46 protein-coding genes, 2 pseudogenes and 1 riboswitch (2 of these 49 only partly in view) are annotated in these 57671 nt (G+C 41.3%); of the genes and pseudogenes, 22 read left to right on the forward strand and 26 right to left on the reverse strand.

All coding sequences use genetic code 11. The features are described 5' to 3' along the window. Positions 1 to 1841, reverse strand: the 5' portion of a protein-coding gene (locus ELZ61_RS08255) for a DNA internalization-related competence protein ComEC/Rec2 (protein ID WP_126372846.1). 592 nt of this gene lie to the left of the window's left edge; only the first 1841 of its 2433 coding nucleotides appear in the window; the start codon lies at positions 1839 to 1841; its stop codon lies beyond the left edge, outside the window. Between the two features lie 167 nt (positions 1842 to 2008). Next, entirely contained in the window at positions 2009 to 2509 is a 501-nt protein-coding gene (locus ELZ61_RS08260; RefSeq protein WP_126372848.1) for an REP-associated tyrosine transposase, read from the reverse strand. Positions 2510 to 2817: 308 nt separating this feature from the next. Then, a riboswitch (TPP riboswitch) is annotated at positions 2818 to 2912 on the forward strand. A 189-nt stretch (positions 2913 to 3101) separates the two neighbouring features. Between ELZ61_RS08260 and ELZ61_RS08265 the strand changes: the two genes are divergently transcribed. From ELZ61_RS08265 to thiE, 4 genes are all read left to right on the forward strand, one after another. Further along, a protein-coding gene (locus ELZ61_RS08265; protein ID WP_126372850.1) for an IS3 family transposase occupies positions 3102 to 4429 on the forward strand; the annotation gives its coding sequence in 2 pieces (ribosomal slippage) (positions 3102 to 3552 and positions 3552 to 4429; 1329 coding nt in all). A gap of 87 nt (positions 4430 to 4516) precedes the next feature. Continuing rightward, a complete protein-coding gene (thiM, locus tag ELZ61_RS08270; RefSeq protein ID WP_126372852.1) occupies positions 4517 to 5317 on the forward strand; it encodes a hydroxyethylthiazole kinase in 801 nt (266 codons plus the stop codon). 9 nt (positions 5318 to 5326) lie between these two features. Further along, a complete protein-coding gene (gene thiD / locus ELZ61_RS08275; protein ID WP_126372854.1) occupies positions 5327 to 6145 on the forward strand; it encodes a bifunctional hydroxymethylpyrimidine kinase/phosphomethylpyrimidine kinase in 819 nt (272 codons plus the stop codon). Next, a complete protein-coding gene (gene thiE, locus ELZ61_RS08280) occupies positions 6138 to 6803 on the forward strand; it encodes a thiamine phosphate synthase (protein ID WP_126372856.1) in 666 nt (221 codons plus the stop codon). The genes thiD and thiE overlap by 8 nt, the downstream gene beginning before the upstream one ends. 81 nt (positions 6804 to 6884) lie before the next feature. Here thiE and ELZ61_RS08285 read toward each other — a convergent pair whose 3' ends face one another. The 4 genes from ELZ61_RS08285 to ELZ61_RS08300 all read right to left on the reverse strand — a co-directional run bounded on the left by ELZ61_RS08285 (position 6885) and on the right by ELZ61_RS08300 (position 13631). Further along, entirely contained in the window at positions 6885 to 7733 is an 849-nt protein-coding gene (locus tag ELZ61_RS08285) for an autotransporter outer membrane beta-barrel domain-containing protein (RefSeq protein WP_126372858.1), read from the reverse strand. A gap of 27 nt (positions 7734 to 7760) precedes the next feature. After that, positions 7761 to 11072: a S6 family peptidase gene (locus ELZ61_RS08290; RefSeq protein ID WP_126372860.1), complete on the reverse strand. Its 3312-nt coding sequence runs from the start codon at positions 11070 to 11072 to the stop codon at positions 7761 to 7763. Positions 11073 to 11152: 80 nt separating this feature from the next. Further along, positions 11153 to 12526, reverse strand: coding sequence for a DNA repair protein RadA (gene radA / locus ELZ61_RS08295; RefSeq protein WP_126372862.1), 1374 nt, complete (start codon positions 12524 to 12526; stop codon positions 11153 to 11155). Continuing rightward, positions 12519 to 13631, reverse strand: a complete 1113-nt coding sequence (locus ELZ61_RS08300) for a CYTH domain-containing protein (protein WP_126372864.1) — start codon at positions 13629 to 13631, stop codon at positions 12519 to 12521. Before ELZ61_RS08300 ends, radA begins: the two co-directional genes overlap by 8 nt. A 158-nt stretch (positions 13632 to 13789) precedes the next feature. On the opposite strand from ELZ61_RS08300, the gene ELZ61_RS08305 reads away from it, so the two are divergent. From ELZ61_RS08305 to ELZ61_RS08325, 5 genes are all read left to right on the forward strand, one after another. After that, on the forward strand, positions 13790 to 14470 hold the full coding sequence (locus tag ELZ61_RS08305) for a TIGR00153 family protein (protein ID WP_115249904.1): 681 nt from the start codon (positions 13790 to 13792) through the stop codon (positions 14468 to 14470). A gap of 39 nt (positions 14471 to 14509) precedes the next feature. Next, on the forward strand, positions 14510 to 15772 hold the full coding sequence (locus tag ELZ61_RS08310; RefSeq protein ID WP_126372866.1) for an inorganic phosphate transporter: 1263 nt from the start codon (positions 14510 to 14512) through the stop codon (positions 15770 to 15772). 112 nt (positions 15773 to 15884) lie between these two features. Then, positions 15885 to 16487 carry a TIGR04211 family SH3 domain-containing protein gene (locus ELZ61_RS08315; protein ID WP_115249906.1) on the forward strand — a complete coding sequence of 201 codons (603 nt, stop codon included), beginning with the start codon at positions 15885 to 15887 and terminating at the stop codon, positions 16485 to 16487. Positions 16488 to 16504: 17 nt separating this feature from the next. Beyond that, entirely contained in the window at positions 16505 to 17752 is a 1248-nt protein-coding gene (locus ELZ61_RS08320; protein WP_126372868.1) for a multifunctional CCA addition/repair protein, read from the forward strand. A 2-nt stretch (positions 17753 to 17754) separates the two neighbouring features. Then, positions 17755 to 18402: a DUF1919 domain-containing protein gene (locus ELZ61_RS08325; protein ID WP_197717454.1), complete on the forward strand. Its 648-nt coding sequence runs from the start codon at positions 17755 to 17757 to the stop codon at positions 18400 to 18402. 61 nt (positions 18403 to 18463) lie between these two features. Here ELZ61_RS08325 and yfbR read toward each other — a convergent pair whose 3' ends face one another. The 4 genes from yfbR to nrdR all read right to left on the reverse strand — a co-directional run bounded on the left by yfbR (position 18464) and on the right by nrdR (position 21735). Beyond that, entirely contained in the window at positions 18464 to 19066 is a 603-nt protein-coding gene (gene yfbR / locus ELZ61_RS08330; RefSeq protein ID WP_126372872.1) for a 5'-deoxynucleotidase, read from the reverse strand. After that, positions 19067 to 20086 (reverse strand): outer membrane-stress sensor serine endopeptidase DegS, encoded by a 1020-nt coding sequence (gene degS, locus ELZ61_RS08335; protein WP_126372874.1) that lies wholly within the window; start codon positions 20084 to 20086, stop codon positions 19067 to 19069. A 67-nt stretch (positions 20087 to 20153) separates the two neighbouring features. Continuing rightward, entirely contained in the window at positions 20154 to 21284 is a 1131-nt protein-coding gene (gene ribD, locus ELZ61_RS08340; protein ID WP_126372876.1) for a bifunctional diaminohydroxyphosphoribosylaminopyrimidine deaminase/5-amino-6-(5-phosphoribosylamino)uracil reductase RibD, read from the reverse strand. Between the two features lies 1 nt (position 21285). Next, positions 21286 to 21735: a transcriptional regulator NrdR gene (nrdR, locus tag ELZ61_RS08345; protein WP_103853080.1), complete on the reverse strand. Its 450-nt coding sequence runs from the start codon at positions 21733 to 21735 to the stop codon at positions 21286 to 21288. Between the two features lie 233 nt (positions 21736 to 21968). Between nrdR and tehB the strand changes: the two genes are divergently transcribed. Then, entirely contained in the window at positions 21969 to 22832 is an 864-nt protein-coding gene (gene tehB, locus ELZ61_RS08350; protein WP_126372878.1) for an SAM-dependent methyltransferase TehB, read from the forward strand. An 88-nt stretch (positions 22833 to 22920) separates the two neighbouring features. On the opposite strand, the pseudogene modC reads toward tehB, so the two are convergent. The 3 genes and pseudogenes from modC to modA form a co-directional block, all read right to left on the reverse strand. Continuing rightward, positions 22921 to 23598, reverse strand: a pseudogene (gene modC, locus ELZ61_RS08355) (molybdenum ABC transporter ATP-binding protein); the annotation flags it as partial. Further along, on the reverse strand, positions 23585 to 24307 hold the full coding sequence (modB, locus tag ELZ61_RS08360) for a molybdate ABC transporter permease subunit (RefSeq protein WP_103855487.1): 723 nt from the start codon (positions 24305 to 24307) through the stop codon (positions 23585 to 23587). The gene modB and the pseudogene modC, both read right to left, overlap by 14 nt. 15 nt (positions 24308 to 24322) lie before the next feature. Continuing rightward, the gene (modA, locus tag ELZ61_RS08365) at positions 24323 to 25087 is read right to left on the reverse strand and encodes a molybdate ABC transporter substrate-binding protein (protein WP_126372882.1); all 765 of its coding nucleotides are present in this window, start codon (positions 25085 to 25087) and stop codon (positions 24323 to 24325) included. Between the two features lie 139 nt (positions 25088 to 25226). Between modA and ELZ61_RS08370 the strand changes: the two genes are divergently transcribed. From ELZ61_RS08370 to ELZ61_RS08385, 4 genes are all read left to right on the forward strand, one after another. After that, a complete protein-coding gene (locus tag ELZ61_RS08370) occupies positions 25227 to 26000 on the forward strand; it encodes a TOBE domain-containing protein (RefSeq protein WP_126372884.1) in 774 nt (257 codons plus the stop codon). Between the two features lie 116 nt (positions 26001 to 26116). Then, complete coding sequence (locus ELZ61_RS08375) at positions 26117 to 27046, forward strand: LysR family transcriptional regulator (RefSeq protein ID WP_115249873.1); 930 nt, start codon at positions 26117 to 26119, stop codon at positions 27044 to 27046. Next, positions 27039 to 27776 (forward strand): azaleucine resistance protein AzlC, encoded by a 738-nt coding sequence (gene azlC / locus ELZ61_RS08380; protein ID WP_126372886.1) that lies wholly within the window; start codon positions 27039 to 27041, stop codon positions 27774 to 27776. The genes ELZ61_RS08375 and azlC overlap by 8 nt, the downstream gene beginning before the upstream one ends. Continuing rightward, the gene (locus ELZ61_RS08385) at positions 27776 to 28105 is read left to right on the forward strand and encodes a branched-chain amino acid transporter permease (RefSeq protein ID WP_126372888.1); all 330 of its coding nucleotides are present in this window, start codon (positions 27776 to 27778) and stop codon (positions 28103 to 28105) included. Before azlC ends, ELZ61_RS08385 begins: the two co-directional genes overlap by 1 nt. A 33-nt stretch (positions 28106 to 28138) precedes the next feature. Here ELZ61_RS08385 and ELZ61_RS08390 read toward each other — a convergent pair whose 3' ends face one another. After that, a complete protein-coding gene (locus tag ELZ61_RS08390) occupies positions 28139 to 30481 on the reverse strand; it encodes a TonB-dependent receptor (protein ID WP_126372890.1) in 2343 nt (780 codons plus the stop codon). A 132-nt stretch (positions 30482 to 30613) separates the two neighbouring features. Here ELZ61_RS08390 and ELZ61_RS08395 point away from each other — a divergent pair, with 132 nt between their 5' ends. Continuing rightward, positions 30614 to 31267, forward strand: coding sequence for an IS1595 family transposase (locus ELZ61_RS08395; RefSeq protein ID WP_126372892.1), 654 nt, complete (start codon positions 30614 to 30616; stop codon positions 31265 to 31267). 160 nt (positions 31268 to 31427) lie between these two features. On the opposite strand, the gene ELZ61_RS10730 is transcribed toward ELZ61_RS08395, so the two are convergent. The 3 genes from ELZ61_RS10730 to ELZ61_RS08405 all read right to left on the reverse strand — a co-directional run bounded on the left by ELZ61_RS10730 (position 31428) and on the right by ELZ61_RS08405 (position 33007). Further along, positions 31428 to 32144 carry a sulfatase-like hydrolase/transferase gene (locus ELZ61_RS10730; protein WP_197717480.1) on the reverse strand — a complete coding sequence of 239 codons (717 nt, stop codon included), beginning with the start codon at positions 32142 to 32144 and terminating at the stop codon, positions 31428 to 31430. 109 nt (positions 32145 to 32253) lie between these two features. Continuing rightward, positions 32254 to 32817 (reverse strand): hypothetical protein, encoded by a 564-nt coding sequence (locus ELZ61_RS10735; protein ID WP_197717455.1) that lies wholly within the window; start codon positions 32815 to 32817, stop codon positions 32254 to 32256. Further along, positions 32801 to 33007, reverse strand: coding sequence for a hypothetical protein (locus tag ELZ61_RS08405; protein WP_126372894.1), 207 nt, complete (start codon positions 33005 to 33007; stop codon positions 32801 to 32803). Before ELZ61_RS08405 ends, ELZ61_RS10735 begins: the two co-directional genes overlap by 17 nt. 248 nt (positions 33008 to 33255) lie before the next feature. Between ELZ61_RS08405 and metE the strand changes: the two genes are divergently transcribed. Next, entirely contained in the window at positions 33256 to 35529 is a 2274-nt protein-coding gene (metE, locus tag ELZ61_RS08410; RefSeq protein ID WP_126372896.1) for a 5-methyltetrahydropteroyltriglutamate--homocysteine S-methyltransferase, read from the forward strand. Between the two features lie 98 nt (positions 35530 to 35627). Here the strand turns inward: metE and ELZ61_RS08415 are convergent, their stop codons facing one another. Further along, a complete protein-coding gene (locus ELZ61_RS08415) occupies positions 35628 to 37046 on the reverse strand; it encodes an SLC13 family permease (RefSeq protein WP_241969679.1) in 1419 nt (472 codons plus the stop codon). Between the two features lie 192 nt (positions 37047 to 37238). On the opposite strand from ELZ61_RS08415, the gene ELZ61_RS08420 reads away from it, so the two are divergent. Next, positions 37239 to 37736 (forward strand): YbhB/YbcL family Raf kinase inhibitor-like protein, encoded by a 498-nt coding sequence (locus ELZ61_RS08420; RefSeq protein ID WP_126372898.1) that lies wholly within the window; start codon positions 37239 to 37241, stop codon positions 37734 to 37736. A gap of 812 nt (positions 37737 to 38548) precedes the next feature. Here the strand turns inward: ELZ61_RS08420 and hrpA are convergent. The 6 genes from hrpA to dnaK all read right to left on the reverse strand — a co-directional run bounded on the left by hrpA (position 38549) and on the right by dnaK (position 47786). Further along, the gene (gene hrpA / locus ELZ61_RS08425; RefSeq protein WP_126372900.1) at positions 38549 to 42457 is read right to left on the reverse strand and encodes an ATP-dependent RNA helicase HrpA; all 3909 of its coding nucleotides are present in this window, start codon (positions 42455 to 42457) and stop codon (positions 38549 to 38551) included. Positions 42458 to 43024: 567 nt separating this feature from the next. Then, positions 43025 to 43378, reverse strand: a complete 354-nt coding sequence (gene rplT, locus ELZ61_RS08430; RefSeq protein ID WP_126372902.1) for a 50S ribosomal protein L20 — start codon at positions 43376 to 43378, stop codon at positions 43025 to 43027. Between the two features lie 65 nt (positions 43379 to 43443). Continuing rightward, positions 43444 to 43641, reverse strand: coding sequence for a 50S ribosomal protein L35 (gene rpmI / locus ELZ61_RS08435; RefSeq protein ID WP_005596065.1), 198 nt, complete (start codon positions 43639 to 43641; stop codon positions 43444 to 43446). A 226-nt stretch (positions 43642 to 43867) separates the two neighbouring features. Continuing rightward, a complete protein-coding gene (infC, locus tag ELZ61_RS08440) occupies positions 43868 to 44332 on the reverse strand; it encodes a translation initiation factor IF-3 (protein ID WP_479683720.1) in 465 nt (154 codons plus the stop codon). 341 nt (positions 44333 to 44673) lie between these two features. Beyond that, positions 44674 to 45819, reverse strand: coding sequence for a molecular chaperone DnaJ (gene dnaJ, locus ELZ61_RS08445; protein WP_126372906.1), 1146 nt, complete (start codon positions 45817 to 45819; stop codon positions 44674 to 44676). Between the two features lie 68 nt (positions 45820 to 45887). Beyond that, positions 45888 to 47786, reverse strand: coding sequence for a molecular chaperone DnaK (gene dnaK / locus ELZ61_RS08450; RefSeq protein WP_035688348.1), 1899 nt, complete (start codon positions 47784 to 47786; stop codon positions 45888 to 45890). A gap of 454 nt (positions 47787 to 48240) precedes the next feature. Between dnaK and ELZ61_RS08455 the strand changes: the two genes are divergently transcribed. The 5 genes and pseudogenes from ELZ61_RS08455 to ELZ61_RS08475 all read left to right on the forward strand — a co-directional run bounded on the left by ELZ61_RS08455 (position 48241) and on the right by ELZ61_RS08475 (position 55799). Then, on the forward strand, positions 48241 to 48423 hold the full coding sequence (locus ELZ61_RS08455) for a hypothetical protein (RefSeq protein ID WP_164550730.1): 183 nt from the start codon (positions 48241 to 48243) through the stop codon (positions 48421 to 48423). Between the two features lie 10 nt (positions 48424 to 48433). Beyond that, a pseudogene (locus ELZ61_RS08460) lies at positions 48434 to 50044 on the forward strand (class I SAM-dependent DNA methyltransferase); the annotation flags it as partial. Between the two features lie 13 nt (positions 50045 to 50057). After that, positions 50058 to 51365, forward strand: coding sequence for a restriction endonuclease subunit S (locus tag ELZ61_RS08465; protein WP_126372911.1), 1308 nt, complete (start codon positions 50058 to 50060; stop codon positions 51363 to 51365). After that, positions 51355 to 52002 carry a hypothetical protein gene (locus tag ELZ61_RS08470; RefSeq protein WP_126372913.1) on the forward strand — a complete coding sequence of 216 codons (648 nt, stop codon included), beginning with the start codon at positions 51355 to 51357 and terminating at the stop codon, positions 52000 to 52002. The genes ELZ61_RS08465 and ELZ61_RS08470 overlap by 11 nt, the downstream gene beginning before the upstream one ends. Before the next feature lie 599 nt (positions 52003 to 52601). After that, on the forward strand, positions 52602 to 55799 hold the full coding sequence (locus tag ELZ61_RS08475) for a type I restriction endonuclease subunit R (protein ID WP_126372915.1): 3198 nt from the start codon (positions 52602 to 52604) through the stop codon (positions 55797 to 55799). Between the two features lie 149 nt (positions 55800 to 55948). Here the strand turns inward: ELZ61_RS08475 and ELZ61_RS08480 are convergent, their stop codons facing one another. Together ELZ61_RS08480 and ELZ61_RS08485 are read right to left on the reverse strand one after the other, a co-directional pair. After that, positions 55949 to 57175: an ATP-binding protein gene (locus ELZ61_RS08480; RefSeq protein ID WP_126372917.1), complete on the reverse strand. Its 1227-nt coding sequence runs from the start codon at positions 57173 to 57175 to the stop codon at positions 55949 to 55951. Positions 57176 to 57536: 361 nt separating this feature from the next. Beyond that, positions 57537 to 57671, reverse strand: the final stretch of a protein-coding gene (locus tag ELZ61_RS08485; RefSeq protein ID WP_126372919.1) for an AAA family ATPase. It continues 1509 nt past the right edge of the window; 135 of the gene's 1644 nt are visible here — the last part of the coding sequence; its start codon lies beyond the right edge, outside the window; the stop codon is at positions 57537 to 57539.

Genomic DNA, 57671 nt, shown 5'->3' on the forward strand with positions numbered 1-57671 from the left:
ATCAGCTTATCTAGCACAATCCCCTGCCGTTGCAAATAAGGCAAAATTTCTAGCGTTGCCATACTTCCGCCACGCCACGCTGCACCCGTATCATATAAAATGCCACGCTGATTTTTCACCAATAATGTTGCCAAGCCCTGCCCGACATCTAGGGTTTCCAATCGCCATTTAGGCGCATTTATCTCTTGCCATGCCAAATTCATCAGCATTATTCCAAGTAACCCAGCAAAAATAGGCTTCATTCTTTGTAAAAATAACGGACTGGGCAATTTTTCTGCATTGAGAGAGATTGTCTTTTTCCCTGCTAAGATCGATTTTTTCGCTATTTTTTGTGGCAATTTTTGCAAATAAAACGCATACCCCAGCCCCAAAATGAGCAACAAAATAACGATCCATTGCGATTGATTTTCTGACAAATCCATCCAATTCCCTTGCCATTGACTGAGTAACGCCGTGATTTTTTCTGCTAAATAATTCGCCCCTTGCCACGAATTAAACGCGCCTTGGCTCAACACCGCAAACAGTACCATTGGCACAAGACATAAACTAAACACAGGCACGGCTAACAGGTTAGCCACCATTCCCGCCAAGGACGTTCCGTGAAAAAAATAAAGCTGAATTGGGGTAAATAAACATAACAAACCGAGTTGGAGATGAAATAAGGAAAAAATCCAGCGTAGGATTTTTTTCACCCACTGATTTTTAATGGGATAAATTTGCCATTGGATTAAATCTAACGGCACAAGTTGATACCACAAAATCAGGCTTGCCACCGCCCCTGCGGAAAGCCAAAAACTCACGGAAAGTAACATCAGTGGATCCCATAAAATGAGCAATGCCACCACACATTGAAAATATTGCCAAGGCGTATAATAACAGCGTAGCACTCGGATCAGACATACCAACCCCAAGGCAAGTAACGCCCTTAATGTAGGAATGGAGAACCCTGCCAGTTGCGCATAAATTGATGCAATGAAAAAACTGCATAATAATGGGGAAATCGCCCCAATTCGGTGCGTGGGCAAGAAAAACTGCAACCCTCTTGCGAGAGCAAAGCCAAACAACATTGCCAAACCAATATGCAAACCCGAAATAGCAATTAAATGTGCGGTGTTGGTTTTCTGATAAATTTGCCAATGCTTAGTATTAAGCCACGCCCGTTCGCCAAAGCCCAGCGCCAACAATAATCCTTGCATTGGTAAGCCTTGAGTCTGCTGAAAACTGGCCTGCAATAATCGCTCTCGCCACGCAAAATCTTGCGAAATTTGCACCGCACTTTTTACTCTGCCATAGGCTGTGATACCTTGTGAAAAATACCATTTTTGCCGATCAAAGCCCCCTTGATTTAAACGGCCTGATAAGGGTTTGAGCAATAATTCCGCTTGCCAAATTTGCCCTGCTTTAATTTGCTCTGCTGCCTTATTTTCCAAATTTTTCTCTGAGTTTTGCCATTGCAAATATATTCGCTGGCTAGGTAAATTTTCTGCCAATTTCCCAGTGGCGATCACAGTTTGATAATCTTGCTGATGTAAGATTTTCTCGATCTTAATTGGAATGCTGATCCTGTTTAAACTGGCACTCTGCTCCGCTTGGCTCAAAATTTTCAGCGCTTGATGATGAAAATACCCTAGACTCAATACAAAAATCACGCCATAAACCAGCCCTTTTGCGATTTTATAATAGGCGAAAAGATAGGCTGTTAAAACAGCTAAGATCCCAATTCCCACAGTGCAAAGCATTAACTCAACACCAAGCAATAAGGCTTTCGGCACATAAAGCAAACTCAAGCCTGCACCAATCACCAGCCATAAAATTACATCTAATTTCAGCGAAAATTTCATTCCTATATAAGATTAAAAATTACCTTTATAAACAAAAATCGTTGTAAATCGTAGGGTGGGCTTCAGCCCACCACTTAGGATTGAATAACCTTGGCATTGCCTACCTTGATAAAAACGGTGGGCTAAAGCCCACCCTACGCTCTATGCCACTCCGATTACACCTTTTATTAACTACCCCAATTCAATGGAAAAAATCCTCTTTCAACATCTCTTCGAAATGAGGAAAACGGCCAATCTTTGGGAGCATTAACATAACCGTGTTTAACAGGATTGAAATAGATATAGTCTAAATGATTGTTCAAATCTAGTTCATCACGGATACGATGCTCCCAAAATTGTCTTTGCCATATTCCGGCTTCTCGCTTTTTTATTCGACTTTGGTTCTCATTGCGATACGCCTTTGGTAATAATTTCGTAAATACCGTTTTAAAAAAAGCAATACGCTTAGAATAATTATCATCATCCTGTGGTAATTGCATTATGAAATGCAGATGATCAGGTAACACACAAATTGCGATGGTTTCAAAGGGATACCTTCTCACTGTTTCTTGATAGGCTTGCCGTAATTTTTCTATATGCTGAGTAAGATAACATTTTGTACGATCTTGCAATGTCAATGTAAAAAAATAACACGCGCCTTTTGTAAAATCTCTCCGATAATTTGGCATTATTTCTGACCCTCTCATAAGAAACGTAGAAACGTAGGGTGGGCTTTAGCCCACCATTTTTATCGGTATTAGCAATAACAAGGTTATTCAATTCCAAATGGTGGGCTAAAGCCCACCCTACGCCTACTTACATAAAATGACAACTTACCATTACAAATAAAAATATGATGAAAAAAGCACCGCACTTTCGCAATCTTGTTAAACAATTTTTGCGATCTTGCTCGCAAAACGGAAAAATACTTTATGCAAAATGCGGAAATTCTGAGTGGTGAGATTGTGTTTCTGTTTATTTCTTTGTAGAGTGAAGCCATTAATAGTCGGGGTGCTGCCTTGTGTAGCTGAGATAATACCCGTTGAACCTGATCCAGTTAGCACTGACGTAGGAAACTTATTATGAAAACGCTTTTTGTAAAAAATCTGTCTATTTTTAACCGCACTTTATTCTTCCCTTTTTTATTTTCAAATTGTCATTCCACAACATCATTCCCTATCACATTGATTTTATAGATGATTTTTTATTATAAAGGCAATGGGATGATCTGCACCCCAAAAGTTGGACTAAACAACCAACTGATTAAGGTGCAGATTTTTTATGACTAAATATACTCAACGTTTCAAACAACAAGTGCTCGACTTTTATCATCAAAATGGAAAAAACCGTTCGCTTACTCGCCAGTATTTTCAGCTTCCCCAAAGAACGTTAGCACGTTGGATTGCGAAATTTAATCATAATGGAATCAATGGATTAGCTGTGTTAGGTAAAAAACGATATTATTCTGTTGAGTTTAAATTAAAGGTTATTCAAGCTATCAAAAAAGGCCAGTGCTCCGCTGAAGCCGCCTGCTTTCGCTTTGATATCCCCAGTTCAGGGATAATTAGTCAATGGTTGCAACGCTTTGAAAAACAAGGTATAGATGGGTTATTACTCAAACCTAAAGGTCGTCCAAGTATGAAACTCAACTCACCTAAAATGCCACCAACGCCCAAAACAGAAGAAGAACGCTTGCGTTACCGAATTTTGGAATTAGAAGCGGAGAATACAATGCTAAAAAAGTTGCAGGAACTCAACCAACAAAAAATGCAGAAAAAGCCGTCATCGTAAATGCCTTACGCTCGCGTTTCCCGTTGGAATTGTTACTCAGGCTAATCGGATTGGCACGCAGTTCGTTCTTTTATCATCTCAAGCCAAAGTCGGATAAAAATGTAGCGATTTCACAGAAAATAGAGGAAATTTATCGCAAAAATGACGAAAATTATGGTTATCGTCGAATTACCTTGGAATTAAGGAAATACTTGATTATCAACCACAAAAGGGTGCAAGCGATAATGCAACGTTTGGGGTTAAAAGGAAAAAGTAAGCAGAAAAAATATCGTTCTTACCAAGGCAAAGTGGGACAAATTGCCGATAATCTGTTGCAACGGGATTTTACGGCAACGATGCCGAATGAGAAGTGGGTAACGGATATCACCGAGTTCAAATGTGCGGAAGGCAAAGTGTATTTATCGCCGATTAAAGACTTGTTTAATAACGAAATTATTGCTTATAATGTGGCGAGAAGTCCGAATTTTGAGCAGATAACCAGAATGTTGACCCAGGCGGTGAACCGATTAGCGGGGGAAAAACCGATACTGCATTCCGACCAAGGATGGCAGTATCAAATGATGGGTTATCAGGAGATATTGAAAAAATACGGTATTAAGCAAAGTATGTCGAGAAAAGGTAATTGCCTTGATAATGGTGCGATGGAAAGCTTTTTCGGGCGATTGAAGACGGAATGTTACTTTGGCAAGCGGTTTGAAACCTTTGAACAGCTTGAAAAAGTGATTCACGAGTACATTCATTACTACAACAATGAGCGTATTCAAGTGAAGCTCAAAGGACTAAGCCCTGTGGAATACAGAACTCAGTCCTTGAATTAAAATTAAATTAGAATATAGTCTAACTTTTTGGGGGCAGATCAGGACTGGGCTTTTTTTACGCTTGATTTTTATTCATAGGAGAAAAAAATGGACTTTAATTTAATCACGAAAATTCGCCAAACCAATCCTTTAATCCACAACATCACCAACATTGTGGTGGCAAACTATGTAGCGAATGGGTTGTTAGCTTTGGGTGCATCACCAATTATGGCGGATGCCGAAGAAGAAATGGCGGATCTTGCTCAATTTAGTGCTGCCTTGGTGATTAACATTGGCACGCTCGATCCTTTCAAGGTGAAAGCAATGTTGGCGGCTGGTAAAGCAGCGAATAAAGCGGGTATTCCAGTGGTGCTTGATCCTGTGGGCGTGGGCGCAACGCAATACCGCAAGGACGTGGTGGCTGAATTACTGAGCAAGGTAAAATTCACCGCTATTCGTGGCAATGCAGGGGAAATCGCCCAGCTAGCAGGAGTGAATTGGGCGGCGAAAGGCGTGGACGCAGGGCAAGGTGAAGGCGATGTGGCACAAATTGCCAAACTGGCCGCCCAACGTCATCAATGTGTTGTGGCAGTGAGCGGTGCGGTAGATTACATCAGCGATGGCGTGCAAGTGGCGGCCATTGATAACGGCACACCAATGTTTCCTAAAATCACGGGCTCAGGTTGTTTGCTTGGCGCAGTGTTAGGGGCATTTTTAGCGGTCGATCCAAACCAACCTTTTAATGCAGTAGTGCAAGCCAGTACGTCCTATGCGGTGGCAGGGCAACTGGCTGCGAAAGACTTAGGAAGCACAAAATATGGGCAGTTTTACACTGCACTTTTAGATCAGCTTGGCGAGCTGAGCGATCAAAAAGTGGCACAATTCGCACAGGTTCACATAGAAGAATAAGGAGCAACAATGACTCATATTGCACAAGCCCTGACCATTGCTGGCTCAGATAGCGGCGGCGGTGCGGGTATTCAAGCAGATCTGAAAACCTTTCAAATGCGTAATGTATTTGGAATGAGCGTAATTACTGCCGTTACTGCACAAAACACCTTAGGCGTAACGGATATTCATTTAATCCCCCTTAGCACCATTGAAGCACAACTCAAAGCGATTGTGGCTGATTTCACACCCAATGCGGTAAAAATTGGTATGCTCGGCACGGCTGAAATTATCCAAACCGTGACCGCTTTTTTGCGCCAGCACCCATTTGCGAATGTGGTTATCGATCCGGTGATGATCGCCAAAGGGGGCGCAAGTCTATTGGAACAATCGGCAATTCAAGCGATGCGTGAGCAACTATTGCCTTTGGCCGATGTGCTAACGCCAAATCTGCCTGAAGCAGAAGCCTTAACAGGATTAAAAGCTGAAGATCGACACAGTATTGCGCAAATTGCTGAACGTTTACAACAAATGGGTGCAAAAACTGTGATTATAAAAGGTGGCCATCAGCAAAACAGCGAAAGTGCGGTATGCCAAGATTTTATTTTCACACCGACAACATCTTTTGTCTTGGAAAGCCCACGTTTTAACACGCCGCATACCCACGGCACAGGCTGCACTTTTTCCGCTTGCTTAACCGCTGAACTTGCCAAAGGTCAATCTTTGGAACAAGCCTGCAAAACCGCCAAAGCCTTTATTACCAGCGCCATCACGCACCCTTTAAATATCGGACACGGACACGGCCCAACCAATCACTGGGCTTATTCACAGGAGCAAAAAAATGGATAAATCAATTTTACGCTGTTATTTAGTAGCAGGTACGCAAGATTGCCGTCATCTGCCACAATATGATGCAAGCCAACCACAACAAACTCTGTTAGAGCGTTTAGAACAGGCATTAAAGGCTGGCATTACTTGTTATCAATTTCGTGAAAAAGGGCAATTTTCTTTGCAAGATCCGCAAAAAATTGAACAACTTGCTCGCCAATGCCAAGATTTATGCCAACAGTATAATGTGCCTTTTATTATGAATAATGATGTTCAACTCGCAAAAAAGTTGCACGCAGACGGCATTCACGTTGGGCAAAAAGATACGCCTGTAGAACAATTAGCCCAACAAATTGAAGGCAAAATGTTAATTGGCTTATCCGTCAATACCTTGCAACAAGCTCAACGCCATAACGCCTTTCTCGGCGTGAATTACTATGGCTGTGGGCCAATTTTTACCACATTTTCTAAAGAAGATCCGTCCCCTGTTGTGGGCATTCACTTTATTTCCACCTTGCGCCAGCAAGGCATCAACAAGCCTTTGGTTGCCATTGGTGGAATAAAAACGGAACAGGTTCCCGCTCTATTACAAGCAGGTGCTGACGGTGTCGCGGTGATATCGAACATTATGCAAGCGGAAGATATTACAGCTACGATACAAAAAATTTTGGCAAAATAACACCGCACTTAATGAAAAGTGAATAGCAAAAAAGGCATTCAACCAAGATTGAATGCCTTTTATTTTGCTTAATTATCAAACTTAAAAACGATAACCCACTTTTAAACCAAATTGGCGGCTGTGAGAAGATTCATCACCATTCTCATAAGAGAAGGTTGTCCCCACTGACCAAGCCCCCATATTCAAATTGAGTCCTGCTTGATACTGCCAGCCACGATTAAACTGTTGCTGTAAACCGTTGTTATTCACAGTAACCGCATTGTTAAATGTTTTACGACTCGCATCGAAATAATAAAGGGCAAGACTCGGTGAAATAGAAAGCGTGTTCCACTGCCAAGTTTTGGACAATTCTGCACCAGCGTGATAATTAACAAAATCTAAAGCTCGAGTATGAACCGCACGACCTTTCAGCTCATAATCAGCAGCCGTGAGGTGATGATAGTGTACCCCAGCTATTGCTTTGAGATCGAGGTATCCTAGCCCCCATTTCTTACCTAATGTTGCACCAAAACTAATGATATTACGTTTAAAATCAGCACGTTGTTCATCTAAAGTGATGCGATTATTAGAACGTCCATAACCGATGTCTGCCGCAACAAACAGACCTGACTCACTTTGCACTTTGGCATAAACCGTAGCTTGCGAATAAGTCATCTTGCCGCTTGCATTCTCATAATCAATGTTGCCGCGCGTTTGCGACACTATCGCACCTAAACTAATGCCTTGCTCATTTACAGCACTTTCTACACCTAATTCAGTGTAGTTACTATGCTGTTTATAAACGCGGTAATTATCTGATTGATAATCAGCCTCTTGATAATCGACATTCGTCCATACTTGAGTTTGCTCGCCACCTTCTTGCAACAAACGTTGGTTTAAATGTTGATCGCTGCGTAATATTGCATTTCCTTGTGCAGAAAGTTCCGACAATGCGGTATTTGATACGCCACTAACTAGTTACGCTTGTTTCAAGCGATCTAGTTCAGCTTTTTTACGCTCTTCTTCCAAGCGTTTTGCTTCCACTTCACGGCGCGCTTGCTCTTCTGCGGCTTTACGCTCTTCTTCTAAGCGTTTTGCTTCCGCTTCACGGCGTGCTTGTTCTTCTGCCGCTTTACGCTCTTCTTCCAAACGTTTTGCTTCCGCTTCTCGGCGGGCTTGTTCTTCCGCCGCTTTACGCTCTTCTTCTAAGCGTTTTGCTTCCGCTTCACGGCGTGCTTGTTCTTCTGCGGCTTTGCGTTCTTCTTCTAAGCGTTTTGCTTCCGCTTCACGGCGCGCTTGCTCTTCTGCGGCTTTACGCTCTTCTTCTAAGCGTTTTGCTTCCGCTTCACGGCGTGCTTGTTCTTCTGCGGCTTTGCGTTCTTCTTCCGCAATTTCTTTTTCAACAATAGGGTTATATAAACGGAATGTGCTCCCTTCTTGAATCAAGTTATAACGGTAAGCACCAATATCCGCATAACTATTTTGCAATGTTACGGTTAAATTTTCAGATGAATTAGCTGTTATTAAGGTTAGGCGATCTTTGCTACGCTGTGGTTCATTGCCAATATCATTCACTACAAGTAAATGATTACCTGATGCTTTTCCGTTTACCACAACTTTATCGCTGTTTAATGTAGAAAAGTTAGTGCGGTAATAAAATTTTCCATTTCCGCTTAAATCGCCATTAACGGTTAAGGTATTAAATGGTTTGTCATTTTGACTCAGAGTAATTTGTGATCCCTCTGCTAAATTCAAATTTCCTAGCGTACTGTTACCTGTTAATGTCCAATGTGATTCTTTGGATAACGAGGTTTGAGTAGTATTCGCGGCTTGAATCGAACCGGTAAAATCTGTTTTCCCTAAATTTAAACGGCTTTGTTGAGATAAACTAATATCCCCTGCGAGTGCCATTCGTGGAATGCTGTTCAAGGTTTCTTCACTGTAAGTTGGCATATCACAGCTAACTTCTCCAGTGTGATCGGAACGCAAGCAAACAGTTTGCCCTGCTTGATAGCCCAGATTTAAAATCGCATTATCATTAGCGTTGATATTAGCATTCAGTGAGGAAACATTGCGCCCTACGGTAAAATTCGCTTTATTAGATACCGAAATAGTTTTCGCTGAGAAATCACGGTTTATCCAATCATCGTCAAAAATGACCTCACGATTATTCAACACATCACGCGCGTGTGGTGTCGGCACACCTTCAAGAACAACCTTACCACCTTTAGCTGAAAAATCACCATTAAGGTTCATTCCACCTGTTAATAATAGCGTTGATTCTTCTACCACTGGTTGATAATTTACATTTAAGCCACCATTTGTTTTGTCGGAAGCTTTTTCCCCGAAATAACCGGCAAACGCGGTTAAGGTCTGTTGTGCATTTTTGCGATCAATGATCGTTTGAATCGCCGCCGCACGATCGCTGCCTAAATATTCCCAACTATCTGAACTAGCTTGGTTTGTAGGGTAATAACTTCCTGCTTTGCCACCTGATTTTAAAGCGAAATAATCCTTTCGCCCGCTTATAGCATATTCATAAATGTCAGAGCCAGCTTTTCCCCAATTTCCCCAAGTTAAATCTTGTTCGGAAACCGTTACACCTGTTAAGGTTAAATTCGATGATTTATCCGTGCGATGATTAACAACTGTTGCACCATCATCAGAATGCTGGATACGTTTAAAGCTGAGATCGTTACCATTTAAATCTAAACGTCCGCCACGAAAACCAAAATACAATTTATTCGGATCAATTTGATCCGCACTTTGTAAAATCAAGGTCGGACGCCCACTTACCACACCAACCTGATTAAATGCCTGTTTTCGACCTTGCTCATCTTCCTGCTGATCTAAAATGACAGTTCCATCACCGATACTAATATCTCCTAGGTTATTTCCCACACCTTGAACCAATAAAGTTCCTGTCCCTAACTTTGAAAGACGATCGCCTTCAGGATTAGCTATTTTCCAAGTTACTGTTTTATCCTTAGCAACCAAAACGCCACCACCTAACCACGTTTGGTTCGTTTCAGGCTTCACAGTAAAATTTGTATTGAAATAGAGTGCTCCAGCTCCCGCATTAATGTTGTCTTTAACTAATAAAACACCCCCATCTACACCATCAAAAATCACACTTTTCCCATAATCTAATGATGGACGTTCTTTATCTGTATCTTGTGATTTTAAAGATTCATTTCTTAAAGGCACAGCCAATGCGGTGCTTTCTCCCGCTTTAATACTACTGGTTTCAGGGTGAAGAGCATCAACACTCCATTCCCAAACTTGATTTTGTTGCGTATTCTGAATAGTCCCCGCCTTGGCTCTTTCTTGTATAGCATTAACATAAGAAGGGCGTGACAATGACCAAATGTTCCCATAACCATAATCAGATTTTAGAACACCTACAATCACCCACTTTTTCTTTTGAGCATCATACCCCAGTAATGCAGAACCACTATCACCACTTCGTCCATAACTTACCATTGGCCCATAAATAGAACCAAATAAGGTTATTGGCTTATCCGTGATCCGTTTTCCTTCTGGCGTGATCGTTCCATTTGCCACAACATTAGTCGCATTAGCTTCACTCATTGTGTGAGTGACACCACCTATAACATACTTATATGCACTACTCAAACTGATCGTTTTGCTATTATCTTCCGCACTTTCTTGAACCTCTTGTTTTCCTGAACCCACTCGTATATAAAGAGGAAAACGCGTTAAATCCGTCAAAATTTTTGTATTTTCTTTTCCATTTGGCGTTAATACATCGGTAAGTTCTGCGGGAGCTACCTCCGTTACCATTTTATGTAAACGAGGGATATGATAATCTTTATCTTGCGGGTTTGAATAAGTGACCCCATCCCATTCATCGGGAAAATTGTTTCGATTAACCAAAAGGTAAGAAAAATGGTGAGAATCTGGGTTTGTATCTTCTCCACCAAATAAAACTTGAGAATATCCGACATTATGCCGAACACTAGTTATAAAGGAAGGATCGATTAAATTGGCAAATGCCCCATTCTTATTTGCTGTTTTGAGATCAGGCATAGGAATATTATCTTTCAACATAATGCCTACATCTTGACCGTTTTTGTCAAAAATATGAATGTTTGTCGCACCGATTGAAAAGAGACCTTTATTTTCACCAAAATCACGAAAATATTGGTAATCAACATCTCCCCTTACTCGAGATGCCTCCGCGTTCAACGCCACAATAGCTAAACTAATGCCTAATTTAATTGGATTAGAAAAAGATTTAAATAAAAGATTAGATTTCTTAAAGTTCATTGAATTTTAATTAGTTATAAGCAATCCTGTATTATAACTAATTAAATCGCAAAACACCCCTCCCCAGAAAGAGGTATATTCTATATGTTATCTAAAATATTTAACGCATCAATCAATTTTTTCACGGTAAAAACCTGCATATTTTTGACCGCACTTTTCGGTTTATTGGCAAACGGGACGATAGCACGGGTGAAGCCGTGTTTGGCTGCTTCAGAAATTCGTTCTTGTCCGCTTGGTACGGGGCGGATTTCCCCCGCTAGCCCCACTTCGCCAAACACCACCAGATCTTTTGGTAATGGACGATTTCGGAAGCTAGAAATCAATGCCAGTAATAAGGCCAAGTCTGCACTGGTTTCACTCACTTTTACGCCACCTACCACATTGACAAACACGTCTTGATCAGACATTTGCAAGCCGCCGTGGCGGTGCAATACGGCTAACAATAAAGCCAGACGATTTTGCTCCAAGCCCACTGCCACCCGTCTTGGATTAGCGAGCATTGAGTGATCCACCAAGGCTTGAATTTCCACCAATAACGGGCGTGTGCCTTCCCATAACACCATTACGGAACTGCCTGCGGTGTCTTCTTCACCGCGGCTTAAGAATATGGCAGAAGGATTTTTCACCTCGCGCAAGCCTTGCTCTGTCATCGCAAACACGCCGAGTTCATTGACTGCGCCAAAACGGTTTTTATGGCTACGCAATGTGCGGAAACGGCTGTCCGCTTCGCCCTCTAATAACAATGAACAATCAATGGCGTGTTCTAGCACTTTTGGGCCTGCCAGAGTGCCGTCTTTGGTAACGTGTCCCACCATCACAATCGCCACTTGACGGGTTTTCGCATAACGGGTTAAAAACGCCGCACATTCACGCACTTGGGAAACGCTCCCAGGGGAAGACTGAATATCCGCAAGGTGCATCACTTGAATGGAATCCACCACGATGATTTGCGGTTTAAGCTGATCGGCCAAATGGCAAATTTGCTCTACGGACGTTTCCGACAACATATTCAGCCGATCTGTTGGCAACCCAAGACGATTGGCGCGCATTGCCACCTGCTGCAAGGATTCTTCGCCTGTAACGTAAAGTGCGGTCATATTTTGTGCTAAACCACACATCACTTGTAATAATAAGGTACTTTTCCCTGCCCCAGGGTGTCCGCCAATCAAAATCGCACTACCTGGTACGATGCCTCCGCCTAAGACACGATCAAGCTCATAAAAGCCACTGTGAAAACGGGGAACTTCTTGCAAGCTGATTTCTGCAAGGGTTTGGATTTTTGCCTGCGTTTCCCCTGCATAACCACTGAAGCGATCAGCACGGCTTGCCTTGGCTGGGGCTAGACGAATTTCTGTGATGGTATTCCACGCTTTACAGGCATTACACTGCCCTTGCCAGCGGGCATATTCCGCACCGCAATCATTGCACACAAAGGCGGTTTTTGCTTTAGCCATTGTTCATCTCCCAATTTTCCAAATTCGCTGCGTCATTCTCTTCAACATAAGTGAGCGAAATGAGATTTAACATTCGTTGTAAATAAAATGCCGATTGCAATAAATCAAATAATTGTGCGATCACTTCGGCGTTATTTTTTGTTTCGCTATGACGTGCAATCAGCTGTTTACATTCTGCCAAGCATTGCTGACTGCTTTCCACCAACGCCCGCCAATCTGTTTTAAGCGCATCGCTTAAACCTTGTTGATTAAAGGCATTTTCCAACAAATTGCCATTTTCCGTATAAAAATGATAAAGATTGAAAAACGCGCCGATTCGCTCCACCGTGCGCAAAAAGTCTTCGGCAAAATAGACTTGCCCTAAGACAAAGGTTTCTTCAATTAGACCTTGTTCTAGCTGGAAAAGTGCGGTTAATTTTTGCGAAAAATTGCCCGCACTTTGCGCGAAATCTAAAAAATCACGCCATTTATCTAACCAATTTTGTGCTTTAGGCTGATAATTTTCTGCCAAGGCATAACCCCGTTGCGCTTTGCTAATGGCACTTAATCGCACGCCATTCTCCAATGGCAAAGATCGCACATAATCGAGCAAATCCGCCACCTTACCTTGCTTTAACTCAAATTCCACTTCGCTAATTTCCGCTTGTTTATCACCAGCCAAAATCTTGCCTTGATCAAGCGCCACTTCAATTTCTACTGGTTCTGGCGAAAATTCAGGGCGGATAAGGAAGGTTTCTCGCGCAAAATCCGTGGCAAAAATCGGCTGTAATGAAAGGGTTTTCCAGCTGGGATCGAGATCATAGTTTTCCACTAATTGCGCCAAATCAGGCGTTTCACTTTGCTGCGGCAAATTATATTCAGGGCGAATATGCAAACCGCCTAGCGCTTCCCCTTTGGTTTTTAAGGTTAAGGTAAATTGTTGATTTTCTTTGCGAACACGCAAGCCCATTTGGTGCTGGGCGAAAAATTTATCGGCGGTGTCGTAATAAGTATTGCCTAAAAATGCCTGCTGATGAAAGTGCGGTGCGTTTTTCAGCAAATTTTGCTTGAATGAATTTAAGCCAAATTGCGGAATTAGTAGTTTTAATTCAATTTCTGTACTCATTTTGTCTATTCCTTCCAATCTTAATCAAGTTTTTTCATATTATCTAATAAATTCCTTGTTTTTTCGATGAAATATAGTGTATTTTTACGCCCGCATAGACTTGAACAAGATGAATATGCGCAAAACTTTATCAACCTAACCCCTAGAAGGAGTTATCTATGGCAGTAAATAATATCTTAGGATTATTTGCTCATTCCCCTTTAAAACCATTGGCTCGTCATTCAGCAAAAGTTACTGATTGTTGTAAATATCTCATCCCATTTTTTGAATACACCTTTCAAGGGGATTGGGAAAATGCAGAGAAATTACGCAAAAAGATTTCTGACACAGAACGCCAAGCAGATACATTAAAGCGTGAAATTCGCTTAAAGCTGCCACGCGGTTTGTTTATGCCAATAGAACGTACGGATTTATTAGAACTAGTTACACAACAAGATAAATTAGCAAATTATGCCAAAGATATTGCTGGCAGAATGGTAGGACGTCAATGTCCTTTCCCGCCAGAAATGCAAGAAGATTTTATGAAATATGTCGTTCGCAGTATTGACGCAGCAGAGCAAGCCCATTTGGTGATTGATGAAATGGACGGTTTACTTGAAACGGGTTTCAAAGGCCGTGAAGTCCAATTTGTGAATCGAATGATCCAAACCCTAGATGATATTGAAGACGATACGGATCAAATGCAAATTAAATTACGCTTAATGTTGCGTTCAATGGAAAATGAATTTAACCCGATTGACGCGATGTTTTTATACAAAATCCTTGAATGGATTGGTGTGCTTGCAGATCAAGCGCAACGTGTGGGTTCACGCATTGAATTAATGTTGGCTCGTTCATAATTGTTAGGCAACAATTGTTAGCAACATAGGAATAATACTATGGAAGTTATTCAACAATATGGCACTTTATTAGTGATCATCACAGCGGCTTTTGGCTTTTTTATGGCATTTGGTGTGGGGGCGAATGACGTTTCTAACGCAATGGGAACGTCCGTGGGTTCAGGCACCATTACCGCCAAACAAGCTATTATCATTGCAATGATTTTTGAATGTGCAGGGGCATATTTAGCGGGTGGTGAAGTAACAGAAACCATTAAAAGTGGGGTGTTAAATCCAATAGAATATGTCGCCACGCCAGAAATTTTAGCGTTAGGTATGATGGCTGCCCTCTTTTCTTCTGGATTATGGTTGCTCATTGCCTCGCGAATGGGCTGGCCAGTGTCCACCACGCACACCATTATTGGCGCAATTATCGGTTTCGGTTTAATTACCGTTGGGCCAAACTCGATTGATTGGTCTGCTATCCGCAACATTGTGGGCAGTTGGTTTATCACCCCTGTGATCGCAGGTGTGGTGGCGTATGGCATTTTCTTCAGTACACAAAAACTCATTTTCGATACGGAAAAACCGTTACGCAACGCACAAAAATATGGCCCATATTATATGGGACTCACCATCTTTATTTTGTCCGTGGTAACAATGATAAAAGGCTTAAAGCACGTTGGTTTACATTTAACTGGGAGCCAAACTTTCTTCATTTCATTAGCCATTAGCGCCCTTTCTGTGGTGGCAAGCCATTTCTATTTCCGCAGCAAAAAATTCCGTCAAACAGTCAAATCAGGAACCTTTGGCGCGGTAGAAAAAGTATTCAGTATTCTAATGCTACTCACTGCCTGTGCAATGGCGTTTGCGCACGGTTCAAACGATGTGGCGAATGCTATTGGGCCTTTATCTGCGGTAGTTTCTATCGTGGATAACGGTGGTCAAATTATGGCGAAAAGCCCACTTGCTTGGTGGATCTTACCATTAGGCGCGGCAGGGATCGCCTTAGGCTTAATCGTTATGGGCTATAAAGTGATGGCAACAATTGGGACAGGGATCACCGATCTCACCCCAAGCCGTGGTTTCTCAGCTCAATTTGCAACGGCAACCACCGTGGTACTGGCTTCTGGTACAGGATTACCGATTTCCACCACACAAACCCTTGTGGGTGCGATCTTAGGTATCGGCTTTGCGCGTGGTATCGCCGCATTAAACTTAACGGTAATTCGCAATATTATCGCTTCTTGGGTGATCACCTTACCTGCAGGCGCATTCTTTGCGATTTTAATTTACTATGTGCTGCACGCCATTTTCATCTAATTTGCGTAAGCCATAGAAAAAGCACACAAAATAAGACAAAGATTTTGTGAATGAAAGAAAGTGCGGTACAATTTACCGCACTTTTTTATTGTCTATTTTTTAAGGTGTTGTAATGCGAAAAATTACTAAGATCTTGTTTTTATTCTTTCTTTCCGTACCCTTTGCTCAAGCAGAAACCCGTTATGTAACAGAAAACCTTTCCACCTTTTTACGCAAAGGGGCGGGCGATCAATTTAAAATTGCAGGAGCAATTCGTTCAGGCGAACCGGTAACCGTGCTAAATCACAAAGATCGCTATACGCTCATTCGTGATAGCAAAAATCGTGAAGCTTGGATCTTAACCTCTGAACTTTCTAGCACGCCAAGCAGTAAAGATGAGAATCCAAGATTAAAAGCTAAAATTGAAGAATTAACCTTAAAACTCAATCAGTTAGATGGTGATTGGCAACAACGCACCAGCGAAATGCAACGCCGCACCAAACAAGCTGAGCAACAAAGCAGCCAATTATTAGAGCAAAATTCTCAGCTCAACCGTGAACTTGAAATTACCAAAAATAAAAACCGTGATTTAGAAGCAATGCTTGACGCTGGCAAACGTGAAATCGCAATCCAATGGTTTATTTATGGCGGTTCGGTGCTAGGTGTTGGTTTGCTACTTGGCTTAATCTTACCTTTCATTATGCCAAAACGTCGCCGCCGTGATGGCTGGGCATAACTACCCCATTCAGCAAAATGGAAATTTATTTAGTTGGCGGTGCCGTGCGCGATGCGCTACTCAATCTCCCTGTTAAAGACAGAGATTGGGTGGTAATTGGCGCAACCCCAGAGCAACTATTGCAACGAGGCTATATTCAAGTGGGGAAAGATTTCCCCGTTTTTCTTGATCCTAAAAATAAAGAAGAATATGCCCTCGCACGCACAGAAAAAAAAGCGGGCGTAGGCTACACCGGTTTTGTGTGCGATTTCAGCCCCGACATTAGCTTGGAACAAGATCTGATCCGCCGCGATCTCACCATTAACGCCATAGCGCAAGACAGCCAAGGCAAGTTGCACGATCCTTATGGCGGCATCAATGATCTGAACAATCGCCTACTCCGCCATATCTCCCCTGCGTTTGCTGAAGATCCTTTGCGCGTGTTAAGAGTGGCGCGTTTTGCTGCGCGCTACCATTATTTAGGCTTTCAAATCGCCCCTGAAACCTTTACCTTAATGAAACAAATCACCAAATCGGGCGAGCTTGAACATCTCACGGCAGAACGCGTTTGGCTAGAAACAGAAAAAGCCTTACAAACGCCAAATCCTGAAATCTATTTTGATATTTTAAGAAAAATCAAGGCATTAGCCGTGCTTTTCCCTGAGCTTAATGCTCTTTACGGTGTGCCAAATCCCGTGCAACATCACCCTGAAGTGGATAGCTTTATCCACACAATGCTGGTGTTGCAACAAGCTGCAAAGCTGACGGAAAATAGCCCTGCACAACAAAAAAGTGCGGTGCGTTTTGCAGCAATTTGCCACGATCTTGGCAAAGCGCTCACGCCAAAAGATCTTCTGCCACGCCATTTTGGCCACGAACAAAAAGGTGTTACGCCAACGCGCAATCTTTGCAATCGACTCAAAGTGCCAAGCTACATTAAAGAACTAGCGTGCCTTGTTTGCGAAACGCACACCAATGTCCACCGCGCCTTTGAACTACGCCCTGCCACTATTGTCAAATTATTCAATCAGCTCGATGTGTGGCGTAAACCTGAACGTTTCAAAGAACTACTACTCGTTTGCACAGCCGATGCCAGAGGCCGCGCAGGCTTTGAACAAGTAGATTACCCACAAGCAGATTTTCTACTCAAACTGTACCAAGCCGCATTACAAGTTGATGTGCAACAAGTGATTGCTGACGGATTTCAAAAAGAAAAAATCCGCGAAGAATTAAACCGCCGCCGCCAAAAAGCCATTGAGCAAGAAAAACAACGGTTAAAGGATTAATAATGTTATTTTCTTTCATCAAAACTAAAATCAGCGCGCTAATGCGCAAGCTTTTCATTAATCCCAAACTTCGTAATAGCTTGAAAAATAAAGGAATGAGCGTATTAGCCAGTAATTGCAATGGGGCATTTATGCTGCACGATTTAGGGCAGCCATTCAATTCACCTTTTGTGAATTTATACCTTGAGCCACAAGATTTCATTCGTTATTTGCAACGCATTGAACACTATCAGCAGCAACCGCTAAAATTTGTAGAGAATAGCGATAAGCCCTACCCTGTGGCTTATTTAGATGATATAAAAATCCATTTTGTGCATTATGCCAATGCGCAACAAGCCCAAGAAAAATGGCAACAGCGTTCACAACGTATTGATCTCGATAATCTTTTTATCATTATGACCGATCGCGATGGCTGCACAGAACAAGATCTCAACGATTTTGATGCCTTGCCTTACAAAAACAAAGTGGTATTCACCCACACCCCTTATCCCGAAATTCGTTCTGCTTTTTATATTAAAGGCTTTGAACAACAAGATTGTGTCGGCGATCTTTTTGCTTATTCTGGCTGGCTTGGCAAACGCTATTATGATCAATTTGATTATCTGGCTTGGTTTAATCAGAATAAAAACGAGAAAACCTCATCATATTAAAACAAAAATAAAGTGCGGTGGAATTTTTTGAAATTTTCCACCGCACTTGTTAATTCAGTCATTACAGCGCAATTTCATCAAGGCTACGCCCAAAACTCGGAATAAACACTTGAATAAAATAATTCATTTCTTCGCTGTGCCATTCTGCCATTAATTTTTCTAAACGCGTTTTTGCTGATGAAAATTCTTGATTCCCCTGCTCCAATTCAAATTTCGCTTTAATGTAAGCACAAAGCAGATCCGCTTGTTTTACAAGGTGTTTTTCTTCATCAGAAAACTGCTCGCTATGTAAATAAGGAGCAAAATCGGCTTGCAGCTCTTCAGGTAATAAGCTCAATAAATGAAATTCCGCCGCACTTTCGATCTCTTTATAGGCTTGAGTAATGCTGTCATTAAAATATTTAATTGGCGTAGGCAAATCACCAGTGAAAATTTCTGAACTATCGTGATACATTGCCATTACGGCAATGCGTTCAGGGTTCACCTGCCCTGCATAAAATTTATTTTTGATCACCGCTAGCATATGCGCCACAAATGCCACTTGCAGGCTGTGTTCGGCAAGATTTTCTTTTTCAATATTACGCATTAAAGACCAGCGTTGAATGAGTTTCAAACGATCCAGACAAGCAAAAAAATGGCTAGGTTGTAGGGATTGTAAAGACATTTAATTCACCGAATATTCTTCAATGGTTACAGGCAATGTGATGATTTTCCCTAAGCGTGAAATCACCATATTCACCCTGGTGTTTGGTCTGGTATTGCTGATCACATTCATCATTTGCGCGGGCGACTCTGCTTTAACATCGCCAAATTGCAACATAATATCACCCGCTTGCAAACCTGCTTTAGCCGCAGGGCTGTTTTCTCTCACACTGGTGATTTCAATGCCTTTGTTGCTCGTTTGCCCATCGCTAAACAACACGTCCGTTTGAATACCTAGGAAACCGCGGATCACGCGTCCATCACGGATAATTTTTTTCATTACGTCATTAGCAAGATCAATGGGAATGGCGAAATTCAGCCCTTCGGCAATTTCATTGGCATTTTTACCAATACTCAAAGTGCTAATCCCCACTAATTCGCCAAGGGAATTTATCAGCGCACCGCCTGAATTTCCGCGATTAATAGACACATCAGTTTGGATAAAATTTTGTCGCCCAATGTAATCGCCCACAGCGTTACGCCCTAAGGCACTGATAATGCCTTGCGAAACACTTTGCCCCAAGTTATAAGGGTTACCAATGGCAAGCACCACATCACCAACGTGCAATTTACGCTTGGTGTTAGGAATGATCGGCAGGTTATCTGCACGGATTTTTAGCACGGCTAAATCAGTGAGATTATCTGATCCGATTAAACTCGCTTCAAAAATTCGCCCATTTTGCATTGCTACCACGATTTGATCGGCATTTTGAATAACGTGTTTATTGGTGAGAATGTACCCCTCTTTCGCCATTATCACGCCCGAGCCAAGATTAGTGATCTGCGGTTGTCCACTCACTGAAGTGAAAGATTGGCTATACACATTCACCACAGCAGGCGAGGCAAGCCGAACCGCATCTTTAAAAGAAAAGATTTCTTTTTGAAACAAAGGCTGACCTTGCTTCAGGGAAGGGCTAATCAACAAAATTGCCCCTGCGGCAAGTAAACCAATGATGATCGATTGGATAATCTTTCTTAACATTCTGATTCTCTTTGTATTTTTTGTTTTTTCTGGTTGTTGCTTTACTTTTGTTAAATTTGAACTTGGGTTAGTTTTTCGGCTGATAAATGAGCTTTAAATCCTCCCCCACTGGCGTTGCAGATTGCAGCTGCCATAAAGGGGCATCAGCCAATTTGTGTAAATGAGGCAAATGGCACAGTCCTTTGCCTGCATCGCCTAATAATTTCGGCGCAATATAAACGATTAATTCATCAACCAATTTTGCTTCAATCAACGCACCAGCTAATTGTGCGCCCGCTTCAATCCATAAACTGTTGATTTGGCGTTCTGCGAGTTCGGTTAAAAGTGCGGTGAAAAAATCCGCACTTTTTTCAATCTGTATTGCTTGGCAAAAATCAGGGAAACCTTGCATATCTCTTGCACCAGAACTCACCAACCAAACTGGCGTAGGTTGTTGAAATAATTGATATTCTGGCGTTACACGGTGCTGGCTATCCAAAATAATCCGCCCGGGCTGACACAGTTCAGTATCAGGATACTGTTGCTGAACACTCAACGGAAGTTGCTCCCAACGTACATTTAACATAGGATTATCCATTAGCACCGTTTGGCTGGTGGAAAGAATTGCACTAGCGGCCGCACGGTATTGTTGCACATCTTGGCGCGCCTGCTCCCCTGTGATCCATTTACTTTCACCACTTGCCATTGCGGTGCGTCCATCAATGCTCATTGCCATTTTCAGTTGCACAAATGGGCGATTGCTACGCATTCTTTTTAGAAAACCTTGGTTGAGCAACTCTGCTTTTTCGGCCAATAATCCCACCGCAGTTTGCACGCCAGCTTGTTCGAGGATTTTCAATCCACGCCCTGCTACTTGCGGATTGGGATCGGTCATTGCGGCAATCACTTTCGCCACGCCTGCTTCAATTAAGCCTTTGGCACAAGGTGGCGTACGGCCGAAATGGGAACAAGGCTCAAGGGTAACGTAAGCCGTTGCGCCACGGGCATTTTCCCCTGCTTCACGCAATGCCATAACTTCTGCGTGGGGCTGCCCTGCTTTTAGATGAAAACCTTTGCCGATCACCTTGCCGTCTTTTACCAAAACGCAGCCCACGGAAGGATTTGGCGTGGTGGTAAAACGCCCTTGGCTAGCAAGATCCAACGCCATTTGCATAAACTGCTGATCTTGCTGGGTAAATTGTTGTGCATTTTGTTGCATATTAATCCTTTAGGCTCTCAATTTCTTTGGTAAATTGGTTGATGTCGTCAAAACTTAAATAAACGGAAGCAAAACGGATATAGGCCACTTTGTCCAATTTTTTTAGCTCATTCATCGCCAGCTGGCCGACAAAATGGCTTGGCACTTCACGTTCCCCTGTCGCGCGCAGTTGATGAATAATGCGGTTAATGGATTTTTCCACATCATCAGAACTCACTGGGCGTTTTTCTAAAGCGTGCTGAATACCACGGCGCAGCTTTTCTTCATCAAAGGGTTCACGGGATTGATCACTTTTAATAATTTTTGGGATCACTAATTCGGTAATTTCAAAGGTGGTAAAACGCTCGTGGCAATGGCCACATTCACGGCGGCGGCGAACCTGAAAACCATCGGACACCAAACGGCTATCGATCACTTTGGTTTCTTCTGTTGAACAAAAAGGACAACGCATAAATCCTCCTAATCCCCTTTTAAATGGTATTTTCCATTTTAAGCGCTAAAACAGCGTAAAAATTCTTCTTATAAAGGCTTGGATTGTAGCAAAATTTCCCTTTTTTTACGATCTTTATGGGGCAAAAAATGATCTTACGCAGGTATTTTGCGACTTTTTACCTTGCCTTATTGCCTTAGGCGGATTAATTTCCTACTATATCACTCAACTATTTTCATATTTGGAGAAATACAATGAAAAATGAATTAATTTGCTACAAAAAAATGCCCGTGTGGAACAAAGACAGCCTGCCGAAAATGTTCCAAGAAAAACACAACACCAAAGTTGGCACTTGGGGCAAAATCACTGTGTTACAAGGCAAATTGAAGTTTTACGTTTTAACGGAAGACGGAGACATAGTGAGCGAACATATTTTCACCGCACAAGATGACACGCCTTTTGTTGAACCCCAACTTTGGCACCGCGTGGAAGCGGCGTCTGATGATCTGGAATGTTATTTAGAATTTTATTGTAAGAAAGAAGATTACTTCAGCAAAAAATACAATATGACGCCAACCCATTCTGAAGTGAAAAGTGCGGTGGAAATTATTCCTCCTTGTAAAGTGCTGGATCTTGGCTGTGGACAAGGACACAACTCGCTCTTTTTAAGCCTACTCGGCTATGATGTTACCGCTTGGGATCACAACGAAAACAGTCTTGCTTTCCTCACCAGCACGGCTGAAAAAGAAAATCTCAATATCCAGACCGCACTTTACAACATCAATGACGCCAATATTCAGGAAAACTACGATTTTATTCTTTCCACCGTGGTGTTTATGTTCCTTGACCGCAACGCCATTCCTGCCATTATTGAGAATATGCAAAATCACACAAACACAGGCGGTTATAACTTGATTGTAGCGGCAATGAGTACTGATGATGTGCCTTGCCCAATGCCGTTTTCTTTCACTTTTAAAGAGGGCGAGCTGAAAAATTATTATCAAGATTGGGAATTGATTAAATACCAAGAAGAAATGGGCGAACTGCACAAAACCGATGAAAACGGCAATCGCATCAAAATGAAATTTGTCACGATGTTAGCGAAGAAAAAATCATAGGAAAGAAAAATAGCAAAGAAAATAAGTGCGGTGGAAAATGTTGAAATTTTTTACCGCACTTTTGTTTTTCATTTTACTTCTCTCTTTCACGCCAAAGGGCGAAAAATGGGCTATCTTGCATATTTTGCCACTGATCGTAGGCGATCACTTTGCCTTGATCCAACAACACGACTTGTTGCGCTAAGCGTGCTAATTCTTCAAGGCTATGGGTTACATATAAAATGGGAATAGCAATTTCTTGCGCGAGTTTATCCAAATAATCCAATAATTCTAATTTGCGCGGCAGATCAAGAGCGGAGAGCGGTTCGTCCATCAGCAAAATTTCAGGCTGGCTGAGCAACGCTCGTCCAATGGCAACACGCTGTTTTTCGCCGCCTGATAAGGTAATTGGATAGCGTTTAAGCAAATGTTCAATCCCCAAAAGCTGCACAATGCGCATAAATTCTGTGCTATCTTTCTGCTTCATTCCATAACACAAATTGCCTTTCACCGAATAATGGGGGAACAATCTGCCCTCTTGAAAAACATAGCCCACATTGCGATGATTGGGCGCAAGATTAATCTGCTTTTGCGTATCGACTAATGCTCGTCCGTTCAAACGAATATAGCCCTGATCGGGTTGCAACAAACCGCTGATTAAATTAATCAGCGTGGTTTTGCCCGAACCAGACAAGCCGAATAATGCCGTTACGCCTTGCGTGGGCAGCTGCAAATCCACCGCAAACGCCATTTTTCCCAATTGTTTGCGTACATTAATTTCTAACATTGGATTGTCCTAAACGTTTTTGTGTGTATTTTGCTAACCATTCAGAAATGAGTAAGGAAATCAAGGCGATAGCAATGGCTATGAGACATAAACGCGCTGCGGCACTTTCTGCTCCTGGGGTTTCAATAAAGGAAAACATAGCAAGGGGAATGGTTTGCGTCACTTTTGGGATATTGGAAACAAAGGTAATGGTCGCGCCAAACTCCCCTAGTGAACGCGCAAAGCCGAGAATAACGCCTGCCAACACGCCGGGCAACGCAAGAGGCAATGTGATGGTAAAAAAGGTTTTCAAGGCAGACGCTCCCAGGGTGCGCGCTGCTTGTTCGAGCTTGAAATCCACATTTTCGATCGCCAAGCGGATCGATCTCACCACTAATGGGAAAGACACAATGGCAGAGGCCAACGCCGCACCATACCAACTAAAACCAAAGCTAAAATCAAACCATTGCAATAAATAGCGCCCGATAATGCCATTTCGCCCCATTGCAATTAACAATAAATACCCCACCACCACAGGCGGCAACACCAAAGGCAAATGGATAATGCCGTTGAGCAACGATTTTCCCCAGAAATCTTTCCGCGCCAACAACCAAGCCACCAAGATCGCCCAGGGCAATCCTGCCAACACGGACACCAACGCCACTTTCACGCTCAAGGCAATGGCATTCAACTCAGCGGGGGAAAAATGAAAAAACATCTGCCAATCCATTTGCATTAAATCCTTTTATTTCACCGCAAAGCCAGCTTGAATGAAGATTTGCTTCGCTTCGTCAGATGTTAAATAATCTAAAAAAGTTTGGCTTTCTTGGTTATGATGCCCTGCTACAATCGTCGCAGGATATTCAATCGGGGCGTGAGAATTTGCAGGAAAAATTGCCACCACTTTCACTTTTTGGCTTGCCGTCGCATCGGTGCCATACACAATGCCTAAGGGCGCTTCGCCCTGTTCTACCAAGGCCAATGCCGCACGTACATTATTTGCCCGTGCTAGTTTTTCTTGCACCGCCTGCCATTGATTTAGACTGGTTAAGGCTTGTTGCGCATATTTCCCTGCGGGAACGTGCGCAGGATCGCCCACTGCGAGATAACTCTCTTTTAAATTCGCTTGCCATTGCGGATTTTCTAGCTTCACGCTTTCAATCTTGCTGTTTTTCGGTGCGATCATCACCAAGGTATTTTGCACTAAATTCACCCGTGTTTTGAGTTCAATTGCATTCTGCTTTGCTAAAAAATCCATCCATTTTTGACTGGCCGAAATAAAAATATCCGCCGGCGCACCCTGCGAGATTTGACGTGCCAATACGGAAGAAGAGGCAAAAGAAAAATCAATCTCTTCTTTAGGGTGAAGTTTGAGATAGCTCGCTTTCACTTGCTCTAACACATTGGTCATTGAGGCGGCAGCAAAGACGGTTAATTTCGCGTGTGCAGAAAATGACATCAACACGCAAATCGCTAGCGTAGAAACCAGTCGATTTTTGATTCTTAGCATAGATTTTCTCCTTTTGGTTTACCATTATAAAATAAATTATATAACGATTGATAAAATAAAAGCTACATTAAAAACCGAACTTTGCGTAAAATGACAAAAAATTCCACCGCACTTTAAAGATAATGACGTAGGAAACCCAATGTTAGATAGCGAAGTGTTACTCACCATAAAACTGCAACAACAACTTTTTGTTGATCCGAAACGGATTCGTCTGTTGCGTGAAATTGCCAAATCAGGTTCAATCAGCCAAGCGGCGAAAAATGCCAAAGTGAGCTATAAAAGTGCGTGGGATCACCTTGAAGCAATGAATAGCCTTAGCCCAATGCCTTTGTTAGAACGCAATACTGGCGGAAAAAATGGCGGCGGCACGACACTCACAACCTATGCCAAACGCCTGCTCAAACTTTATGATCTCTTGGAACAAACACAACAAAAAGCCTTTTCCATCTTGCAAGACGAACAAATTTCCCTTGACAGTCTGCTTTCCGCCACTGCGCGTTTTTCCTTACAAAGTAGCGCCAGAAATCAATTTTTTGGCACGGTGAAAAGCCTCACTCAGACAGACAATCATTGTGCGGTAGAAATTCAAATTCCTCATTTAGATCAATCCATTACCGCCTTTATCACACCACAAAGTGCGGTGCGTTTACAGCTTGTTTTTGACAAAGAAGTGATGCTGATGATCAAAGCGCCGTGGGTAAAATTATTCATCGAAAAACCGCAAAAAACGTGCAATATTTTCCCCGCACTTTTATCCCATATCAACCAACAACCCAACGCCCAAGAAGCCACACTCACCTTAGGCAAAACCCTACAATGCACCGCCAGCCTTGACGATAACGCAAATTTCCAACAAGGTGATAAGCTGTTTTGCTATATTGATCCTGAACAGATTGTGTTGGTGACGATTTGATTTTCCTTGAATATTCCTCCCTTTTACAAAGAAGAATTCTCTTAAAATTTCCCCGCCTCGTTCGTGGATTTTTATTGTATAATCCCTCACATTCTGTTGTTTTAATAAGTTATTAAATGAAACCCATATTCCTTGAACTTCGCCATTTGAAAACCCTTTTAGCTTTGAAAGAAACGGGCAGTGTTTCTTTGGCGGCTAAACGTGTGTATCTCACCCAATCGGCTCTTTCTCATCAAATTAAATTGTTGGAAGAGCAATATGGTTTGCCGTTATTTGAGCGTAAAAGCCAGCCCCTGCGTTTTACTTCGGCGGGGGAGCGGTTAATTAAGTTGGCGAATGATATTTTGCCGAAAGTGGTGGAGGCGGAGCGAGATTTGGCGCGAGTTAAGCAAGGTGAGGCGGGTGAGTTGCGCATTGCGGTGGAGTGCCATACTTGTTTTGATTGGCTGATGCCGGCAATGGATAGCTTTCGTCAGAATTGGCCGTTGGTAGAATTGGATATTGTATCGGGTTTTCATACGGATACGGTGGGCTTGCTGCTCAGCCATCGTGCCGATTGGGCGGTGGTTTCGGAAATTGAAGAAACCGCAGGCATTGTGCATAAGCCGTTGTTTTCTTATGAAATGGTGGGCTTGTGTGCCAAAGATCATCCTTTAGCGAATAAAGACATTTGGCAAGCGGAAGATTTTATCGATCAAACCTTAATTACCTATCCTGTGCCTGATGATATGCTGGATTTGCTGAAAAAAGTGTTAAATCCGAAAGGCATTAATCCAACACGCCGCACCAGTGAATTAACCATTGCGATTATTCAGTTAGTGGCGAGCAAACGTGGGATTGCGGCGTTGCCATTTTGGGCGGCCAAACCTTATTTAGATCGTGGTTATATTGTGGCGAAAAAAATTACCAATCAAGGGCTATACAGCAATCTTTATGCGGCATTTCGTGAAATGGACGCTGACGTGGCGTTTGTTGATGATTTTTATCAAACCGTAAAAGCACAAAGTTTTTCTACCTTACCGGGATTATCTGTTTTAGATGAGTAGTAGTAACCAACCAGCACAACATAACAGCCCAATTTGGGCGGCAGCCAAGGCGGCATTTCCTTATTCTCTGCCAATGGTGATAGGCTTTCTTTTTCTTGGTGTGGCCTATGGGCTTTATATGAAGGCATTGGGCTTTGGTGTGCTTTATCCCTTGTTTATGGCGGCGTTAATTTATGCGGGATCCGTTGAGTTTATTGTTGCAGGGGCATTAGTGATGAGCTTTGCGCCACTGCATATTTTTTTGCTGACGTTAATGGTGAGTGCAAGACAAATTTTTTACAGCATTTCAATGTTAGAAAAGTATGGTTTCCAGTTAGGCAAAAAACGTTGGTACCTGATTAGCTCGCTGGTAGATGAAAGTTTTTCACTCAATTATATGGCAAAAATCCCACCGCGCTTAGATAAAGGCTGGTATATGCTATTTGTGAGTTTATATTTGCATTGTTATTGGGTGCTTGGTGCGGTGATCGGCAATTTATTTGGCGATCTCGTGCCGTTTAACTTAAAAGGCATTGAATTTGCGATGACAGCACTTTTTCTGGTTATTTTTGCGGAAAATTGGCTGAAAGAAAAATCACACGAAAGTTCTTTGTTAGGCTTAGGTATCGCGTTAGTGTGCTTAATTGTGGTTGGTAAAAATCATTTTCTCATTCCAACCCTTATCGGAATCTTAGCCGCGCTAACCCTTTGGCGACCTAAATTAACCAGCCAATTAAACAAGGTGGAATAATGACCTTAACAGAACAAATCCTTACTATCATTATTGCCATTTTTGCCGTGCAACTGTGTCGGATTTTACCTTTTATTATTTTTCCTGCACATCGCTCTGCTCCTCCCTATATTCGCTATTTAGGTAAAGTATTGCCTGCCGCAATGTTTGGAATGTTAGTGGTGTATTGTTATAAAAACATTGATTTTTCAACTGCCTATTTAGGCGCACCTGATTTTATTGCAGGTGCGGTGGTTTTAGGCTTACATTTTTGGAAAAAGAATATGTTTTTATCAATGATTGTCGGCACAGGTTTGTATATGATACTTATCCAATTTATCTTTGTGTAACTCCCCCACCTTCAACGATGAGGGAGCATAAAGCTAAAAGTTCACTTTTATCCCAAATACGGCATTTCGCCCAGCCTGTGGCGCAAGAAATTTTAATGGAGAAGTATTTGAACGCGCTTCTCGATTGGTTAAGTTATTAATATGGAAATAAATTTCCATTTCACTTTGTTTCCAAGGGTAAACATAACTGATGCCCATATCTACCAAAGTAAATGATGGATTAACTAGCTTCTCATCAACTTCATTACTCACATACTTCTGTGTTTTATAATGCGTTGCCGCAAGAAAGGCGCGCCAATTTTTATACTCAATATTCACATCCCCACCAAAACGCGAAGACGGTAAATTCGGTAAATAATTGCCTAATCCCGTTAAACGCTGTGGCAATTTTTGTTTAATATGATCATAGAAGAGATGCCAATTCCAAACACCCCAATGCGATGTTTCTAATTGGTAACTTAAATCCACTTCCCACCCAGTTAAGATGAGCGGTGTTTGACGCCATTGTTTTACCATTAAACCATTGCGCACAAGACCGGTGTAACCTAAATAAGTGAAATGATCAAAATGATTTCGATACCAGCTCACCGCCCCATTGAACCCATTTTGCCCAATACCGGCAGAAATTTCCCAAGTATGGCTCTTCTCTTTTTGCAAACGTGCATCACCATTTTCTTCAATCAACAGAGCATAATGGTTATTATTAGCATACAATTCATTCATTTCTAATGCCCGTTCAGCAAAAGTACGCTGAAGCTTAATATAACTACTTTCGCTAGGATTAAATTGAAAAGCGAAATGAGTATTTTGTAAGGAAAAATGACGATCTTTTGCATAGTAAGCACCAACACTTTGCGATCTCTCGCGATGCAACTCTCCTAACTGATAACGCACTTTTCCAATACGATGTCCAACCTCCAACGTAAAAGGAGCAAGATCAAGGGTTTCAATCGCAAAGATACTGTATGCTTTGCGTTTTAAATCGGGAAGGTAGCTATCCTGACCTTTGGCGCTAACCTTTTGATATGAAAAATCCGTACCAACAGTTCCAATTAATCGCTCAAATAAAGGGGCGTGAATTGCAGATAATCGATAAGCATAATTATCAGACAAAAAACCATTAGACATCACAGCCCCTAAGAACTCTTGATCCTTCGCGTGTTGATAATTCACTTGAAAATCTACGCTCTCAATTCCTTTGATCGGCATCACCCAATGGGTATCCCAATTCAAACGGTGGGTTTGGTTTTTCACTGTTACAGGCGCATATCCCTCATTCGCTTGGCTAGCTAAATAAGCAAAGCCCGGCACACCATAATCCGTATCAAAATAATGCCAAGACACCCCAGTATAACCAAAATGATCAATATAACTGCTGCCTAAAGTAAAAGTGCGTGTTGCAGAATGGCTATTCGGAATTCTTCCTTTGGGATAGGAGTGATATTCCTTCAAATCACCAAATTTTTCCATATAGTAAGGACTGTTTGGCACATAAAGTGGATTCTCAGGATTTCCCCCCATAAACCCACGACGATTGGTATATTTATCTTCTTCAGTTAGCCCCAAACTTTTATCTTGATAATTATCCAAATAATATTGGCTAATATATTTAAAATAAGCAGGATTAAGGCTAGATAACACAGGAATGCTCACTTGACATTGACGCTGTAAATCCGTGCGAGACTGCAAATAAGCCTTATCATAACACACACCCGCTTTACTAAAGTGCGGTACTTTTATTGACGAAATTTTACTCATTGCACCATCAAGATAAAATGCCCAATGTTCACCATTATTAATATTCAGTTTAAAAGCCCCTTGATTAGGCGCATTAAAACCTTTATTTAGGCTAACCTCACCACTTATTTTATTTTGTGAAATTTGTTTTGGAATAGCATCATCTAAAATATTGATTGCCCCACCAAGGCTTCTTCCGCCATAAAGCACCGCGGCACCGCCCTTACTAATCTCAATCCCCGTAGCATTTAACGGGTTAATTGAAGTCGCCAAATTACCGCTCACCACGGCTAAATCATTAATTGGCATATTATTCGCTAACACTGCCACACGCTGGCTCGACAAACCTCGAATAATAGGACGAGAAGAATTTGGCCCAAAGGCACTGCTTTGCACACCAGATACTTTCTCTACCACAGCCCCTAATGTGGTGGAATGATTATTGCTAAGTTGAGCTTGATTTATACGATACTGCGTATTGAGATAATGATCTGGCACAGCATTTTTCACCGCCTCAGCCTCAACAAAAATTGGAGCGAGTTGCTGTGTGCTTTCAACATTTTCCTGCCCATAACAATAACACGCACTAAAAAACGCGAAAAAACTCAAAGAAAAATATTTAGAATCAAAAAGTTGCATTACAAAACACCTTATTTTTTAAAGAAAAATAAGTTATTATCCTAACACAAAATATCAGGAAGTAAATGCATCGTTAAACAACATAAAATTTTTGGGGCTGTAGTAGATTAGCAACAATGCTATACTACAAAAATGAAGATAACATATTGTAAATTAAAGAAATCTATACAGAAAAAACTGCTTGAGTTTTTTGTCGCAGAAGTTACTGCAAGAACGACAGCAAATTTGCTAGATATTCAACCGAATACAGCCGCTTTGTTCTACCATAAAATCAGGCTTGTGATTGGCTATCATTTATCCCTTGAAGTTAACGAGATTTTTGAGGGGGAAATTGAACTAGACGAAAGCTATTTTGGTGGTCATCGAAAGGGAAAACGAGGACGAGGAGCGGCTGGAAAAGTTGCTGTTTTTGGGTTACTAAAACGACAAGGAAAGGTATTTACTGTTGTGGTTGAAAACACCAAGAGTGAAACATTACTCCCTGTTATTAAAAGAAAAATCAAGCCTGATAGCTGGGTTTATACGGACACTTATCGCAGTTATGATGCGCTTGATGTGAGTGAATTTCACCACGAACGAATCAATCATTCCGAGCTATTTGCGGTGAAACAAAATCATATTAATGGCATTGAAAATTTTTGGAATCAGGCGAAGCGGATACTGCGAAAATATAATGGAATTAACCGAAAAAACTTTCCTTTATTCTTGAAGGAATGTGAATTTCGGTTTAACTTTGGGACACCAAAAGAGCAGTTAAAAATATTGCGAAAATGGTGTGAAATTTAGGGCTAATCTACTACAGCCCCAAATTTTTTTATGAAATGGCACTTCTATTTTTAACTGCGTATGCTTTGTCAAAACACAAAAATAGGAGTACTGTACAGGTTAGAATTGACAGAGAAGAAAGATCAAAAATGAGGTAGCGCTTTACTCTACCTCATTTTCTTTATTTAAGAGATTTGCTAGGATTCACCCACTTGATTGCATTTGGCGTTATTTGTAAATAACCCTGATCGCCTGAAAGATCATTATTATTGACATACCCTTGTTCACAAGAACTAATTCGCTGTTGATAACCAAAGCTATTTAACAATAACGTAGCAATTTGCTGATGAAATAAACGATCACATTGTGAAAAAGCTTGCTGCAATTGTTGTTGCACTACGCTGTCAGGGCTATACAACACAGTTGGTACAAGATAATTATCCTCGTCCATTGTCGCCTGAATATGACGCTCAGGCGTAACAAATTGTCCGTGATCAGAAGTATAAATAAACAGCCAATCTTGCTCAGTTTGTTGCTGTAAATAATGAATAACGGCTTTCATTAGCTGATCAGTGGCATAAATAGTATTGTCATATTCATCATTTGCTGTTTTATCACCGAATACTTTTTGCTCGGCAGTTAAAATCTTACCATAAGGCATATGCGAACCTCGCTGATGTAAAATAATGAAATGATTACCGTTCTGTAAATTAATCTTTTTCAATAAGGGTAATAGCTCCCTATCAGACATATGCTGTTTAAACCCGAAGCCAAGATCCGTAGGATATTTCAATTCATCAATCCAAGTTTTACCCAGCAAATTCATCAAATCCATATCACCTTCTGCTTGAGCGGTATAAAAATACGTTTGATAACCTTGTGTTTGGCTAAACGAAATAAATTGGTCGTACCTTTAGCTATTTGCGCTAAGCCGTTTGGATATTCAATGGTATTAAATAAAGAAGGCAATGAAATTGCGGTGAGCAAACCTGCGGAATAGGTTTCTTTTACAATAGGATTAAACGGAGAGTGGGCAAACCAATCCAAAAATGGTGTTGTTTGTCTGTGCGATGATAACCAAAATAACTGACATGTTTAGCACTTTCACTCTCTCCGAGTAAAAAAATGATATTGCGAACTTTAGGTTTGCTCACCACCTGTGGCTCAGCCATTTGATAATCAGGCACAACGCTTAGGTGTAACACCTTATAAGGTAAGGTATGCCCCACAAATGAACTTAAACTGAGATAGTTCGTTTTAATGCGTCCATAAGACAATTTCGGCGAAATAATGCTCTTACTCTCATCTAAAGCCACACGCACAAGGCCAAAAATCATCAAGAGAAAAAATACTCCATCAGCAATCCAAGAACGTTTACGTTGAAAACATAAAATAGAGCTGACAAAAATAACTTCTAACAAACCCCATAATGCTGGAAATAATGTCTTTCCAACCAATGAGTTAGTTGCCCCCATTACTTCGTGCCATTCTTTAAAGAGCAAATATAAATTCATTGGCGTAACCCAGCCTTGATAAGCGGCATAATGGATATTGTTACCAATAAAACTCATTGCAAAGAAAGCAAGAAGTAAGCATTGTACGACTCTTATATAACAATGCAACAAATACCAAAAGAAACGCATAATTCTCCGCTAATTTGCCCACAGGCAAAGCTGGCACAGCAAACATCATTCGGTATAGCAATTCGCTTCCAAGTAATAGCACACTGTATAACACAATGAGTGATAGGGCTTTTTTCATTTTGATGATCCTAAAAGATTAAAATGAGCGGGATTGTAGCACAACACAATGATTTATATAAACAAAGCACACTAGCTAAAGTGCGGTGCTTTTTTAATAAATTTTTTTCCATTATATGAATATTAATTTAATTCATACAAAACGTGAAAATTATGACGTTGCATAATACTGAGCCTTTCGGCATTATTAAACACAAGAAAGACGTTTAGACGTCTATTTGATTAAATTACAAAGACAGGAGTTTGATTATGACAACATTTCACGTTTTAGGTTTTCCTCGCGTTGGTGCAAAACGTGAGCTTAAATTTGCTCAAGAGCGTTATTGGCGTGGGGACATTGCAGAACAAGATTTATTAGACATCGCAAAAGCATTGCGTGAGATCAACTGGAAGCACCAAGCGGCGGCGAATGCGGATTATGTCGCGGTGGCCGATTTCACTTTTTATGATCATATTTTAGATCTACAAGTGGCAACAGGGGCAATTCCTGCGCGTTTTGGTTTCGACAGCCAGAGCTTAACCCTTGACCAATATTTCCAACTGGCGCGTGGGAATAAAGATCAATTCGCCATTGAAATGACAAAATGGTTCGACACCAACTATCACTACCTTGTGCCAGAATTTCACAAAAATACCGAATTTAAAGCCAATCCCGCCCATTATGTGCAACAAATTCGCGAAGCAAAAGCCCTTGGTTTAAATGTGAAACCGACCATTGTTGGCCCATTAACGTTCTTACATTTAGGGAAAGAGAAAGGCGAAGCCTTTAACCGCTTTGAGTTATTAAACAAACTTGTGCCTGTTTATGTGGAAATTCTCAATGCGTTAGCGGATGAGGGCGTGGAGTGGATTCAAATTGATGAACCTGCTTTAGCGGTGGATTTAGCCCCTGAGTGGGTTGAGGCTTACAAAGCGGTGTATGCCACATTAAGCGAAAAAGTAAACGCAAAATTATTATTCGCGACTTATTTTGGCTCAGTAGCACAACACGCGGAATTGCTCAAAGCCTTACCTGTGGACGGTTTGCACATTGATTTAGTGCGTGCGCCTGAGCAACTGGCTGCCTTTGCTGATTATGACAAGGTGCTTTCAGCCGGTGTGATTGATGGCCGTAACGTATGGCGTGCCAACCTCAATCAGGTGTTAGATGTACTTGAACCGTTAAAAGCCAAATTGGACGAGCGTTTATGGATTGCACCAAGTTGCTCTTTATTGCATACCCCTTATGATCTTTCTGTGGAAGTGCAACTCAAAGAGAACAAACCTGAGCTTTATAACTGGCTGGCGTTTACGCTTCAAAAAGTGCAAGAATTATCGGTAATTAAGACCGCACTTGAACAAGGGCATGCTGCCGTGCAAGCAGAGCTTGATGCAAGCCAAGCAGCGGCTGATTCGCGTGCCAACAGCAAAGAAATTCATCGCCCTGAAGTGGCTGCACGTTTAGCTAACTTGCCAGAAGGTGCGGATCAACGCAAATCGCCATTTGCTGAGCGTATCGCCAAACAAAATGCGTGGTTAAATTTACCGTTATTACCAACCACAAATATCGGCTCATTCCCGCAAACCAGCGAAATCCGCCAAGCTCGCGCCCAATTCAAAAAAGGGACGCTAAGCCTTGAAGATTACGAAGCGGCGATGAAAAAAGAAATCGAGTTGGTAGTACGTGAGCAAGAAAAACTCGACCTTGATGTCCTCGTTCACGGTGAAGCGGAACGTAACGATATGGTGGAATATTTCGGTGAATTATTAGACGGTTTCGCTTTCACCAAATTCGGTTGGGTGCAAAGCTACGGTTCACGTTGCGTGAAACCACCGATTATTTACGGTGATGTGGTACGCCCTGAACCAATGACAGTACGCTGGTCGCAATACGCCCAAAGCCTCACCAACAAAGTGATGAAAGGAATGCTCACTGGCCCTGTTACGATTTTACAATGGTCTTTCGTGCGTAACGATATTCCACGCGCCACCGTGTGTAAACAAATTGGCGTGGCACTTTCTGACGAAGTGTTAGATTTAGAAAAAGCAGGCATTAAAGTGATCCAAATTGACGAGCCTGCGATCCGCGAAGGCTTACCGCTTAAGCGTGCGGATTGGGACGCATATCTCCAATGGGCAGGCGAAGCGTTCCGCTTAAGCTCAATGGGCGTGCAAGATGATACACAAATTCACACCCATATGTGTTATTCCGAATTTAACGACATCTTGCCAGCCATTGCGGCACTTGATGCGGACGTGATCACCATTGAAACTTCACGTTCGGATATGGAATTGTTAAACGCGTTCGCTGATTTCAAATATCCAAATGATATTGGCCCGGGTGTGTACGACATTCATAGCCCACGCGTACCAAAACCAGAGGAAATTGAACATCTGCTACGCAAAGCCTTGAAAGTGGTACCAAAAGAGCGTTTATGGGTAAACCCAGACTGTGGCTTAAAAACTCGCGGTTGGACAGAAACCTTACAACAGCTTCAAGTGATGGTTGATGTGACGAAGAAATTGCGTGCTGAACTAGCTTAATAAAAACTAAAAAATTGAGAAAATATCACCGCACTTAAGTGCGGTGTTTTTTTGCGATTTTTCTCTAGAAAAGAGCCCTACCTTGCTGTAATTCGCCGCTAAACTAAATGAACAGCGGATAACAACATTATCCACACAATCGTTAATGCTGGCCCAAGCAGCCCAATAATGACCCCGCCTAAACGAAATTCAGATTGTTTGATCAAGCCTGTACTAAAAGCAATGGCATTTGGTGGTGTGGAAACGGGTAAAAATAACGCACAAGAAGCACTTAGCCCGATCACTAAGGGCAAAATTGTTGGATTGACATTTCCTCCGCCCACCATTGCGAGCAAAGATATCCCCATTGGTATGAGAATGGTTGTGGCAGCAGTGTTACTCATAAAATTCGATAATAACACCGTGATAAAGCCAAATAAGATAAGCAATAACACAAAACTCACTTGAATATGGCTAATTTTCTCCACAAAATGCGTTGCAATTTGCTGCTCTTCAATCGCAAGCCCTAACGCCAAACCGCCTGCAACCAGCATTAAGGTATCCCAAGGTAAGCGGCGGACATCTTTTGCTTCTAGCACGCCTGTCATTGTTAAAGCCACAATAGGAATCCCCGAAGCTGCGGCAACGGGAATACCAATCCATTTGGAGGTCAGCCAGCAAAATAAGGTGATCGCTAAAATAATGAGTACAATGGTTTTGTGTAATTTTTCTTGGCTGCTAACCTCTATTTCATCTTGGGTTAAAAAATCAAAATGCAAAGGGGCTTGATATTTTAATTTGTATTTATAAATTAGCACTCGCCAGAAAATAAAAAGCAATAAAAATGCTAAAGGTGCCCCCACCATTATCCACTCTAAAAATGAAATGGGATAGCCCAATTTTTCTAATGCTCCCACCGCAATGGCATTAGGTGCCGAGCCAATAATTGTCCCCATTCCTCCCACAGAAGCTGCAGCGGGAATACCTAATAGCAAGGCTTTAGACAAATGCCCTCGCTCCGATAAACGAGAGAATAACGGGCTGATGGTGGCGATCATCATTGCCGTGGTGGCGGTGTTACTCATTACCATCGACATTACCGCAGTAACAAGCATCAATCCCCACAGCACATTACAGGGGTTTGTGCCAAATCTTGGTAGCACAGCTTTTAGCAGCATTAAATCAAGTTTTGTTTTCTTCATTGCTTCAGCAAGAAAAAATCCCCCTAAAAACAACCAAATCACGCTATCTGACCAAGTTTGCAAATATTTCATTGCATCATAAGCCTCACTTTTTCCCATTATCAATACAAGGAATCCCACAATTAAAATACTGACGGAAAAAGGGGGAATCGCCTCGGTTACCCACAAGCTAATGGAAAAAAATAGGAGAAATAACACATAATTTTGAATTTTCGTAAAACTTGCATCGGAAGAAAGCAAGGTAAGCAATAAAGCAAAAATAATAGAAAAAAGAAAGCAAAAAAGTTTTTTATTATTCAAGGTTTGCATTCCTTGCCAAAGTTGTCTAATTCCCATATAAAACCTCAAACTGTTTGATTACTGCTTGTTTAATATAAAAAACTTGCTTAGAATTTACTGTGATCCCATTCAAATAAATGACTTCTTTGATTTATTTTTTCCGATAAATTATTAATGAAAGGTTAAAACTATTATTTACTTTTCATTTTTAATTTCTTGCTATCAACTATTTTCATTAAGGAGAACAGGATGAAAGTAACCAGCCAAGCCATTGAACAAGGCGTCTTTTTGGATAAATATGGAAAACGCGGCACGCAATTTAGCCCAAACGGAATGCCAACTTACTCTATTCCATTTGAAATTGAAGATGTGCCAGAAGAAACAAAATCTTTCGCAGTAGTGTTAGAAGATAAAGACGCCATTACCGCCAGCGGTTTTGTGTGGATACATTGGCTCATTGCCAATTTAGAACGCACCTCCGTGCAAGAAAATGAAAGCCAAAGTGCGACAGATTATGTGCAAGGCGCAAACAGCTGGGCAAGTGTATTAGGCAAATTTGACATCGCTGAAGCCTCATTCTACGGCGGAATGGCACCACCAAATTGCCGCCACCGCTATGAATTAATCGTTTACGCCTTAGACACCAAACTCGATCTTAAAGCAGGTTTTAGATTTAATGACTTACACTTCGCAATGCAAAACCATATCCTTGCGCAAGCGAGCGTAATGGGCACTTATGATGTTTAAGTTTAAATCATAGAAAATAATAAGTGCGGTGTAATTTTCTGAGATTTTTAAAAGAGAAAAGTAAAGTTTTGGCTTCATCGTTAAATCGCTTTTTTCTTTGAAGTTTATAACCAGTTTCGCTCGTTGAGCGACCTACTTTCTTTTGCTTGCTCAAAAGAAAGTAGGCAAAGAAAAAAGCACCCGACTAAATTGCTTATCTTCATTTCTGACAAATTTTCTTAACGAAAAGTAAGCCCATACTCGCTTCGCTGCGTTCAGGCGTTACTTTTCTAAAAATTTGTTAAAAATGAAGGCAATTTACACGGGAAATTAATTCTTTCTCTCTTCTACATTTTGTTTGAAAATTAGAGCAAAGTAGAATTTTCCTATTTTGTAAGAGCAAAAGTGCGGTCATTTTTCACAAAATTTTAAAAATTTCAAAAAAACCACCGCCCTTAAAATTTAGCGTTACATTCCCCGTCCAGACTGCCCGAATGGAGATAAAATTTTTAGGAAAATCACGCCGAGCGAGAGCGAAGCGAACATCAGGCTGATTTTTCGTGAAGAAAATTTTATTGGAATGAGGAAAAAGCAAGCTCGTCAAATTTCTCACTTACAGACAAGGCATTTTGTCGAAGACAGTACGCCAGTACGGCAAGACAAAATAACGCAGTCAGAAAGTAAGAGAAATTTGACGATGATCGGGGTTCTTTTCTTTGCTTACTCTCTTTTGGGAACGCAAAAGAAAGAAAATCGCCAACGGCGAAACCCATTAGCTACGCCAAGAAAAAAAGCAATAAATAAAGTGCGGTGATTTTTCAATAATTGTACATCTACCCCACCTCATTAATCACATTCAAAATTCGTTTATCCGAAATAGGATATTTCGTGCCAAGTTGTTGGGCGAATAGGCTGACGCGTAGTTCCTCGATCATATAAGGGATCTCTGCCACTTCTGCGGGGATTGGCTTGGATTTTGGCAATTTTAATAATAACTGCTGATACGCCTTTTCTACGTTTTCTACTCGCAACATTGCGGCACGATCACGGTTGGGATCTTGCAGTAATTTGTCAATGCGTTTATCAATGGCTTGCAAATAACGTAATAAATCTGGCAAGCGTTGATAGCCCGTTTTCTGCACAAAATTTGGGTAAATAAGATGATTGATTTGCGCTTTAATATCCGAAAGGGCAAAAGCTAAGGTGAAATCCATTTTTCCTTTTAAGCGTTTGTTGATTTCAAACACGAGCGTCAAAATCTCTTCCACTTGTTTGGCAATATCCACTGTGGTTTCGTTTAAATTGGCTCGAATATAGTCTTTTAGGCGTTCAAAATCCTGTTCATTCCACACAAAACCGCCGAAATCTTGCACCAATTTATCCACGGCGCAGGCGATACAATCATCAATCAATTCCAGCACTTTGCCAAATGGTGTGAAATACAGCCCTAATTTTGATTTGTTAGGCAGTTTTTCGTGTAGATACTTTATCGGCGATGGCACGTTAAGCAATAATAAGCGGCGTAGTCCTTGTTCCATTGCGACGGCTTGCTCAAATTCTGTTTCAAATAATTTAATCCCAACAGAATCTTTTTCGTCCACAATGGCAGGATAGGCTTTGATGGTAAAGCCTTGTTTTTTCTGCTCATAATATTGCGGTAATTGGTCGAAATTCCATAAATGAATCCCTGTTTGCTCAATACCTTCATCTGCCACCGCTGACAAAGTTTCCTGCACTTGCTCTTTCAGACTTACTTTGAGTTCATCTAAATTTTTACTCTCGGCAATTTTCTTACCTTTTTCATTAACCACACGGAATGTCATTGTTAAGTGCGGTGGAATTTGCGCGAGATTCCATTCATCAGGAGCTACATAAACCCCTGTGATTTTACGCAATTCCGCAGACAACGTTTCTAGCAAGGGTTTATCCAAATCATTCACGCGTCCAAGAAAGGCTTCCGCATAATTCGGTGCTGGCACAAAATGGCGGCGTAATGTTTTTGATAAGGATTTAATCAGGGCGATAATCAATTCTTTGCGTAAGCCCGGAATTTGCCAGTCAAAACCCTGCATTTCCACTTGGTTAAGCAGTGGCAAAGGAATATGCACGGTTACGCCATCGGCTTCCATACCCGGTTCAAATTGATAGCTAAGCTTTAATTTTAAATTGCCTTGATGCCAGAAATTAGGGAAATCTAGCTCGCTGACATTGGCGTTATCATTGGTGAGAAAGGCTTTTTCAAAATTCAACAATTCAGGATCTTTTTGCCGCGCTTTTTTCCACCAAGTATCAAAATGCTTTTGCGACACCACTTCTGTGCCAATGCGTTGATCATAAAATTCAAATAAACGGCGTTCGTCCACCAAAATATCTCGGCGGCGTGTTTTGTGCTCTAACTCTTCCACTTCGCGAATCAGCCGTTGATTTTGCAAGAAGAAGGTGTGTTTCGTGTGCCAATTTCCTTCCACCAAGGCAGATTGAATAAAAATTTCACGGCTTACCGCCGGATCAATTTTGCCATAGTTCACAGGACGATTTGCCACAATCGGCACGCCATAAAGGGTCACTTTTTCATTCGCGATAACCGCCCCTTTGGATTTTGACCAGCGTGGCTCAGCATAAGATTTTTTCACTAAATGCTGTGCCAATGGCTCAATCCATTCGGGCTCGATCTCTGCCACCATTCGCCCCCATAATTTAGAGGTTTCCACTAATTCTGCTGCCATACACCATTTTGGCTGCTTCTTGAATAGCACGGAATTAGGAAAAATTGCAAAATGGGCATTTCTTGCGCCTAAATATTGCTGTTTTTCCGCTTCTTTCATACCAATATGAGAAAGCAAACCCGATAAAAGTGCGGTGTGAATTTGCGGATATTCTGCCGCTTGCGAATTAATCGGCAAACCCATTTCACGCACGGTTAAACGAATTTGATGATAAATATCTTGCCATTCCCGCACGCGGATATAATTCAAATAATCTTTCTGACACAAACGGCGGAACTGGTTTTTGCTCAAGGCTTTTTGCTGTTCTTGCAGATAATTCCACAAGTTTAAGAACGCGAGAAAATCGGATTTTTTATCCGCAAAACGACGATGTTTTTCATCTGCCGCCTGCTGTTTTTCTTGTGGACGTTCTCGCGGATCTTGAATGGAAAGGGCGGCAACGATGATCATCACTTCGTGCAAACAACCGAGCTTCGCCGCTTCAATCATCATTCGCCCCAAACGAGGATCAACTGGTAGCTGAGCAAGCTGGCGTCCAATTTGCGTGAGCTGGCGTTTTTCGCCGTGCTTGGTTTTCACGATTTGGAAAGCTTGCAATTCTTCCAACAACTTAATACCGTCTTGAATATGACGTTTGTCAGGGGCATCGACGAAAGGAAATGCACTAATATCATCTAGCCCAAGGGCAGTCATTTGTAAGATGACCGAGGCAAGATTGGTACGCAAAATTTCAGGATCGGTAAATTCTGGGCGCTGATTAAAATCCTCTTCCGAATAAAGGCGGATACAAATCCCTTCAGATATCCGTCCACAACGGCCTTTACGTTGATTTGCCGAAGCTTGTGAAATCGGCTCAATGGGCAAGCGTTGTACTTTGGTGCGGTAGCTATAACGGGAAATGCGCGCCGTGCCGGGGTCGATCACATATTTAATCCCTGGTACGGTCAGTGAAGTTTCTGCCACGTTGGTGGCAAGCACGATGCGATTTAAGCCACTTGGGTGAAAAATTTTATTTTGCTCTTGCGCCGATAAGCGAGCAAAGAGCGGTAGAATTTCAGTGTGTTTTAAATGCTGTTTTTCCAAGGCTTCTGCGGTGTCACGAATTTCACGCTCACCATTTAGGAAAATCAAGATATCGCCCCGCCCCTCTGCCTGCAATTCATCAACGGCATTAAGAATGGATTGGATTTGATCTTGTTCTTCCGTTTCCGCCACAGGGCGATAGCGCACTTCCACAGGATAGGTTCGCCCCGAAACTTCAATAATTGGCGCATTATTAAAATGACGCGAAAAACGCTCCACATCAATGGTTGCCGAGGTGATAATCACTTTTAAATCTGGGCGTTTTGGCAGCAGCTGTTTTAAATAACCAAGAATAAAATCGTTATTCAGGCTGCGTTCGTGAGCTTCGTCAATGATCAAAGTATCGTATTGATTTAAAAAAGGATCACTTTGAATTTCAGCGAGCAAAATACCATCTGTCATCAGCTTAATTTGGGTGTCATCACTGCTTTGATCGTTAAAGCGTACCTTATAACCCACCAGCGTTCCTAGCTCACAATGTAGTTCTTCGGCAATGCGTGTTGCCACAGAGCGTGCAGCAATGCGGCGCGGTTGGGTGTGTCCAATTAAGCCTTTTTTTCCACGTCCTAACTCAAGACACATTTTCGGCAGCTGGGTGGTTTTACCTGACCCTGTTTCCCCCGCAATAATTACTACTTGATTTTGCTCAATGGCTTTGAGAATTTCATCTTTGCGCTGGCTTACTGGCAAGTTTTCAGGAAATTCAATTTTTCCCACCGCACTTTCTCGTTGCTGTAAACGTGCTTGCGCCTGCTGAATTTGTAACTGAATTTCTGCAGCAACTTTTTCTTGGGTTTGTGGATTTTTGATTTGATGCAGCCCTTTAATTCGCCCTTGCAGACGGCGATAATCCACGTTCATCATCTCCGTTAATTGAGCAAATAAGGCTTTTTGTAATGGGCTAAATGGTTGTTTGTGTTTTGTATTTTTCATTGGTTTTATATATAGGATCACGTCCGTTTTCATTAGGCGTGAAATGATAAATTGTATGAATGATTTTCAAGATTTTCTGTTTATCTATTTGTGGGCAAGTTTACTAAAAACAATCAAAAAATAAATAAAATTTGCACCGCACTTTGTTTTTCGTTTTATGCGGACGGACGCATAGGCTCGTTCCTACAGGGATCTTTTTAAATAGCTAAAATTCTATCGCACTTTTTTTTTATTTATTAATTTTTACCGAGATCTATTTATTCCCAGTGAAAAGTTCCTCCCTCTTTGTAAAGAGGAGGTTGGGCAGATTTATCATTATTTCTTCGTAGGGGCGAACCTATGTGTTCGCCCGTGTTCATTTTCCCATCAGTTGTTTAGAAAATATTGTTTCGGGCAGACATATAGGTCTGCCCCTACAAGGCAAAGAGCGGTGGGAAAATTCATCATTTTTCACCGCTCTTTAAAGGATAAAAAACCTTGATAAATCATTCTTATGCGTGTTTGGGTAAAATCGGCTTATAAGAAAAAGGACGCTATGTAGCGTCCTTTCACAATCAGTCTTTAAAATTAAAGCGCAGATTTTGCTTTTTCAACTAATACTGCAAATGCAACTTTGTCGAATACTGCAATATCAGCAAGGATCTTACGATCGATTTCAACAGATGCTTTTTTCAAGCCGTTGATAAATTTGCTGTAAGATAAGCCATTTTGACGTGCCGCAGCATTGATACGCGCAATCCATAATTGACGGAATTGACGTTTACGTTGACGACGGTCGCGATAAGCATATTGACCTGCTTTAATTACAGCTTGGAACGCAACGCGATAAACGCGTGAGCGCGCACCATAATAACCTTTAGCTGCCTTAAGAATTTTCTTATGGCGAGCTCTTGCAATAACACCACGTTTTACACGAGCCATTATTTAATCTCCTATACAATATTATTAACTAAAATTCACTTGACGTACGCTTTACTTGTTTACGCTTATGCGTATGGCAAGCAGGCTACAACTAAAACTTGGTCTGCTTTCGCAACCATTGATTTATGACGTAGATGACGTTTACGTTTAGTGGTTTTCTTAGTCAAAATATGACGTAAGTGAGATTGTTTACGTTTAAAACCGCCAGAAGCTGTTTTTTTGAAACGCTTCGCAGCACCACGTACTGTTTTAATTTTAGGCATTGTTTAAATAACTCCGCATTGTTTAAGTTAGGTTGGATAATTAGGCGAATTTATCAGCTAAGTAATAAACTACTTGTAAAGCGCTAATTATTTCTATTTATTAGCCAAAGGCTATCAATACACAAGGAAATCAGGTTGCGTAGTTTACCTGATTATCACTTTGTTTTTCTGCAAAGAAAAACGGATGAATTCTATAAGATCCATCCGTTTTACGCAAGAAATAAAATTATTTTTTCTTCGGTGCAATCACCATTACAGCTTGGCGACCTTCTAATTTCCCAGGTGCTGACTCAATCATTGCGATTCCTGAGGTATCTTGTTTAACACGCTCTAACACATTTAAACCAATATCTTGGTGAGCCATCTCACGTCCGCGGAAACGTACGGTAATTTTTACTTTATCGCCATCTTCTAAAAAGCGTAAGATACTGCGCAATTTAACTTGGTAATCACCTTCATCTGTGCCAGGGCGAAATTTAATTTCTTTAACTTGAACAACTTTTTGCTTTTTCTTCTGCTCTTTTGCTGCTTTGCCTTTTTCATAAAGAAACTTACCGTAATTCATAATACGGCAAACTGGTGGCTCAGCATTTGGGCTGATTTCCACGAGATCGAGATTTACTTCTTCCGCTTTATTTAAAGCCTCTTGCAGACTGACAATTCCTGCTTGCTCACCATCTTGGTCAATCAAGCGAACTTCCTTCGCCCGAATTTCTTCGTTAATGCGATTTGGACGATTTGTTGTTGGTGCTTTTTTTACGGTTTTAATAATCTTATTCCTCTATATGATTAAAACAATTTTCTGCAACGCAGAAGAACGAAATTTCACTTGCTTTATCTAAAGCAAAAACGGGCGAATTTTATAGCATTTATGGTTATTATGCAATAGCTTATTCAAGCACAACCGTGATAGCCATCACAAAAAACGTAAAAAAACGACCGCACTTTATAAAATGCGATCGTTTTTAATTTGAAGACTAGTTTAGTTCAAATAATCCTGCTTGAATTTACTATTTCAACGAATTTAACAAGCTATTTGCCTAAATTATCAAAGAATTTTTTCACGCCGTCAAAGAAACTTGAGGATTTCGGGCGGTGTTTTTTCTTACCGCTTTCAAGGCTTTCTTCAAATTTTCTTAATAACTCTTTCTGTTCAGCGTTAAGTTTCACTGGGGTTTCCACAATCACTTTGCAGATGAGATCTCCGGTATAACCTGTTCTCACAGACGTGATGCCTTTACCGCGTAAACGCAAGGATTTACCTGTTTGAGTTTCTGCTGGGATTTTCACTTTTAAGCGACCATCAAGGGTTGGCACTTCAATTTCACCGCCAAGCGCTGCCATTGTGAAACTAATTGGCACTTCGCAGTAAAGATTATTGCCATCTCGCTCAAAAATATGGTGCGGTTTAACGTGAATCACCACATATAAATCCCCCGCTGGCGCACCAAACTCCCCTGCTGCACCTTCACCAGCTAAGCGTAATTGGTTGCCGGTATCCACGCCAGCTGGAATGGTAACGGAAAGATTTTTCTTCTTGTAAACACGTCCTTCACCGTGGCATTTTTTACACGGATTTTCAATTTTTTTACCTGTTCCGTGGCAAGTTGGACACACATCTTCCGTCACAAAGAAACCACGTTGATGACGCACTCGACCTGCTCCGTGACAGGTTGGACAGGTTTCCACTTTAGAATCTTTTTCGGCCCCAGTACCGTGGCAATGATCACATTCTGCCAAGGTATCAAACTGAATTTCTTTTTTCGTTCCGTGAACTGCTTCTTCTAGGGTAATTTCGATGTCGTAGCGTAAATCTTCACCGCGCACAACACGCTGTTGGCGTGAACGACCACCACCGAAAATATCGCCAAACATATCACCAAAAATATCGCCAAAATCCGCACCGCTGAAGCCACCAAAACCACCGCCAGCGCCGCCACCAAATCCACCTTGTTCAAAGGCTTGGTGTCCATATTGATCGTAAGCAGCTCGTTTTTCTTTATCACCTAGAATTTCATAGGCTTCTTGCACTTCTTTGAATTTCTCGGCAGCCTCTTTATCCCCTTGATTGCGGTCGGGGTGTAATTTCATTGCAAGGCGTTTGTAGGCTTTTTTAATCGCTTTTTCATCTGCACCACGTTCAACGCCAAGCACTTCATAATAATCTCGTTTTGCCATTTTTATCCTATTTTTTATACGCTAAAAGGGCATATTACTATGCCCTTTGGATTATTGTTGAATGTGAATTATTTATTGTCTTTCACTTCTTCAAACTCAGCATCTACCACATCATCACCGTTGTTTTGTTGTGGTTGTTCACCGCTTTGAGCTTGTTGTGCTGTGGCTTGCATTAATTTTTGTGATGCTTCCACTAACGCTTTAGTTTTCGCTTCGATTTCAGCTTTGTCTTCACCTTTCGCTGCAGTTTCAAGTTCGCTCACGGCTTTTTCAATTTGGGCTTTATCATCAGCAGATAATTGATCGCCAACTTCGCCTAATTGTTTGCGTGTGCTGTGAACAAGATGATCAGCTTGGTTACGCGCTTGAACTAATTCTTCAAATTTACGGTCAGCTTCTGCATTGGCTTCTGCATCACGCACCATTTGTTGGATTTCATCTTCGCTTAAACCAGATGACGCTTTAATGGTAATTTGTTGTTCTTTACCTGTACCTTTATCTTTCGCTGAAACGTGGATAATACCGTCCGCGTCAATATCAAAAGTTACTTCAATTTGTGGCATACCGCGTGGTGCTGGGTTAATGCCTTCTAGGTTAAATTGACCTAGTGATTTATTTGCAGACGCTTGTTTACGCTCACCTTGTAACACGTGAATGGTTACTGCACTTTGGTTATCTTCAGCGGTTGAGAACACTTGTGATTTCTTCGTTGGAATCGTTGTGTTTTTCTCAATTAAGGTAGTCATCACGCCACCCATTGTTTCGATACCTAATGAAAGCGGGGTTACATCTAATAACAATACGTCTTTCACATCACCTGCTAATACACCACCTTGAATTGCCGCACCAATTGCAACAGCTTCATCAGGGTTCACATCTTTACGAGGCTCTTTACCAAAGAACTCAGCCACTTTTTGTTGTACTAATGGCATACGAGTTTGACCACCTACTAAGATCACGTCATCAATGTCTGATACGCTTAAACCTGCATCTTTCAATGCCACTTTCACAGGCTCTAATGAGCGTGCTACTAAATCTTCTACTAAGGCTTCTAATTTCGCACGAGTTAATTTAATGTTTAAGTGTTTTGGCCCTGTTGCATCTGCAGTGATGTAAGGTAAGTTCACATCAGTTTGTTGCGCTGAAGAAAGTTCGATTTTCGCTTTCTCTGCTGCTTCTTTCAAACGTTGCATTGCAAGTGGGTCGTTGCGTAAATCAACACCTTGCTCTTTTTTGAACTCGTCAACTAAGTAGTTAATTACACGGTTATCAAAGTCTTCACCACCTAAGTGAGTATCACCATTGGTTGCTAACACTTCAAAGGTTTTTTCGCCATCTACTTCGTCAATTTCGATGATAGATAAGTCAAATGTACCACCACCTAAGTCATATACTGCGATAGTGTGGTTGCCTTTACCTTTGTCTAAACCATAAGCAAGCGCTGCTGCTGTTGGTTCGTTAATAATACGTTTAACATCTAAACCTGCAATGCGGCCTGCATCTTTGGTTGCTTGACGTTGTGCATCGTTGAAGTAAGCAGGTACAGTAATTACCGCTTCAGTTACTGGCTCACCTAAGAAATCTTCTGCTGTTTTCTTCATTTTTTTCAACACTTCAGCAGAAATTTGCGGTGGTGCCATTTTTTCATCTTTCACTTCAACCCACGCATCGCCGTTGTCTGCTTTCACAATGCTAAATGGCATAATGTTCACATCGCGTTGTACTTCTTGGTCTTCAAAACGGCGACCGATTAAACGTTTGATTGCAAATAATGTATTTTTTGGATTTGTTACTGCTTGACGTTTCGCAGGCTGACCTACTAAGGTTTCGCCATCATTTGTATAAGCAATAATTGACGGAGTTGTACGATCCCCTTCCGCATTCTCAATAACACGCGGTTTGTCGCCGTCCATTACAGCCACACAAGAGTTTGTTGTACCTAAGTCAATACCAATAATTTTTCCCATAATATGTTTTCTCCTAATAAAATTCGATTAATTCGTTTACGATTGATTAAATTGGGCTGGCTTTAAAAATTTCAAGTGCAATGTTGCAAATTTTTTGCATTTTTTCACACACGGGTAAAATTCAAAGTGCGGTGGAAAATTTCCACATTTTTCAGCCCAACTCACTGATGGAAGTAAAATGTTGGCTGAAAGAGAAATTTCAAGGGCAACTAAACAAATTTTTTGCTTTCTGCTTCATTTTTAACCTACACCAATATAGAAGCCTTAAATATCAAAGAGATAGAGAAGAAAAATAAAAGTGCCAACGCATTGTTCCGTAAAGATAGACACCGAAAACACGCACGCCTGACTAAACTTTAGGCAAAAAAGATAATTTAAAATACAAGGGGTTTTGTTATAATTCGGCGGTCTTTAAGTATCGAAACCAATTAAAGAGATAAAAAGAGGTAATCCAATGACAGCACAGCACAGCACAGCACAGCACAGCACAGCACAGCACAGCACAGCACAGCACAGCACAGCACAGCACAGCACAGCACAGCACAGCACAGCACAGCACAGCACAGCACAGCACAGCACAGCACAGCACAGCACAGCACAGCACAGCACAGCACAGCACAGCACAGCAAGATTCTAGTGCCAGCCTCGCGCAACAGCAAGCGTTTTTAAAAGAATTAGATGCCCGTCTTTGGACTGCGGCCGACCAACTGCGTAACCAACTTTCCGCTTCCGACTATAAACACATCGTTCTTGGTTTAATTTTCTTAAAATATATTTCTGATAGTTTTACTGCCCATCGCAAAAAGCTTCTCACCGAGCTACAAGATCCACAAAGCCCACTTTATATTGATCCGAAAGAATATTCCCCTGAAGAATATCAAGCCGTCCTTGATGAAGAAATGGAAGATAAAGATAACTATGCGGCAGAAAACATCTTCTGGGTGCCACCGCAAGCTCGTTGGGAAACCATTCGTAGCATCGCGACCTTAAATCAAGGAACAGCATTGCCTTGGGGTGGCACATTCCGCGGCGTGGCAAATCTGATTGATAATGCCTTTACCGCCATTGAAGATAAAAACCCAAAACTCAAAGGCATTATCCAACGCATTTCAGGCTTTGATGTGAACGACAAAACGCTCAGCGGCTTAATTTCTACCTTTTCTGACACCAATTTCAGCCAGCCCACTTACAACGGCGAACCCATTTCAATGGCAACAAAAGATATTCTAGGCCACGTTTATGAATATTTCCTTGGTGAATTTGCTGCTAAAGAAGGACAACGAGGCGGTGAATATTTCACCCCAAAATCCATTGTAAGCCTGATTGTTGAAATGCTTGAACCCTATCAAGGCCGCATTTACGACCCTGCAATGGGATCGGGTGGTTTCTTTGTGCAAACAGAAAAATTTATCCGCGCACACCAAGGCAGCATTAATCAAGTGTCAATTTATGGACAAGAATACAACCCCACCACTTGGAAATTGGCGGCAATGAATATGGCAATCCGCGGCATAGAATTTAACTTTGGCAAACGCGGCGACAGCTTCACCAATCCACAACATATTGATATGAAAATGGATTTTGTAATGGCCAATCCCCCTTTTAACGTTAAAGATTGGTGGGACGAATCCCTACAAGGCGATCCACGCTGGGCATACGGCGTGCCACCAAAAGGCAACGCCAACTTTGCGTGGATTCAGCATATGCTCTACCACCTTGCGCCACAAGGGCGAATGGGCATTGTGCTGGCAAATGGCTCAATGAGCAGTCAATCAAGCGGCGAGGGCGAAATTCGCCAACGCCTAATTGAAGCAGATTTGGTGGAAGCGATGGTCGCCCTACCAAACCAGCTCTTTACCAACACCCAAATCCCTGCCTGCATTTGGTTTTTAAACAAAAACAAAGCACGCAAAAAAGAAGTGCTGTTTATTGACGCACGAGAAATCGGCTATATGAAAGACCGCACCCTACGCGATTTCACCCCTGAGGACATCGCCCACATTGCCAACACCTACCACGCTTGGCAGCAAAACAACGGCTATGAAAACCAAGCGGGCTTCTGCTACGCCGCCAGCCTTGATGAAATCGCCAATAATGATTTTGTTCTCACCCCAGGGCGTTATGTCGGCACCGCAGAGCAACAAGATGACGGCATTCCTTTCGCCGAAAAAATGGAAAAACTCACCGCACTTTTAAGTGAACAATTTGAACAAGGGCGAGAGTTGGAAGAGCAGATTAAGAAGAGTTTGGGCATTTAAAGGAAATATAATTATGAGTAACTGGGAAGAAAAAGCAATAAAAGATATCTGTATATCAATTACATCTGGCGGAACACCTAGTCGTTCTATTTCAGAATATTATAGTAATGGGAATATTTGCTGGGTAAAAACAAAAGAGCTTAATAATTTCTATATTTATGACACCGAAGAGAAAATCACAGAAAATGCCATACGAAAGTCTTCTGCAAAATTATTACCCAAAAACACTGTCCTATTAGCAATGTACGGAGCAACTGTCGGAGAAACAGCAATTCTAGGAAAAGAAATGGCTTGCAATCAAGCCTGTTGTGCAATGATTGTGAATGAAAATATAGTAGATTATCGCTTTCTATTTTACTTACTAATACTGCATAAAACCAAAATTAAAAACTTAGCTACTGGTGCTGCGCAACAAAATATTAGTGTAAAAATGGTAAAAGAGCTAACTTTTAGAATTCCAGAGAAAGAATTACAAATAAAAATAGCAAATATTTTGGAAAGTTTAGATCAAAAAATCATCCTAAACACCCAAACCAACCAAACCCTAGAGCAAATCGCACAAGGGATTTTTAAACACTGGTTTATCGACTTCGCCCCTGTACACGCCAAAGCCAACGCCTTGGCACGCGGCGAAACCACCGAACAAGCAGAACTGGCCGCAATGGCTTGTTTAAGCGGAAAAACTGTGGAAAAAATCACCGCACTAAAAACCCAAGATCCCACCGCCTACCACCAACTGCAACAAACCGCCGCCGCTTTCCCAAGGGAATTTGTGGAAACGGAAATGGGGAAAGTGCCGAGGGGGTGGGAATGTTTAAAAATAGAGCAAGTAATAAAGAAAATTCCTGTTGGCAAGAAGTATAGTCAAAAAAATACATTTCCAGAAGGTCATATTCCTGTCTTAGATCAAGGCAAATCAGGCATTATTGGTTTTCATAATGATACCGCTGGCGTTAAAGCAAGTATTCAAGATCCCGTCATCGTATTTGCCAATCATACTTGCTATATGCGATTAATACACTTTGACTTTAGCGCGATACAAAATGTATTCGCCTTTAAAGGTCAAGATGTTAATATTTACTGGCTATATTTAGCAACTTTAGGAAAACAAAAGTTTGTTGAATATAAAGGTCATTTTCCTGATTTTTTAATCAAACAAATTGTTGTTCCACCTAAAGAATTAACGGAATTTTTTGGCAATATAGTGAAAGATAGCTTTTCAAAAATTGCTTTAAATTTAAATACTAACGAAAAATTGGCAAAAACAAGAGATTTGTTGTTGCCAAAGCTTTTGAATGGAGAACTAACAAATGGCTATTAGATATTATTTAAAACGCAATAATAAGTTTTTTAATACACAAACTGCATTTAAAAAATGGCTTATCTCCATAAGAGATAAAAGCTACCAAAGCAAAGAAAATGTTGCTGACATTGAAGAAATAAACGACTTAAAAGATTATTTGGAGGATTATCATCCAGATAATGAACGCTTTCATTTTGGTGATGATTTGGAAGAAATCGTTTTTTTTGCTGATAAAGCGCCAGGATATAGAACTCCTTGTATGCATTACAAGATTGGTGAAGAACCACCACAACAATTTTCTACTACAAGGTTTACCCCACCAACGCCAAAATCGAATTTTAAGCAATTCATATCTTATATTTTAATAGATAAGAAATTACAAATAAAAAGAGATAAAATGGCTAAGGAAGCTCTCACAGGGAATCTTAACGAATATACTTTAGAACATTTTCGTCCTAGCTTCGATGAAATTGTTAATCAATTTATGAATAAAAAGAATATTTCAGATAATGACTTACCGAATATCATTTCCGAAAATTCTCAAGGAAATAATGTTCCTTTTCTAAAAGATGGTTTCCAACATTTAGGAAGTGAATTTTTAGAATTTTATGAAAATGAATATTCTGGATTTGAATATAAATTGTCTAAAAAATAACTAAAAGTATCCCCTAACCCCTCTTTACAAAAAAGGGGAACGTTCCAATGGAGATAAACAGATTTTGGCAATAATTAATAAAAAGTGCGGTAAAAAAATCATTAAATTTTCTACCGCTCTTTGCCCGTAGGGGCAAACCTATGTGTCTGCTCAAAACAATATCCTCTAAGCAACAAATGGAAAAATAAACACGGGCGAACACATAGGTTCGCCCCTACACAGGAATAAATAGATTTTGGAAAATCAATAAAAATAAAAGTGCGGTAAAAAATCATTAATTTTTCACCGCTCTCTTTGCCCGTAGGGGAAGACCTATGTGTCTGCCCGAAACAATATTTTCCAAACAACAAATGGGAAAATAAACACGGACGAACACATAGGTTCGCCCCTACGCAGGAATAATAAATCTCCCCTGCCCCCTCTTTACAAAAGAGGGGAACATTCCATCGGGAATAAATAGATTTTGGTAACAATTAACAAAAAAAGAGCGGTCAAAAATAATTAATTTTTTCAGAAATAAATTATTCTCCCACTAACTAATCCCCCTCTTTTGTAAAGAGGGGTTAGGGGAGATTAACAAACAACAAAAGGAATCCCCAATGCGAATAAACGAATCCACCATTGAAAATCTCGCCATTGAACAGTTGAAATCCCTTGGTTGGCAATATGCCTATGGCAAGGAGGTGTTGGCTGAGCTGGCTTACCCTTGGCGGGAGAGCCTGAAAGAAGTGGTGCTGAAGCCCCATTTATTGCAAAGTTTACGCAAAATTAACCCGCACTTGCCCGAGGAAGTTTTGCTGGATGTGGTGCAGTTGGTGTGCAAAAGCGATATTTTGCCAGTGGAAGAACGCAATAAGCAGTTTTACCAGCTGTTAAAGCAAGGGGTAAAGGTGCGTTATCAGCAAAACGATCAGGAAAAGCACGATGTGGCGCTGTTGGTGGATTTTAAACAGCCTGAAAATAATCTTTTTTATGTGATCAATCAGTTCGATATTCAGGGCAATAAAGGCAAGCGGATTCCCGATATTTTGTGCTTTGTGAACGGTTTACCCTTGGTGATTTTTGAGCTAAAAAATCCCTTTAAGGTGAATGCGGATTTGGATCGTGCCTTTAATCAACTACAAACTTATAAGCACGAAATTGACGATCTTTTTGTGTTTAATCAGCTAATGGTGATTTCAGATGGCACAATGGCACGGGTGGGGTCGCTCACGGCAGATTTTCAGCGTTTTTTGCCGTGGCGTGTGGTCGATGAAAGCCAAAAAAGCCAGCGTGTGAAATTCGAATATGAACTTGAAGCCTTGTTGAAAGGGCTGTTTTCTCCGCAAACTTTGCTCGATTATGTGCATAATTTTGTGGTGTTTGAAAGCGATAACAAAGGGCGCACGGTGAAAAAAATTGCCGCCTATCACCAATTTTATGGCGTGAATGCAGCGGTGGAAGCCACCATTGGCGCGCAGTTAAGCGATAGCCGTAAAATTGGCGTGGTATGGCATACGCAGGGTTCGGGCAAATCCCTTTCTATGTTGTTTTATGCAGGCAAACTGATCAGCCAGCCTGAATTGAAAAATCCCACCATTGTGGTGGTAACGGATCGCAATGATTTAGACGGTCAGCTTTTCGCCACATTCAGCCAAGATCAAGATATTATTCGCCAAACACCAATTCAAGTGGAAGATCGCGAAGCCCTGCGTATGGAATTGGCAAAACGGGAAAGCGGTGGGATTATTTTTACCACCATTCAGAAATTCGGCTTAAATGAAACAGAAAGCCAATTCCCTGTGCTGAATACAAGGCACAATATTATTGTGATTAGCGATGAGGCACACCGTTCGCAATATGGTTTTCACCAAAAAGTGAATGCGCAAGGGGCATACCGCGAGGGCTATGCGAAATATCTGCGCACTGCCCTACCCAATGCGAGCTTTATCGGCTTTACTGGCACGCCCATCAGCCTTGAAGATCGTGATACACAAGATGTGTTCGGCAAATATATTTCTATTTATGATATTCAAGATGCGGTGAACGATGGCGCAACTGTGCCGATTTTCTATGAACCGCGTCAAATTCGTCTAAATGAAAGCGAGGACTTTGGGCAAGCGGTGGAAGAAGCGCAAACAATACTTGATGATGACGAAAATAGCTATGCGTTCCGTGTGCGTGAGCAGTTAATGGGCAGTGATTCGCGAATCAAAAAATTAGCGGAAGATTTAGTGCAACACTTTGAAAAACGCAACGAGCTAATTGAAAGCAAGGCGATGGTGGTGGCAATGAGCCGCCGAATTTGCGTGAAACTCTATGATGAAATCGTCAAACTTCGCCCAGATTGGCATAGCGATGATGTCAATCAAGGGGCGATTAAGGTGATAATGACGAGCAGTGCTTCAGATTCTGAAAGTATGCAAGCCCATAGTTATTCTAAGCCTGAGCATAAAACCTTAGAAAAACGCTTTAAAGATCCTGATGATCCGCTCAAAATCGTGATCGTGCGTGATATGTGGCTGACAGGATTTGACGCGCCTGTGTGTAATACAATGTATATCGACAAGCCAATACAAGGACATAATTTAATGCAGGCAATTGCGCGGGTAAACCGTGTGTTCCGCAATAAAAGCCGTGAAAATGGCGGGCTAATTGTGGATTATGTGGGCTTGAAAGAAGAACTGAAAGCCGCCACGGAAGAATATACCAACGCAGGTGGTAGTGATCAGGTGAAAACCGATATTGAGCAAGTTTTTCAAAAAATGTTGGAATATCTGGACATTATCCGTGGACAATTTGCTACGCCAGTTGGAGGCAAGATTTTTGATTTAGCCCACGCCTTGCAAGAGCGAAATCCGAAGCAATTACTTGAAGCCATTGGGGCTGCCGCAAATCATATTGAAGCCTTAGATCATCAAGAAAAGAAACCCGATGATCCACAAAGTGCGGGGGAAATTTCGCAAGATTTTGCTAAAAAGGTCAAAACACCGCGCAAAAAAGCCTTTTTAGAGGCGGTTTCGCTCGCCAAAAAAGGCCTTGCCCTTTGCCGTTCTATGGCTGAAGCCCAGCATTATGAGCAAGAAATTGCATTCTTTGATGCGGTGCGTGCCACCATTATCAAAACGGCAAATCAGCAAGGTTCGCCAAGTTCGCCAAAAGAAAAGCAAATCAAGCTCGTCCACCTGCTCAATCAAGCGGTGCAATCAGACGGCGTAGTAGATTTATTTGAATTAATGGGTGAAGAACACCCTGATATTTCCATTCTTTCGGACAATTTTCTAGGTATCGTTGAAAAAAGTGGCAAGCCAAATTTATGGGCTTCTGCCATTGAAAGTTATTTAAAACGGGAAATTCGCGACAAAGCAGGCAATAATATTGCAGTGCAAAAAACCTTTGAAGAAAAACTCAAAGAAGCGCTGAATCAGTATAACGCGCATAATTTAACCGTGATCGAGGTGATCAAAGAATTATTAAAACTTGCAAAAGAATTGCAAGATCAGCTCAGCAAAGGGCAAGAATTAGGCCTTAGCACAGCGGAACTGGCGTTTTACGATGCTTTAAGCCAAAACCAAAGTGCGGTGGAAATTTTGGGCGATGAAGTGTTGCTCAATCTCGCCAAAGAAATCACCGATAAATTGAAAAAATCCGTTACCATAGATTGGCAGTATAAGGAATCCGTGCGAGCGAAAATGCGTGGGCTGATCAAAAGAACGCTTAGAAAATATAAATATCCACCTCCTGACGAAGGACCAGAACCAGTTGAATTTATCATTCAACAAGCCGAATTGGTGGCAGACGAGCTAAGTAAAGCATAATTGATGGATAAAAAATAGGCTTAATCATTAAGCCTATTTTTATTGTTAATATAAAAAGTGCGGTGGTTTTTTCACGTATTTTTTATTTCAGATTTTCCATTCTTTTACGGCTAGCTTTTACAAGATTGTATTCATTCAATAAATGTATTTTAGCCATAATTTTGTTCCCCAAACACCTTCCCAAACGGCACAATCTCAATGACTTTGCCATCAACAATCATTTTATCTTCCTGATCAAAGGTAACGATAACGCCTTGCTCCAATTTAAAGAAATTCATCGCATCAACTAAGCCGTCCCGTTCTCGGGCGATATTTTCGGCGTTTAGCTGCCAACAGACTTGGATAAGCTGTGTTGGGGCGCTGTTTTGGCAGACCACGAAATCGCATTCTTTGTTGTTTTCATTGTAGTAATACAGCTCGGAAAATTGTCGTCTAAGTTCCCAAAATATGGCATTTTCCAATTTTCTGCCGAGATCTCGGCTGAAAGATGGGCTAATTACACGCTGTAAACCATTGTCGATAAAATAGACTTTTCGTGGGTTAGCGAGCTGGGTTTTGTAGGAATAAGCAAATTTTGGTAGCAAATGGATCACATAGGCTTGCTCTAAATGCGAAAGATATTCCTGTACGGTGGAAGTGCTTTTTACTTCAAGGCTTTGCTTGAGTTTATTTGCACTGATTAAATTGCCCACGTTACCCGCCAGAAAAAGTAGCAGACGCTTCATCGCACGTTCGTCACGAATGCCGAAACGGACGATAATATCGCGGTATAAAATATCGTTAATCAATGCGTTTAAAATCTCATCTTCATTAAATTGCAGATATTGCGGAAAACCGCCGAGAGTCAAATAATCTGAGACCGCCTCGGCATTTTTTGCCTTGCCGAGAAATTCGCAAAATTCCACAAAAGAGAAAGGGAAAAGTTCTTTGCTAATGTGTCGCCCTGTCAGTTTTGTGCCGAGCTCACGGCTGAGCAAAGAGGCATTAGAACCCGTTGCCACCACTTGATAGCCCTGATCAAGTTTGCCACGCACATACACTTCCCAGCCGTCAATCACTTGGATTTCATCAAAATAGAGTGTTTGAATCTGTGGGTTTTCTGCAATGATTTCATCGAGTAAGGCAAAATCGCTAAACTCAAAATTAAAAAGTTGCGGGGTATCGAAGTTGAGAAAAAGATAATTATTTTCTGCTTGTTTCTTAATAAGTTGAGTGAGCAATGTGCTTTTCCCACTACGACGAATACCCGACACTACCAAAGCAAAATTAGGCAGAATTTGGATTTTTTCCAGTATTTTGCGTGGATAGGTCTGCTGCGATAATAACTGCTGTTGCTGGGTTGTAATAGCTTGACTAATTTCTGATTTTAACAGCATAAACTAATTCCTTATCAATCTGTTCGTTAGTAACAAACAAAAGTGTTTGATAATAATGAAAGCTATTTTATGCTAAAAATAGAGAGAAAAGCAAAGTGTTTGTTGCTATCGAATATTAGTGTTTGATAGTAATAGATACCTTTGTTTTTCTTCAATTCTTTTTGAGATTTTGCTCTTATCTCAACGAAAAAATGTCATATCGCTACATTTTTTCTAAGGAAAACTACAGCATAGCAATTTTTGATAATAAGGTGGAATTAAAGCACAAACACAATGCGAAATTGTTAGAACTGCTGAATCCGAGTTATAAATCAAACTAAAAAATGCCGTCGAAAAAAATTTTTCCAGACGGCATTTTGTATTACAAGCTTGGTAAGACTTGCTTAATTGCTTGCAAAAGAGAAGAATCTTTTTCTTTTAACTTTCGCATTAGCCACTTTTCAAACTCGTCTTTTCTGGTACTTTTTAGTAAACTAGCCGTTTTCGATAAAAGCCC

Source organism: Avibacterium volantium (assembly GCF_900635775.1).
GTDB classification, from domain to species: domain Bacteria; phylum Pseudomonadota; class Gammaproteobacteria; order Enterobacterales; family Pasteurellaceae; genus Avibacterium; species Avibacterium volantium.

Bases quoted from the DNA above. Each gene is read 5' to 3' on its own strand.
- ELZ61_RS08260 (WP_126372848.1), bottom strand. From the start codon at position 2,509: ATGCCAAATTATCGGAGAGATTTTACAAAAGGCGCGTGTTATTTTTTT.
- thiM (WP_126372852.1), top strand. From the start codon at position 4,517: ATGGACTTTAATTTAATCACGAAAATTCGCCAAACCAATCCTTTAATC.
- thiD (WP_126372854.1), top strand. From the start codon at position 5,327: ATGACTCATATTGCACAAGCCCTGACCATTGCTGGCTCAGATAGCGGC.
- thiE (WP_126372856.1), top strand. From the start codon at position 6,138: ATGGATAAATCAATTTTACGCTGTTATTTAGTAGCAGGTACGCAAGAT.
- ELZ61_RS08290 (WP_126372860.1), bottom strand. From the start codon at position 11,072: ATGAACTTTAAGAAATCTAATCTTTTATTTAAATCTTTTTCTAATCCA.
- radA (WP_126372862.1), bottom strand. From the start codon at position 12,526: ATGGCTAAAGCAAAAACCGCCTTTGTGTGCAATGATTGCGGTGCGGAA.
- ELZ61_RS08300 (WP_126372864.1), bottom strand. From the start codon at position 13,631: ATGAGTACAGAAATTGAATTAAAACTACTAATTCCGCAATTTGGCTTA.
- ELZ61_RS08305 (WP_115249904.1), top strand. From the start codon at position 13,790: ATGGCAGTAAATAATATCTTAGGATTATTTGCTCATTCCCCTTTAAAA.
- ELZ61_RS08310 (WP_126372866.1), top strand. From the start codon at position 14,510: ATGGAAGTTATTCAACAATATGGCACTTTATTAGTGATCATCACAGCG.
- ELZ61_RS08315 (WP_115249906.1), top strand. From the start codon at position 15,885: ATGCGAAAAATTACTAAGATCTTGTTTTTATTCTTTCTTTCCGTACCC.
- ELZ61_RS08320 (WP_126372868.1), top strand. From the start codon at position 16,505: ATGGAAATTTATTTAGTTGGCGGTGCCGTGCGCGATGCGCTACTCAAT.
- ELZ61_RS08325 (WP_197717454.1), top strand. From the start codon at position 17,755: ATGTTATTTTCTTTCATCAAAACTAAAATCAGCGCGCTAATGCGCAAG.
- yfbR (WP_126372872.1), bottom strand. From the start codon at position 19,066: ATGTCTTTACAATCCCTACAACCTAGCCATTTTTTTGCTTGTCTGGAT.
- degS (WP_126372874.1), bottom strand. From the start codon at position 20,086: ATGTTAAGAAAGATTATCCAATCGATCATCATTGGTTTACTTGCCGCA.
- ribD (WP_126372876.1), bottom strand. From the start codon at position 21,284: ATGCAACAAAATGCACAACAATTTACCCAGCAAGATCAGCAGTTTATG.
- nrdR (WP_103853080.1), bottom strand. From the start codon at position 21,735: ATGCGTTGTCCTTTTTGTTCAACAGAAGAAACCAAAGTGATCGATAGC.
- tehB (WP_126372878.1), top strand. From the start codon at position 21,969: ATGAAAAATGAATTAATTTGCTACAAAAAAATGCCCGTGTGGAACAAA.
- modB (WP_103855487.1), bottom strand. From the start codon at position 24,307: ATGGATTGGCAGATGTTTTTTCATTTTTCCCCCGCTGAGTTGAATGCC.
- modA (WP_126372882.1), bottom strand. From the start codon at position 25,087: ATGCTAAGAATCAAAAATCGACTGGTTTCTACGCTAGCGATTTGCGTG.
- ELZ61_RS08370 (WP_126372884.1), top strand. From the start codon at position 25,227: ATGTTAGATAGCGAAGTGTTACTCACCATAAAACTGCAACAACAACTT.
- ELZ61_RS08375 (WP_115249873.1), top strand. From the start codon at position 26,117: ATGAAACCCATATTCCTTGAACTTCGCCATTTGAAAACCCTTTTAGCT.
- azlC (WP_126372886.1), top strand. From the start codon at position 27,039: ATGAGTAGTAGTAACCAACCAGCACAACATAACAGCCCAATTTGGGCG.
- ELZ61_RS08385 (WP_126372888.1), top strand. From the start codon at position 27,776: ATGACCTTAACAGAACAAATCCTTACTATCATTATTGCCATTTTTGCC.
- ELZ61_RS08390 (WP_126372890.1), bottom strand. From the start codon at position 30,481: ATGCAACTTTTTGATTCTAAATATTTTTCTTTGAGTTTTTTCGCGTTT.
- ELZ61_RS08395 (WP_126372892.1), top strand. From the start codon at position 30,614: ATGAAGATAACATATTGTAAATTAAAGAAATCTATACAGAAAAAACTG.
- ELZ61_RS10735 (WP_197717455.1), bottom strand. From the start codon at position 32,817: ATGAGTTTTATTGGTAACAATATCCATTATGCCGCTTATCAAGGCTGG.
- ELZ61_RS08405 (WP_126372894.1), bottom strand. From the start codon at position 33,007: ATGAAAAAAGCCCTATCACTCATTGTGTTATACAGTGTGCTATTACTT.
- metE (WP_126372896.1), top strand. From the start codon at position 33,256: ATGACAACATTTCACGTTTTAGGTTTTCCTCGCGTTGGTGCAAAACGT.
- ELZ61_RS08415 (WP_241969679.1), bottom strand. From the start codon at position 37,046: ATGGGAATTAGACAACTTTGGCAAGGAATGCAAACCTTGAATAATAAA.
- ELZ61_RS08420 (WP_126372898.1), top strand. From the start codon at position 37,239: ATGAAAGTAACCAGCCAAGCCATTGAACAAGGCGTCTTTTTGGATAAA.
- hrpA (WP_126372900.1), bottom strand. From the start codon at position 42,457: ATGAAAAATACAAAACACAAACAACCATTTAGCCCATTACAAAAAGCC.
- rplT (WP_126372902.1), bottom strand. From the start codon at position 43,378: ATGGCTCGTGTAAAACGTGGTGTTATTGCAAGAGCTCGCCATAAGAAA.
- rpmI (WP_005596065.1), bottom strand. From the start codon at position 43,641: ATGCCTAAAATTAAAACAGTACGTGGTGCTGCGAAGCGTTTCAAAAAA.
- dnaJ (WP_126372906.1), bottom strand. From the start codon at position 45,819: ATGGCAAAACGAGATTATTATGAAGTGCTTGGCGTTGAACGTGGTGCA.
- dnaK (WP_035688348.1), bottom strand. From the start codon at position 47,786: ATGGGAAAAATTATTGGTATTGACTTAGGTACAACAAACTCTTGTGTG.
- ELZ61_RS08455 (WP_164550730.1), top strand. From the start codon at position 48,241: ATGACAGCACAGCACAGCACAGCACAGCACAGCACAGCACAGCACAGC.
- ELZ61_RS08465 (WP_126372911.1), top strand. From the start codon at position 50,058: ATGAGTAACTGGGAAGAAAAAGCAATAAAAGATATCTGTATATCAATT.
- ELZ61_RS08470 (WP_126372913.1), top strand. From the start codon at position 51,355: ATGGCTATTAGATATTATTTAAAACGCAATAATAAGTTTTTTAATACA.
- ELZ61_RS08475 (WP_126372915.1), top strand. From the start codon at position 52,602: ATGCGAATAAACGAATCCACCATTGAAAATCTCGCCATTGAACAGTTG.
- ELZ61_RS08480 (WP_126372917.1), bottom strand. From the start codon at position 57,175: ATGCTGTTAAAATCAGAAATTAGTCAAGCTATTACAACCCAGCAACAG.